At 55.6% G+C, this 57,671-nt stretch carries 48 protein-coding genes (1 of these 48 running past the window's edge); 34 read left to right on the top strand and 14 right to left on the bottom strand.

Translation table 11 applies throughout. The features are described 5' to 3' along the window. The 6 genes from OGY07_RS09840 to atoS all read right to left on the bottom strand — a co-directional run. Window positions 1-325 carry the 5' portion of an acetyl-CoA C-acetyltransferase gene (locus OGY07_RS09840; RefSeq protein WP_211935491.1) on the bottom strand. The gene continues 860 nt to the left of window position 1, outside the view, so only the first 325 of its 1,185 coding nucleotides appear in the window; it begins with the start codon at window positions 323-325; its stop codon lies beyond the left edge, outside the window. A 29-nt stretch (window positions 326-354) separates the two neighbouring features. Beyond that, window positions 355-1,677, bottom strand: a complete 1,323-nt coding sequence (locus OGY07_RS09835) for a TIGR00366 family protein (RefSeq protein ID WP_042290590.1) — start codon at window positions 1,675-1,677, stop codon at window positions 355-357. Beyond that, window positions 1,674-2,324 carry a 3-oxoacid CoA-transferase subunit B gene (locus OGY07_RS09830; protein WP_042290586.1) on the bottom strand — a complete coding sequence of 217 codons (651 nt, stop codon included), beginning with the start codon at window positions 2,322-2,324 and terminating at the stop codon, window positions 1,674-1,676. The genes OGY07_RS09835 and OGY07_RS09830 overlap by 4 nt, the downstream gene beginning before the upstream one ends. After that, window positions 2,324-2,986, bottom strand: coding sequence for an acetate CoA-transferase subunit alpha (atoD, locus tag OGY07_RS09825; RefSeq protein ID WP_060570132.1), 663 nt, complete (start codon window positions 2,984-2,986; stop codon window positions 2,324-2,326). The genes OGY07_RS09830 and atoD overlap by 1 nt, the downstream gene beginning before the upstream one ends. 197 nt (window positions 2,987-3,183) lie before the next feature. After that, window positions 3,184-4,569: an acetoacetate metabolism transcriptional regulator AtoC gene (atoC, locus tag OGY07_RS09820; protein WP_286600248.1), complete on the bottom strand. Its 1,386-nt coding sequence runs from the start codon at window positions 4,567-4,569 to the stop codon at window positions 3,184-3,186. After that, window positions 4,566-6,392, bottom strand: a complete 1,827-nt coding sequence (atoS, locus tag OGY07_RS09815) for a two-component system sensor histidine kinase AtoS (protein WP_286600246.1) — start codon at window positions 6,390-6,392, stop codon at window positions 4,566-4,568. The genes atoC and atoS overlap by 4 nt, the downstream gene beginning before the upstream one ends. Before the next feature lie 173 nt (window positions 6,393-6,565). On the opposite strand from atoS, the gene rcsC reads away from it, so the two are divergent. Next, window positions 6,566-9,412, top strand: a complete 2,847-nt coding sequence (gene rcsC, locus OGY07_RS09810; protein ID WP_286600243.1) for a two-component system sensor histidine kinase RcsC — start codon at window positions 6,566-6,568, stop codon at window positions 9,410-9,412. 50 nt (window positions 9,413-9,462) lie between these two features. Here rcsC and rcsB read toward each other — a convergent pair whose 3' ends face one another. Together rcsB and rcsD are read right to left on the bottom strand one after the other, a co-directional pair. Then, on the bottom strand, window positions 9,463-10,113 hold the full coding sequence (rcsB, locus tag OGY07_RS09805; protein ID WP_042290573.1) for a response regulator transcription factor RcsB: 651 nt from the start codon (window positions 10,111-10,113) through the stop codon (window positions 9,463-9,465). A gap of 16 nt (window positions 10,114-10,129) precedes the next feature. Continuing rightward, on the bottom strand, window positions 10,130-12,799 hold the full coding sequence (gene rcsD, locus OGY07_RS09800; protein WP_060570136.1) for a phosphotransferase RcsD: 2,670 nt from the start codon (window positions 12,797-12,799) through the stop codon (window positions 10,130-10,132). Window positions 12,800-13,541: 742 nt separating this feature from the next. Between rcsD and OGY07_RS09795 the strand changes: the two genes are divergently transcribed. The 6 genes from OGY07_RS09795 (at window position 13,542) to mgtE (ending at window position 21,077) form a co-directional block, all read left to right on the top strand. Continuing rightward, window positions 13,542-14,657: a porin OmpC gene (locus OGY07_RS09795; protein ID WP_042290569.1), complete on the top strand. Its 1,116-nt coding sequence runs from the start codon at window positions 13,542-13,544 to the stop codon at window positions 14,655-14,657. Between the two features lie 115 nt (window positions 14,658-14,772). After that, window positions 14,773-15,828, top strand: coding sequence for an FAD:protein FMN transferase ApbE (gene apbE / locus OGY07_RS09790; protein WP_199956664.1), 1,056 nt, complete (start codon window positions 14,773-14,775; stop codon window positions 15,826-15,828). Window positions 15,829-16,055: 227 nt separating this feature from the next. After that, window positions 16,056-17,120: a bifunctional DNA-binding transcriptional regulator/O6-methylguanine-DNA methyltransferase Ada gene (gene ada / locus OGY07_RS09785; protein WP_286600236.1), complete on the top strand. Its 1,065-nt coding sequence runs from the start codon at window positions 16,056-16,058 to the stop codon at window positions 17,118-17,120. Next, window positions 17,120-17,776 (top strand): DNA oxidative demethylase AlkB, encoded by a 657-nt coding sequence (gene alkB / locus OGY07_RS09780; RefSeq protein ID WP_286600233.1) that lies wholly within the window; start codon window positions 17,120-17,122, stop codon window positions 17,774-17,776. Before ada ends, alkB begins: the two co-directional genes overlap by 1 nt. A gap of 69 nt (window positions 17,777-17,845) precedes the next feature. Then, the gene (locus OGY07_RS09775) at window positions 17,846-19,489 is read left to right on the top strand and encodes a multidrug ABC transporter permease/ATP-binding protein (protein WP_181822856.1); all 1,644 of its coding nucleotides are present in this window, start codon (window positions 17,846-17,848) and stop codon (window positions 19,487-19,489) included. A 151-nt stretch (window positions 19,490-19,640) separates the two neighbouring features. Beyond that, window positions 19,641-21,077, top strand: a complete 1,437-nt coding sequence (gene mgtE, locus OGY07_RS09770; protein WP_042290555.1) for a magnesium transporter — start codon at window positions 19,641-19,643, stop codon at window positions 21,075-21,077. Here the strand turns inward: mgtE and OGY07_RS09765 are convergent. Continuing rightward, window positions 21,040-22,284 carry a SulP family inorganic anion transporter gene (locus tag OGY07_RS09765; RefSeq protein ID WP_286600231.1) on the bottom strand — a complete coding sequence of 415 codons (1,245 nt, stop codon included), beginning with the start codon at window positions 22,282-22,284 and terminating at the stop codon, window positions 21,040-21,042. The genes mgtE and OGY07_RS09765 overlap by 38 nt on opposite strands. Window positions 22,285-22,559: 275 nt before the next feature. Here OGY07_RS09765 and mqo point away from each other — a divergent pair, with 275 nt between their 5' ends. Continuing rightward, entirely contained in the window at window positions 22,560-24,221 is a 1,662-nt protein-coding gene (gene mqo / locus OGY07_RS09760) for a malate dehydrogenase (quinone) (protein ID WP_286600229.1), read from the top strand. Window positions 24,222-24,312: 91 nt separating this feature from the next. Here mqo and eco read toward each other — a convergent pair whose 3' ends face one another. Then, window positions 24,313-24,810 carry a serine protease inhibitor ecotin gene (eco, locus tag OGY07_RS09755; RefSeq protein WP_286600226.1) on the bottom strand — a complete coding sequence of 166 codons (498 nt, stop codon included), beginning with the start codon at window positions 24,808-24,810 and terminating at the stop codon, window positions 24,313-24,315. 413 nt (window positions 24,811-25,223) lie between these two features. Here eco and napF point away from each other — a divergent pair, with 413 nt between their 5' ends. From napF to OGY07_RS09680, 15 genes are all read left to right on the top strand, one after another. Then, window positions 25,224-25,715, top strand: coding sequence for a ferredoxin-type protein NapF (napF, locus tag OGY07_RS09750; protein WP_042290548.1), 492 nt, complete (start codon window positions 25,224-25,226; stop codon window positions 25,713-25,715). Beyond that, entirely contained in the window at window positions 25,705-25,968 is a 264-nt protein-coding gene (gene napD / locus OGY07_RS09745; RefSeq protein ID WP_042290545.1) for a chaperone NapD, read from the top strand. Before napF ends, napD begins: the two co-directional genes overlap by 11 nt. Further along, complete coding sequence (gene napA, locus OGY07_RS09740) at window positions 25,965-28,451, top strand: nitrate reductase catalytic subunit NapA (RefSeq protein WP_042290541.1); 2,487 nt, start codon at window positions 25,965-25,967, stop codon at window positions 28,449-28,451. Before napD ends, napA begins: the two co-directional genes overlap by 4 nt. 6 nt (window positions 28,452-28,457) lie before the next feature. Then, the gene (gene napG / locus OGY07_RS09735) at window positions 28,458-29,153 is read left to right on the top strand and encodes a ferredoxin-type protein NapG (protein WP_060570143.1); all 696 of its coding nucleotides are present in this window, start codon (window positions 28,458-28,460) and stop codon (window positions 29,151-29,153) included. Continuing rightward, window positions 29,140-30,003: a quinol dehydrogenase ferredoxin subunit NapH gene (gene napH, locus OGY07_RS09730; RefSeq protein ID WP_181822861.1), complete on the top strand. Its 864-nt coding sequence runs from the start codon at window positions 29,140-29,142 to the stop codon at window positions 30,001-30,003. The genes napG and napH overlap by 14 nt, the downstream gene beginning before the upstream one ends. Next, entirely contained in the window at window positions 30,000-30,449 is a 450-nt protein-coding gene (gene napB / locus OGY07_RS09725) for a nitrate reductase cytochrome c-type subunit (protein WP_042290535.1), read from the top strand. Before napH ends, napB begins: the two co-directional genes overlap by 4 nt. 9 nt (window positions 30,450-30,458) lie before the next feature. Next, window positions 30,459-31,061: a cytochrome c-type protein NapC gene (napC, locus tag OGY07_RS09720; protein WP_042290532.1), complete on the top strand. Its 603-nt coding sequence runs from the start codon at window positions 30,459-30,461 to the stop codon at window positions 31,059-31,061. A 23-nt stretch (window positions 31,062-31,084) separates the two neighbouring features. Beyond that, window positions 31,085-31,705: a cytochrome c biogenesis heme-transporting ATPase CcmA gene (ccmA, locus tag OGY07_RS09715; RefSeq protein ID WP_181822862.1), complete on the top strand. Its 621-nt coding sequence runs from the start codon at window positions 31,085-31,087 to the stop codon at window positions 31,703-31,705. Next, window positions 31,702-32,361, top strand: a complete 660-nt coding sequence (gene ccmB / locus OGY07_RS09710) for a heme exporter protein CcmB (RefSeq protein WP_042290527.1) — start codon at window positions 31,702-31,704, stop codon at window positions 32,359-32,361. The genes ccmA and ccmB overlap by 4 nt, the downstream gene beginning before the upstream one ends. Window positions 32,362-32,446: 85 nt before the next feature. Next, window positions 32,447-33,184, top strand: a complete 738-nt coding sequence (locus tag OGY07_RS09705; RefSeq protein WP_042290523.1) for a heme ABC transporter permease — start codon at window positions 32,447-32,449, stop codon at window positions 33,182-33,184. Next, complete coding sequence (ccmD, locus tag OGY07_RS09700; protein ID WP_042290520.1) at window positions 33,181-33,393, top strand: heme exporter protein CcmD; 213 nt, start codon at window positions 33,181-33,183, stop codon at window positions 33,391-33,393. The genes OGY07_RS09705 and ccmD overlap by 4 nt, the downstream gene beginning before the upstream one ends. Then, window positions 33,390-33,869 (top strand): cytochrome c maturation protein CcmE, encoded by a 480-nt coding sequence (gene ccmE / locus OGY07_RS09695; RefSeq protein WP_042290518.1) that lies wholly within the window; start codon window positions 33,390-33,392, stop codon window positions 33,867-33,869. Before ccmD ends, ccmE begins: the two co-directional genes overlap by 4 nt. Beyond that, the gene (locus tag OGY07_RS09690; protein ID WP_211935502.1) at window positions 33,866-35,809 is read left to right on the top strand and encodes a heme lyase CcmF/NrfE family subunit; all 1,944 of its coding nucleotides are present in this window, start codon (window positions 33,866-33,868) and stop codon (window positions 35,807-35,809) included. Before ccmE ends, OGY07_RS09690 begins: the two co-directional genes overlap by 4 nt. Beyond that, complete coding sequence (gene dsbE / locus OGY07_RS09685) at window positions 35,806-36,363, top strand: thiol:disulfide interchange protein DsbE (protein WP_286600218.1); 558 nt, start codon at window positions 35,806-35,808, stop codon at window positions 36,361-36,363. The genes OGY07_RS09690 and dsbE overlap by 4 nt, the downstream gene beginning before the upstream one ends. Next, on the top strand, window positions 36,360-37,412 hold the full coding sequence (locus OGY07_RS09680) for a cytochrome c-type biogenesis protein CcmH (protein WP_286600215.1): 1,053 nt from the start codon (window positions 36,360-36,362) through the stop codon (window positions 37,410-37,412). The genes dsbE and OGY07_RS09680 overlap by 4 nt, the downstream gene beginning before the upstream one ends. A gap of 108 nt (window positions 37,413-37,520) precedes the next feature. Here the strand turns inward: OGY07_RS09680 and narP are convergent, their stop codons facing one another. The 4 genes from narP to OGY07_RS09660 form a co-directional block, all read right to left on the bottom strand. Further along, a complete protein-coding gene (gene narP, locus OGY07_RS09675) occupies window positions 37,521-38,168 on the bottom strand; it encodes a nitrate/nitrite response regulator protein NarP (RefSeq protein ID WP_042290506.1) in 648 nt (215 codons plus the stop codon). 166 nt (window positions 38,169-38,334) lie between these two features. Beyond that, window positions 38,335-39,879 carry a DUF6056 family protein gene (locus OGY07_RS09670; protein ID WP_286600213.1) on the bottom strand — a complete coding sequence of 515 codons (1,545 nt, stop codon included), beginning with the start codon at window positions 39,877-39,879 and terminating at the stop codon, window positions 38,335-38,337. Further along, entirely contained in the window at window positions 39,879-40,826 is a 948-nt protein-coding gene (locus OGY07_RS09665; protein ID WP_042290502.1) for a glycosyltransferase family 2 protein, read from the bottom strand. Before OGY07_RS09665 ends, OGY07_RS09670 begins: the two co-directional genes overlap by 1 nt. Further along, on the bottom strand, window positions 40,823-41,185 hold the full coding sequence (locus OGY07_RS09660) for a GtrA family protein (RefSeq protein WP_060570149.1): 363 nt from the start codon (window positions 41,183-41,185) through the stop codon (window positions 40,823-40,825). Before OGY07_RS09660 ends, OGY07_RS09665 begins: the two co-directional genes overlap by 4 nt. 924 nt (window positions 41,186-42,109) lie before the next feature. Between OGY07_RS09660 and tssB the strand changes: the two genes are divergently transcribed. The 11 genes from tssB to OGY07_RS09605 all read left to right on the top strand — a co-directional run. Further along, window positions 42,110-42,601: a type VI secretion system contractile sheath small subunit gene (gene tssB / locus OGY07_RS09655; RefSeq protein ID WP_042290496.1), complete on the top strand. Its 492-nt coding sequence runs from the start codon at window positions 42,110-42,112 to the stop codon at window positions 42,599-42,601. A gap of 39 nt (window positions 42,602-42,640) precedes the next feature. Beyond that, the gene (gene tssC, locus OGY07_RS09650) at window positions 42,641-44,176 is read left to right on the top strand and encodes a type VI secretion system contractile sheath large subunit (RefSeq protein WP_042290941.1); all 1,536 of its coding nucleotides are present in this window, start codon (window positions 42,641-42,643) and stop codon (window positions 44,174-44,176) included. A 13-nt stretch (window positions 44,177-44,189) separates the two neighbouring features. After that, window positions 44,190-45,530, top strand: coding sequence for a type VI secretion system baseplate subunit TssK (gene tssK / locus OGY07_RS09645; RefSeq protein ID WP_060570151.1), 1,341 nt, complete (start codon window positions 44,190-44,192; stop codon window positions 45,528-45,530). Beyond that, window positions 45,527-46,180: a type VI secretion system protein TssL, short form gene (gene tssL, locus OGY07_RS09640; RefSeq protein ID WP_060570152.1), complete on the top strand. Its 654-nt coding sequence runs from the start codon at window positions 45,527-45,529 to the stop codon at window positions 46,178-46,180. Before tssK ends, tssL begins: the two co-directional genes overlap by 4 nt. A gap of 3 nt (window positions 46,181-46,183) precedes the next feature. Continuing rightward, a complete protein-coding gene (locus OGY07_RS09635) occupies window positions 46,184-47,902 on the top strand; it encodes an OmpA family protein (RefSeq protein ID WP_286600207.1) in 1,719 nt (572 codons plus the stop codon). Window positions 47,903-47,907: 5 nt separating this feature from the next. Then, window positions 47,908-48,399, top strand: coding sequence for a type VI secretion system effector Hcp (hcp, locus tag OGY07_RS09630; protein WP_001007319.1), 492 nt, complete (start codon window positions 47,908-47,910; stop codon window positions 48,397-48,399). 172 nt (window positions 48,400-48,571) lie between these two features. Further along, window positions 48,572-51,199 (top strand): type VI secretion system ATPase TssH, encoded by a 2,628-nt coding sequence (tssH, locus tag OGY07_RS09625; RefSeq protein WP_286600204.1) that lies wholly within the window; start codon window positions 48,572-48,574, stop codon window positions 51,197-51,199. 25 nt (window positions 51,200-51,224) lie between these two features. Continuing rightward, window positions 51,225-51,866 (top strand): Ssp6 family T6SS pore-forming effector, encoded by a 642-nt coding sequence (locus OGY07_RS09620; RefSeq protein WP_060570155.1) that lies wholly within the window; start codon window positions 51,225-51,227, stop codon window positions 51,864-51,866. 395 nt (window positions 51,867-52,261) lie between these two features. Beyond that, window positions 52,262-54,970: a type VI secretion system Vgr family protein gene (locus OGY07_RS09615; protein ID WP_060570156.1), complete on the top strand. Its 2,709-nt coding sequence runs from the start codon at window positions 52,262-52,264 to the stop codon at window positions 54,968-54,970. Further along, window positions 54,970-56,814 (top strand): phospholipase, encoded by a 1,845-nt coding sequence (locus OGY07_RS09610; RefSeq protein WP_286600200.1) that lies wholly within the window; start codon window positions 54,970-54,972, stop codon window positions 56,812-56,814. The genes OGY07_RS09615 and OGY07_RS09610 overlap by 1 nt, the downstream gene beginning before the upstream one ends. Beyond that, window positions 56,814-57,671: tetratricopeptide repeat protein (locus OGY07_RS09605; protein WP_286600198.1), on the top strand; the 858-nt coding region annotated here is incomplete at its 3' end. The genes OGY07_RS09610 and OGY07_RS09605, both read left to right, overlap by 1 nt.

The raw sequence follows: 57,671 nt of genomic DNA, 5'->3' as shown, positions 1-57,671 counted from the left end.
CCTGAGCCTGCCCGGCCTGAATCGCCTGAGCAGCAAGCGCGACGCTCTTAAGGCCTGAGCCGCAAACCTTGTTGACGGTAAAGCCGCAAACCGTTTCATTTAGCCCCGCTTTTAGCAGCGCCTGACGGGCCGGGTTTTGCCCGAGACCAGCCTGCAACACGTTCCCCATAATCACTTCATCCACGCGAGTAGGATCAAGCTGTGCGCGTTCCAGGGCTGCTTTAATGACTGTCGCCCCCAGTTCGATTGCGCTGGTAGTGGCCAGCGCGCCATTGAAGCTGCCGATAGCGGTACGTGCTGCGCTGACGATGACACAATTTTTCATCTTCTGTTCCTTAAACGTGAGGGTTGCCGTCAGAACAACGTCAAACCAATAACAAAAATGATTCCGGAGAACAGCAGGGCGGTGATGCAGTAACCCATGATGTCGCGGACCCCAAGCCCGGCGATAGCCAGAGCGGGCAGCGCCCAGAACGGTTGCGCCATGTTCATCCACTGCTCGCCATAGGCGATAGCCATGACCGATTTACCGAGGTCGGCTCCCAGTGCTTGTGCGGCGGGTATGACAAACGGACCCTGGATCACCCAGTGACCGCCCCCTGACGGCACCGCGAAGTTGATCAGTGCAGAGCTAAAAAAGGTCATGATCGGGAACGTGTCTTTGTTGGCGACGTTGATGAAAAACTCAGTGATCAATCCACCGAGTCCGGAGTGTTCCATCATCAACTGGATCCCCGCATAAAACGGGAACTGCACCAGAATCCCGGCGGTGCTGCGCGCTGCGGCGCTAATGGCGCGCATGTAGGCCATCGGTGTTTTATGCAGTAGCAGACCGGCAATCATAAACATGAGATTGACGGTGTTAATGGTGATGTTGAACCCTTTCTCGGCAAAGTAGATCCCGAGATAGGCGATACCCAGCGCACCGATGATCAGCGCCAGAATCCGGCTCTCTTCCAGCTTTTCTGACGGTGGCGCATCTGCCGGCAGGGTCTTCTGGAAATCAGGTTCTTCCATCAGCAGTTTCGGGTCAACGCTGACCACATCAGAGGGTTTCGGCGTCATCATGCGAGTAATAAAAGGCATGACCACAATGAGACCAAGCGTAATGAAGATGTTGAAGCCGGTGAACAAGGTGTCGCTGACCGGGATTAACCCGGCAATATGTTCGACCGGATTGCCTGGTGTCGCCGCCAGCAGGGGCATTGAACCGGAGAAACCGCCTCCCCAGGTCAGAAACCCAATATAGGCGCAGGCGATCAGCAGCGGATAGTCAGAGCCGGGTACGCGACGGGCCACTTCCCTGGCAAACATGGCGCCTACCACCAGGCCGAAGCCCCAGTTGATCACGCAGGCGACAGAGCCAAAAAAGGTCACCAGCATAACGCCCTGAGCGGGCGTTTTAGCCGCGGACGCGGCGGTCCTCAGCAGCTTTTTCACCGGACCCGAGCTGGCCAGCGCGTGGCCTGTGACGATAATCAGCGCCATCTGCATGCCGAACGCCAGCAGATTCCAGAAACCGTCACCCCAAAAGCGCACCATGGCGACCGGCGTTTGCGGCGTAAGCCACAGCGCGATGCCGAACGTTAACAGTGTCAGCAGCATGGCAAAAATCAGCGGATCGGGAAGCCAGCGACTGACGAAGCGCGTCATAAAACGCGAGATACGGCCAATCATGCATCACCTCGCTGGATCAACAAGTCGGCGGCCACGTCAAAGTGCGCTTCGGTTTTCGATCTCAGCGTTTGCAGGTCGCAGTCTTCAGCGATTTCACACAACCACATTTTGCCATCGGTAAAACGGAATACCGCCAGTTCGGTGACCAGCATATGTACCGCATGTTGGGCGGTAAGCGGCATCGTGCAGTGGCGGAGAATTTTCGCCGATCCGTCTTTCGCGCAGTGTTCCATCGCAATAATGACTTTACGCGCGCCAGTGACCAGGTCCATCGCGCCTCCCATGCCGGGCACCATTTTGCCCGGCACCACCCAGTTCGCGAGGTTGGCCTGCTCGTCAACCTGAAGGCCGCCAAGCACGCAGGCATCCACATGCCCGCCGCGAATTAGCGCGAATGACATTGCGCTGTCGAACATCGCCGCCCCGGGTAAAATTCCGCAAGGTTGGCCTCCGGCATTCACCAGGTCCGGATGCGCGGTTGTCACCGGTCCGAGTCCGAGAAATCCATTTTCCGATTGCAGGGTGATATGAATATCTGCAGGCAAGTAATTGGCGACCATCGTTGGCAGGCCTATACCTAAGTTCACAATGTCGCCATCACGAAGTTCGTGCGCCACACGGCGCGCAATACGTTGTTTCGCATCCATTATTTGCTCTCCTGTGGCATGACGATATAGTCAATGACGGCGCCGGGCGTAACGATGTGGTCCGGCAGCAGATCGCCTGTCGCAACCAGTTCGTCGGGTTCCACCAACGTGATGTCAGCGGCAAGGGCGATCAGCGGGTTAAAATTGCGGGCGCTGAGTTGATAGGTCAGGTTGCCAAGGGGATCGGCCCGATGCGCGCGTATCAGCGCTAAATCGGCGCGCAGTGGGCGCTCAAGCAGCCAGGTCTTACCGTCGAGCGTGAGGGTTTGTTTGCCCTCTTCGACAACCGTACCGACGCCGGTAGGGGTCAGGAATCCGCCGAGACCGGCACCGCCGCAGCGAATTTGTTCAATCAGGGTGCCTTGCGGGACCAACTGAACATCCATCTCTTTAGCAATCATTCGCCGTCCGGTTTCCGGGTTAGTGCCAATGTGCGAGGCAATGACTTTTTTCACCCGACCATTGACAATCAGAGGGCCGATACCGGTATCGACAAAAGCGGTATCGTTGGCGATAAGGGTCAAATCCCTGACGCCGGATTCCAGTAGGGTGTCGATAAGGCGAGGGGGCGTGCCAACCCCCATAAAACCGCCAACCATGATGGTCATGCCGTCACGAAAGAATTCGGCGGCGTCCTGTAAGGTAATCAGTTTTGTTTTCATTATGTTTCCCTTTTGCATACTCCATTTTGGGTACGAAGCGGGAATTGCAAACAGGATGCCAGAGTTGGGAGGAGAGGGGTTTTGAAATTAACTGATTGAATAAAAACGAAAAATAGCAAAATCTCCGTGTGCTGTGAGGCACGGAGCTATGCAGAAAATTGCGCACTGTGCAAAATTCTGCATAGCAAATTCCGGGACTAAAGATCCGTCGGATCGATACCGTACTCCTGAAGTTTATACATCAGGGCGCGGCGGCTAATGCCTAACATCAGGGCTGCACGGGTGCGGTTACCGTCTTGTTGTTCAAGGACTTCCATAATGATCCGCTTCTCTTCGCGCTTAATCTCTTCTTTTAAATTTCGTTCGCCGGGCTGCGCGGATTTGACCTCCGCTATGCTGCTTACCGGCTGGCGTAGCGGGGCGGGCAGATCGTCGGCAAAAATTACCGCTCCAGTATTCATCACCACTGCGCGTTCAATAACGTTTGAGAGTTCACGTATATTGCCAGGCCACGGCCAGGCGGTCAGCATCGACATGGCCGTGGGGTCGATCTCAATGATGTCGCGCTGATTTTCAGTACTGAATTTTTGCAGAAAATGGTTGGCAAGCAGCGCAATGTCCTCCCGCCGCTCGCGCAGCGGAGGCAACTGCAAATGGATGACGTTTAGCCGATAAAAGAGATCTTCGCGGAAGGCGCCTTCCTTCACTATTGCCGGAAGGTCCCGGTTGGTGGCGGCAATAATACGGATATCGACCTGAATGGTCTGATGTCCGCCCACCCGTTCGAATTCTCGCTCCTGGAGAATCCGCAACAATTTTGCCTGCAACACTAGCGGCATTTCGCCAATTTCATCCAGAAGCAATGTTCCCGTATGAGCACGCTCAAACAGTCCCTGACGCAGGGACTGGGCGCCGGTAAAGGCCCCTTTCTCATGGCCAAATAACTCGCTTTCCAGCAGTGACTCTGGCAGCGCGGCACAGTTGATTTTGATAAACGGACCGTTGGCGCGCCGCGAGTTATAGTGAATGGCGCGGGCTATCAATTCTTTTCCGGTACCGCTTTCTCCGCTGATCAACACATTGGCCTGGGACATGGCAATTTTGGCGGTGTCTTTGCAGATATCCATCATTCGCGGACTGTTGGTCAGAATATGTCCCCATTGCCAGCTGGTACTCAGCGCCTGATGCAGACGACGAATCTCTTGCCTCATCGCCTGAAGTTGCAGCGCCCGCTGAATTAATAAATGCAGTTCATCAAGGTCGAAGGGCTTTATGACATAGTCAAACGCGCCGCTGCGCAGCGCTTCGACTGCGGTTTCGACTTCGGCATATGCCGTCATCAAAATAACGGGGATACGTGGTTGGCGGGCGCGCATCGCCTTTAATGCGTCGAGCCCGTTCATTTCCGGCATGCGGATATCCATCAACACCACGTCCGGCGGCACGTCGGCAAATTGCTGCAAGGCTTCCTCGCCATTACTGGCGCAGTGGGTTTCATGTCCCTGGAGGGAAAACGCGGTGGTGAGCATACGACGAACGTTGTCTTCATCATCCACGATAAGGATTCGGTAGCGGGTTTTCATACTAACAAGTTTCCCTGCGGATTAATCGGTAAAATGAGGGTGAAGGTCGCGCCGCATCCCGGCATGCTGCTGATGCGAATGTCTCCCTGGTGGGCATTGATGATGCGCTGGCTAAGCGCAAGTCCAAGACCGGTTCCTGACGCTTTGGTGGTAAAGAACGGATCAAAGATTTTTTTCTGTAGCGCGATATCAATCCCGCAGCCGTTATCTTCAATCGATACTGCCTGCTGCGAAGGGGCGTATTGCCAGGTACGAATCCGGATTTCACCGCGCGCGTTAATCGCCTGCACGGCATTGATGAGAATATTGAGGATGACCTGTTTCAATAGTTCACGGTCAGCAATGATGGCGGGCAGTTCCCGGTTAAGTTCACAATTAAAGGCAATCCGCGCCTGTACACCGGAGGTTTTGACCAGAATTAACGTCTCTTCAATCAACGTGTTGAGCTGAACCCGCTGCCACTGGCTTTGTCTCGGTCGGGAAAAATCGAGAAGTTGCTGAATCACTTTATTAATAGAATCAATCTCTTTTAGCACAACGGACAAATATTCCTGGTGTACGGGGAGGGTGAGTTGCTGGCGAATAATCTGTACATAACCACGAATAGCGGTAAGCGGGTTACGGACCTCATGCGCCACGCCGGCCATTAACTCGCCCAGCGTGGCCAGCCGTTCGGTTTGTGCAAGGCGGCGCTGGGACTCTTTGCGCGCGGTCAGGTCGGAAAAAATCACTAACGCGCCAATCAGTTCACCATTGGCATTATGAATGCGACTGGTGGTGACGCTGAGCTCAATGGTACGGTCACGCGCCGGGAAACTCACTTCCTGCGCCAGATGTTCTGTGCCGTGCGCCAAAGTATCAAGCACCGGGCTGGCGAAGTGCGGGTCGGAGAAAAGTGTCGCATAGGGCCGACCGACAAGTTCACTGAGTGTATAACCGGTAATGGCTTCTGCCGCAGGGTTCATTGTGGTGACATCCCCCTGACGATCAATGGCGATGACTCCGTCGGCGGCGTTTTCAATAATCAGATCGTTGAGCGTTTTGGTTTCGCGTAACGTTTGCGCCAGTGCGTTAACGCTGCGGCTAATTTGCCCCAGTTCGCCGGGGAGATTGGGAAGTTGGGTGGGCGTTTTATGCGCCAGCGTCGACAGACCATCGGTAATGATGTCGATATTGGCGCCGAGACGTCGGGAGAAGAGGACTATCAGCAGCAGACTGCAAAGCAGCCCCGCCACCAGTACCGCAATAATGCGCATGTCCATCTTCCATGCCTGACGTCGGATATCTTCTGTGAGCTCATTGGCCCAGATATAACCCAGAACTTCGCCGTCTCGTCGGATAGGGATCATTGAATTGAGAATATCCCCACGAACCTGGCGACCGGAAAAGACCACAGGGGTGTTGCTACGCATTACGTCACGACCGGGATGATCGGCAGCAATGGTCACGCCAACATTGTTCTGATACAGCGCGGAAGGGGCATAAGTAATGATCGCATCCAGTGCTTTGTGATAATAGCCCGCGCCGATGCCGGGAAACGCTTGCGTGATTCGCTCGGTAATCGGGCCAAGTTCCGCATTCAGCGCCTGGATGCGTGCATCGCGCGGCAATGTGCTGAAGTGGAAAAAACGTTCTTCCAGCGCCTGGTCGAGCAGATGAACGACGGCGGACAATTTTTTCTCTTTTTCCGCTAAGACCGCTGAACGTCCTTCGGTTTCGACGATATAACCAATCGACACCGTTGGCACGATGACCATCAGGATAGCCATCAGAATCATTTGATTGCGCAAGCGTCGCGGATAGAAACCCCTTAAAAAACGCATTCTGGCATCCCTGTTACCCTTTTCAGGTAAACGCCAATTATCCGCAGTTGCGCAAAAGGTTTCTCAGCGGTGTATCATATTCCGGCAAAGAGGGGCGTGAGGATTGCGACATCGCACTTTTACCGCTACCTTAACCACACTCTATTTATCGCCTCAGGCGGAGCTTTGCCCCTTTGAAATACCTGGCTTCCTTTCGTACAACCCTGAAAATCTCGCGCTACCTGTTCAGAGCGCTGGCGCTGTTGATATGGCTGTTAATCGCCTTTGCTTCGGTGTTCTACATTGTCAACGCGCTGCATCAGCGGGAGTCCGAGATTCGTCAGGAATTTAATCTCAGTTCCGATCAGGCCCAGCGCTATATTCAGCGTACGTCGGATGTGATGAAAGAGCTAAAGTACATTGCCGAGAATCGTTTGACGGCGGAGAACGGGGTACTTTCTTCACGCACCCGCGATGATAAAACCGTCGTGCCAACCTTTGAGCCCTTGTTTGCCGACTCGGACTGCGCGGCGATGGGCAACGCCTGGCGCGGATCGCTGGAGTCGCTGGCCTGGTTTATGCGCTACTGGCGGGATAACTTCTCCGCGGCGTACGATCTTAACCGCGTGTTTCTGATTGGCAGCGATAATCTGTGCATGGCGAATTTTGGCCTGCGCGATATGCCGGTTGAGCGCGACAATGCGCTGAAAACGCTGCATGAACGGATCATGAAATACCGCAGCGCGCCGAAGGATGATTCCGGAAATAACCTTTACTGGGTGGGGCAGGGGCCGCGTCCGGGTATCGGCTACTTTTACGCGCTGACGCCCGTATATCTGGCTAACCGGCTGCAGGCCCTGCTGGGCGTAGAGCAGGCGATCCGGATGGAAAATTTCTTTACCCCCGGCAGCCTGCCGATGGGCGTGACCATTCTTGATGAAAATGGTCATGCGCTCATCTCACTGACGGGGCCGGAAACCACCATTAAAGCTGAACCTCGCTGGATGCAGGAACGCTCCTGGTTTGGCTATACGCCCGGTTTTCGTGAGCTGGTGCTGAAGAAAAACCTGCCGCCATCCTCGCTCAGCATCGTCTATTCGGTACCGGTCGATCTGGTGCTGGAGGGGATTCGGATGTTAATTCTGAATGCCATTCTGCTGAACGTTTTGGTTGGCGCCGCGCTGTTTACCCTCGCCAGAATGTATGAGCGGCGAATTTTTATCCCGGCGGAAAGCGACGCCCAGCGGCTGGAGGAGCACGAACAGTTCAACCGCAAAATTGTGGCTTCGGCACCGGTTGGGATCTGTATCCTGCGTACCGTCGACGGCGTCAACATTCTCAGTAACGAGCTGGCGCACACCTATCTGAACATGCTCACCCATGAGGATCGGCAGCGGCTGACGCAAATCATCTGCGGACAGCAGGTGAATTTTGTCGATGTGTTGACCAGCAATAACACCAATTTGCAAATCAGCTTCGTTCATTCCCGCTATCGTAACGAGAACGTGGCGATATGCGTGCTGGTGGACGTCTCCGCACGCGTCAAAATGGAAGAGTCCTTACAGGAGATGGCGCAGGCGGCGGAGCAGGCAAGCCAGTCGAAGTCTATGTTCCTCGCAACCGTCAGCCATGAACTGCGCACCCCGCTGTACGGTATCATTGGTAACCTCGATCTCCTGCAAACCAAGACGTTGCCGAAAGGGGTTGATCGCCTGGTGACGGCGATGAATAACTCTTCCAGCCTGTTGTTGAAGATTATCAGTGATATTCTCGACTTCTCGAAGATTGAGTCCGAGCAGCTGAAAATCGAGCCGCGAGAGTTCTCCCCGCGTGAGGTGATGAGCCACATCACCGCCAACTATTTGCCGCTGGTGGTGCGCAAACAACTCGGTCTTTATTGCTTTATCGAGCCGGACGTGCCGGTAGCGATGAATGGCGATCCAATGCGGTTGCAGCAGGTTATCTCCAATCTTCTGAGCAACGCGATTAAGTTCACCGATATCGGCTGCATTGTGCTGCACGTGCAGCGTGATCATGACTATCTGAGTATTCGGGTGCGCGATACCGGCGTTGGTATTCCGGCGAAAGAGGTCGTGCGTCTGTTCGACCCGTTCTTCCAGGTTGGCACCGGGGTGCAGCGCAATTTCCAGGGAACCGGGCTGGGGCTGGCGATTTGTGAAAAGCTGATCAGCATGATGGACGGCGATATCTCGGTGGATTCAGAGCCGGGGATGGGGAGCCAGTTTACGGTGCGTATTCCGCTCTACGGCGCGCAGTATCCGGCGAAGAAGAGCCTCGACGGGTTGGTCAACACGCGCTGCTGGCTGGCGGTGCGGAACGCCTCGCTGTGCCACTTTGTTGAGAACAGCCTGACGCGCGGCGGGATGGACGTGATCCGTTATGAAGGTCAGACGCCCGCCGCCGACGACCTGCTGATCACCGACGATGCGCTGGAGCAGCCGTGGCAGGGAAGAGCGGCGGTGATGTTCTGCCGTCGTCACATTGGTATTCCGCTCGAAAGAGCGCCGGGGGAATGGGTGCACAGCGTGGCCTCCCCGCATGAACTGCCCGCGCTGCTGGCCCGTATCTACAGCGTTGAGCTGGACAATGAAGAACTGACAGCCTCGTTACCGGCGCCAGAAAAGGTGGCGATCGCCAACGACGATATGATGATCCTGGTGGTGGACGATCATCCGATCAACCGTCGCCTGCTGGCCGATCAGTTGGGATCGCTGGGCTATCAGTGCAAAACGGCCAATGACGGTGTGGATGCGCTGAATGTGTTGAGCAAAAACCACATTGATATTGTGCTGAGCGACGTCAACATGCCGAATATGGACGGTTACCGTCTGACCCAACGTATTCGTCAGCTTGGCCTGACGCTGCCGGTGGTCGGGGTGACGGCGAACGCGCTGGCGGAAGAGAAGCAGCGCTGCCTGGAATCGGGCATGGACAGCTGTTTGTCTAAGCCGGTGACGCTGGACGTGCTGAAACAAACCCTTGCGGTCTATGCCGAACGGGTGCGCAAAACGCGGACATAAAAAATGCCGGATAAGCGTAGCGCTATCCGGCATTTTGCACAGGAAAGGAATTACTCTTTGTCAGCCGGACTCAGGGTCACAGAAGACAGGTAGTTCAGCAGTGCGATATCGTTCTCGACGCCCAGTTTCATCATCGCTGATTTCTTCTGGCTGCTGATGGTTTTAATGCTGCGGTTCAGCTTCTTGGCGATTTCGGTCACCAGGAAACCTTCGGCAAACAGACGCAGCACTTCACTCTCTTTTGGTGAGAGGCGCTTGTCTCCATAACCGCCCGCGCTGATTTTCTCCAGCAAACGGGAAACGCTTTCCGGCGTAAATTTTTTCCCTTTCTGCAGCGCCGCGAGCGCTTTCGGCAGGTCGGTCGGCGCGCCCTGTTTCAGGACGATCCCTTCGATATCCAGATCCAGTACCGCGCTCAGAATCGCCGGGTTGTTGTTCATGGTAAGAACAATAATCGACAGGCTCGGGAAATGACGCTTGATGTATTTGATTAACGTGATCCCATCACCGTACTTGTCGCCCGGCATAGAGAGATCGGTAATCAATACGTGTGCATCCAGTTTTGGCAGATTGTTAATCAGTGCTGTGGAGTCTTCAAATTCGCCGACAACATTCACCCACTCGATTTGTTCAAGTGACTTGCGAATACCGAACAGTACAATCGGATGGTCATCGGCAATAATTACGTTCATATTGTTCATGTATAAGGCTACCTTGCTACAGCAAGCTCTTGACGTAGGCGTCAATGTCGCTGATGTATTTTTCTATTCCTGGAGCATCTTTCTCGCGAATAAGATGTTCCAGCGTTTCACATAACTGCTTGCCGGGTACCAGATTTAGCATGGCAAACACGCCTTTCAGGCGGTGAGCCGTTTGGGCTAGCGCAGCAAAATCGCTGGTTGCCGCCTCAGTATACAACCTCTTAACATCATCCGGTACTGTGTCTACAAATAGCGCGTAATAACCGCTGGCATGAAGTTCGGCATTTTCATCGCCGCCCAGGGGGGATTCCGGAATATCTTCCTGCGCCAGCTGTTCTTCTATTAGTTGTAGTACAGCTTCCTGCATAGCATTACTCATATTAAAGTTGACGCGAAGCTGGCCGGGGCCTATTTTCCGCACGCCTGACTCATCATCGCTTAAAAGCAAGCCGGAAGCAGTAAGATTAGACGGATTATCCGTTAAAAAGAGATCATATTCTTGACTTATGAGTCTTTCGTCCGGCGTGATGCAGGTGGCTCCCCAGTTTTCTAACTGGCGAAGCACGATGGTGCGAATCTCGTTAGAGGTCACGTCAATCATTACGCTGACATCATCCAGCAGACGCTCCTCGTCTTCTACATGCTGATCCAACGGCGTCATTTTAACATGGACCGTATAGCGTGTACCCAGCGTATCTCGCGCTTTGATATTCAAATGTCCGCCCAGCTTGCGCGCCAGTTGATCGCACAACCAGAAGGTGAGGGGATTCGCTTTACCATACCGGTCTTTCTGCGTTTCGCTGATAAACGGGAAATGCAGATTATCGATTTCGCTCAGCGTCACGCCTTCACCGGTGTCCAGGATGCGGAAGGTTAAGCGCTCCGCCACGGATTCATCCTGATCAACTTCAAGCGTGATTTTGCCGATCTGGGTGGTGGTGACAGCATACTGCATCAGCAGCATTAATATACGGCGCAACGCGTTACGGTCGCCATGGCGCTCGTCGTTAGCGTTCAGACGGTTGTTGATCAGCAGTTGCAGCCCTTTCCGCTTCATTGCCGGCAGGACTTCCGGCACCACTTCATCAATCAGCGTCTGCACCGAGAATCGGGTCGGTTCACTTTTCCAGGCATCGTTTTCCAGCATGTTCGCCAGCTGGATTTCATCAATCATGCGAACCAGCACGTCAGCCTGAGTGGCCAGCTTCTGCGAGTCGGGCGCTGCGACCTGAGCAATCTCGTCGGCCAGGGTTTTGACCGGCTCCTTCAGCGTATCGCTGATATTTTGCATGAAGGCGATGCGCCCCTGCTGATTTTTTTCATACAAGCGCTGCGCCTGTTTCAGTTTTTTATTCACCAGCACTTCACGATCCTGATCGCGGATGATGAAGATTTGGGTACGCGGCGCAACCTGACTGCGGAACAGGCGGATTTCGTACAGTTCGTTATTGATCGTCGCCTGGATCACCCCCTGATGCTGCTCTGCCATGCTGGTGATATTCTGCAGGTTCAGATGCGGCAGCAGATGGTCGGCAATTTTGTTGCTGATCACCGTTCGGTTGGCCTCCTGGTCGTGCACCAGCAATCCCAGCGGCAGCAGGGAAACGATCTCTTCATTGATGGCGCGCAGGATCCGCAACTCATTATTCGCCGCCGTGTTGGGCGCAACCTCTGTTGAGCGTCCCGGCTGGTGACGGAAAGTGGTATAGCCAAACAGCGCCAGCGCAAGCAGGCCGATATTCAGCAACAGCGGCAACAGAATATTTTGCAGGGTGTCGAGCAGCAATGTACCGAACGGCACCTGCCAGACTAGGCGCATATCCGTTGAATTCAGCGCAGATGAAATTTCAATTTTTGAACTGTTAAAGCTAATGCTGACGCTGTCCGGCGACTCTTTCTCATTATTTCGCGTGGTCGCGGGCGTGGTATCCGGCTCAAGGCGGAAACTGTCCAGCGGCATACCGGGCGGGATGAGATCGTTGATCGGCAGGTCAAACGCGACCACGGTCGCCAGATGTCCCGGCTGGTTGAACGTGGTACGCAGGGTAAAATAGTGCCCGTTCTGCCATGCCAGACGCCGCAGCGAGGAGAAGCTCTCCCGCTCGTCCAGCGCGTTGGCCTGCTGAAGCATCTCCGCCCGACGGGAGTCGACGATATTGCCAATAGTGGATTCTTTAAATCCGGAGGAGAGGTCTTTCAGCGGCAGCGTGGAGATGAGGATCAGACTGTTATCCTGACCATTGAGATAGTACATTGACCACGGCACCGTTTCCGCCCCCCAGAGGGTGTCGAGATAGGTCGAAATGCGCTGGGTCATTTCCAGCGTGGCGCTGTCGTGCGAGCCAAAGATCAGCGCTTCCGTTTTACGGCGCGGTTTCTCGAGATAGTAAACATCCTGCTTCAGCCGTGTTTCCTGCAATCCTTCGCCAGTGGAAGGGCTGGTGGAGGCGGCAATGTTGTCATAGATTTGCCAGGTCACGTACCGCCAGGTATCCACCCTTTTATGGATAGCATGGGTAATGTCGACAATCTGATAGCTCTTATCTTTCAGCCATGCGTTCACCGCGCTCTGCACCATTACCCCCATCGTCACCAGCAGTACGATGATCAGTAATAAAAAGAAGCGGGTGATGCTTCCTGGCAGGAGGGAGAAGCGGGATGTAGCCGTGGTTTCAGACTGACTCATTCGTGGTTATGACCTGTAAAGCAACGCAAAAGGTGATAGGGCAGTATAAAGGCTACGCTGTAGATTTCCACACTCTCGTCGCGTCGGATGAACAGCGCTATTCACGGAATATACGGGAAACGAACGGCTTGCGTTAAACGTGTACAGCCCGACAGGCGTCGTACAAATATCACCCGATGCTGTGTGATAAATAGCACTAATTAACAAGAAAATGTTTATGAATATCATTCAGGAAATAAACGAAGCGGAATGATTGATAGTGGTGATTGTTTTTATGCGGTAGCACATAAACAGAAAGAGAGTGTAAAGAAAAGTAAAAAAAAACCGAATGCGAAGCATCCGGTTGAAATAGGGGTAAACAGACATTCAGAAATGAATGACGGTAATAAATAAAGTTAATGATGATAGCGAGATTATTTTAGTTGTGAGTGACGATTTTGTTTTGTCATTCAGTGCTATGTTTTATTTGTCTGTATTTTATTGTATTTAAAGGGTTTTTATTATTTCTTGTACATTTGTGCTTATTTCTTGACTTTCAGAGCGATATAAAAAGTTCCTTCTTGTTAATGTTTTGAAACATCTATGTGGATATCTGAAACATCTTAAAAGTTTTAGTATCATATTCGTGTTGGATTATTCTGCATTTTTGCGGAGAATGAACTTGCCGACTGGTTAATGAGGGTTAATCAGTATGCAGTGGCATAAAAAAGCAAATAAAGGCATATAACAGAGGGTTAATAACATGAAAGTTAAAGTACTGTCCCTCCTGGTACCGGCTCTGCTGGTAGCAGGCGCAGCAAATGCGGCTGAAATTTATAATAAAGACGGCAACAAATTAGACCTGTTTGGTAAAGTAGACGGTCTGCACTATTTCTCCGATGACAACAGCGCTGACGGCGACCAGACCTACATGCGTATCGGCTTCAAAGGCGAAACGCAGGTAAACGATCAGATCACCGGCTACGGCCAGTGGGAGTATCAGATCCAGGGTAACGCGCCTGAAAGCGAAAACAACTCCTGGACCCGTGTGGCGTTCGCTGGGGTTAAATTTGGCGATGCGGGTTCTTTCGACTACGGTCGTAACTACGGCGTGGCGTATGACGTCACCTCCTGGACTGACGTACTGCCGGAATTCGGCGGTGACACCTACGGTTCTGACAACTTCATGCAGCAACGTGGTAACGGCTTCGCGACCTACCGTAACACTGACTTTTTCGGTCTGGTTGATGGCCTGAACGTTGCGGTTCAGTACCAGGGTAAAAACGGCAGCCCGTCCGGCGAAGGTATGACCGGCATTACTAACAATGGTCGTGAAGCCCTGCGCCAGAACGGCGACGGCGTTGGCGGTTCTGTCACTTACGATCTGGGCGAAGGCTTCGGTCTGGGTGCGGCAGTCACCAGCTCCAAACGTACGGATGAGCAGAACAACGGCATTTACATTGGTAACGGCGATCGTGCTGAAACCTACACCGGCGGCCTGAAATACGACGCCAACAACATCTACCTGGCGGCACAGTACACCCAGACTTACAACGCAACGCGTGCGGGCGACATTGGCTGGGCAAACAAAGCGCAGAACTTTGAAGTGGTTGCGCAGTATCAGTTTGACTTCGGCCTGCGTCCGTCCGTGGCTTACCTGCAGTCCAAAGGCAAAAACCTGGGAACTGTTAACGGCCGTAACTACGACGACGAAGATCTGCTGAAATATGTTGATGTGGGCGCGACTTACTACTTCAACAAAAACATGTCCACCTATGTTGATTACAAAATCAACCTGCTGGACGACAATGACTTCACCCGCGCTGCTGGTATCGGTACTGACGATATCGTCGCACTGGGTCTGGTTTACCAGTTCTAAGGTCATTTCATGACGACAAAAGGCCCTGCGGGGCCTTTTTTTATGGACTTTTCGCGGCGTACAGTCGGGCGTTTTTAGTGTAACCTTGCGCAATTTCGCAGAAGGACAATCACCAATGGAAATTTCTTTTGCGCGGATGGCCCTCCTTGCCGCCACGCTTTTTTTTACCGGGTGCGATAGCGCGCCTGACGCGACGCAGGTTCCCGCATCGGCGCCGGTGATGCTTGAAGGTAAAACCATGGGCACCTTCTGGCGCGTGAGCGTGGTCGATATAGACGCCGCGCGCGCAGAGAAACTGCGTAACCGGATCCAGGCGCAACTGGATGCTGACGATCGGCTTCTCTCGACGTATAAAAATGATTCCGCGTTGATGCGCTTTAACCACACCAAAAGCCTCACGCCCTGGCCAGTTAGCGAGGCGATGGCGGACATCATCACCACTTCGCTGCGTATTGGCGACAAAACCCTGGGGGCGATGGACATTACCGTCGGTCCGCTGGTGAATCTCTGGGGATTTGGTCCGGACAAACAGCCGGTGCAGGTACCCACTCAGGCGCAGATCGATGCGGCGAAGGCGAAAACCGGACTCCAGCACCTGACGGTGATTAATCAGGCGCATCAGCAGTACCTGCAAAAAGATCTGCCGGATCTGTATGTTGATTTGTCCACGGTGGGGGAGGGCTATGCGGCGGATCATCTGGCGCGGCTCATGGAGCAGGAAGGCATCGCGCGTTATCTGGTTTCCGTTGGCGGAGCGTTAAACAGTCGCGGTATGAACGCCGAAGGGCGTCCGTGGCGGGTGGCGATCCAGAAACCGACCGATCGCGAAAACGCCGTTCAGGCGGTGGTGGACATTAATGGTCATGGCATCAGCACCTCCGGCAGTTATCGCAACTATTATGAAGTGGACGGTAAGCGGCTTTCGCATGTTATCGATCCGCAGACCGGCCGCCCTATTGAACATAATCTGGTTTCGGTCACGGTTATCGCCCCGACGGCGCTGGAAGCGGACGGCTGGGACACCGGGTTGATGGTGCTCGGCGCCGAGAAAGCGAAAGAAGTCGTGCGCCGCGAAGGGCTGGCGGTGTACATGATCACCAAAGAGGGCGAGGACTTTAAAACCTGGATGTCGCCACAGTTTTCCGCCTTTCTGATCGGTGAACAAAATTAAACAGCAAGATTGCGGGTTTTTGCGAAAGGGGTTTCGAACATACTGTCGTTAAGCAGGCACTATGCCAGGAGCCTGGCCCAATAGACGATGTCATTTGCCATTTTGCCTCCGGCAGTGCTCAGGATCCTCCCGTACGCCGTGTACGCTCCGGTTCTTCCGCGCTGTCCGTGTTGAAACTCTGCCACAATGACGCCTCTTAGGTTAGGCTCTTATTTAAGGAGTCCCGTATGAAACCGAATCTGTCGAACAATCCTGATGAATGCTGGCAGGCTGTGCTCGCACGCAGCGCTGCCGCTGACGGCCAGTTTGTCTTTGCGGTACAGACCACCGGCATTTTTTGTCGGCCATCCTGCAGCGCTAAGCACGCGTTGCGTAAAAACGTGCGCTTTTTTCCCGATGCGCAGGCCGCGTTATCCGCAGGGTTTCGTCCCTGTAAGCGCTGTCAGCCGGATAAAGCCCATCCCCGGCAGCACCGACTGGATAACATCACCCGCGCCTGCCAGTTGCTGGAGCATGATAACCCCATCACGCTGGCGGCGCTGGCACAGCAAGTGGCAATGAGCCCGTACCATTTTCACCGCCTGTTCAAGGCCGCCACCGGCATGACGCCGAAAGCCTGGCAGCAGGCCTGGCGCGCGCGTCGGTTACGCGACGCGCTGGGCAAAGGGGAGAGCGTCACGCAGGCGATTCTCGACGCCGGTTTCCCTGACAGTAGCAGCTATTACCGTCACGCCGATACGGCGCTGGGGATGACGGCAACGCAGTTTCGCCGCGGCGGTGAACGGCTGACGGTTCGCTATACGCTTGCAGACTGCGCGCTGGGGCGCTGCCTGGTGGCGGAAAGCGAACGCGGGATCTGCGCAATCTTGCTGGGTGATGACGACGCAGGTTTGATCGCCGAACTGCGCGCGCTGTTCCCGTCGGCGCGCGGCGAACCGGCTGATGAGGCGTTTCACCAGCGTGTGCGTCAGGTGATCGCCAGTATTGACGGGCGCGATGTGCCGCTATCGCTGCCGCTGGATATTCAGGGCACGGCTTTTCAGCAGCAGGTCTGGCAGGCGCTGCGCGCCATTCCTTGTGGTGAAACGGTCAGTTATCAGCAACTGGCCGCCGCGCTCGGCAAACCGAAAGCGGTACGCGCCGTTGCCAGCGCCTGCGGGGCGAACAAACTGGCGATCGTCATTCCTTGCCATCGGGTGGTGCGGGGCGATGGCGCGCTTTCGGGCTATCGCTGGGGGGTAACGCGCAAAGCGCAACTGCTGCGGCGGGAGTCATCAGATAAGGAGTCATAATGCTCGATCTGTTTGCCGATTCACAACCCTGGCAGGAGCCGCTGGCGCCCGGCGCGACAATCCTGCGCCGTTTTGCCTTCAGCGCGGCGCAGAGGTTAATGCTGGATATCGACGCGGTGGCCAGCCGTTCGCCGTTTCGCCAGATGGTCACGCCCGGCGGTTACACCATGTCGGTGGCGATGACCAACTGCGGACAACTGGGCTGGACCACCGATCGACGCGGCTATGTCTATTCCTCTATTGATCCACTCACTGGTCACGCCTGGCCGCCCTTTCCGGCATCGTTTGTCGAACTTTGTCGGCGGGCGGCGACGGCGGCGGGCTATACGGATTTCCAGCCGGACGCCTGCCTGATCAACCGCTACGCGCCTGGCGCGAAGCTGTCGCTGCATCAGGATAAAGACGAGCCGGATTTGCGCGCGCCGATTGTCTCGGTGTCGCTGGGCCTGCCTGCCATTTTTCAGTTCGGCGGCCTGAAGCGCAGCGCTCCGCTGAAACGCCTCATGCTGGAACATGGTGATGTGGTGGTATGGGGGGGCGAATCGCGGCTGTTTTATCATGGCATTCAACCGCTGAAGGACGGGCTTCACCCGTTAACCGGAAACTGCCGCTACAATCTCACCTTTCGTCAGGCGGGTAAAAAAGAATTAAAATAAGAATTATTATTGCCGATCGCGTTGAGATGTTTAAACTGCGGGCAGTTATTCCTTGTCCGGGTAGTCTCAATGGAACTCCTTCTTCTTGTCTGGCGGCAGTATCGCTGGCCATTTATCGGCGTGATGGCGCTCAGCCTCGCCAGCGCCGCGTTAGGTATCGGGCTGATTGCCTTTATTAATCAGCGGCTGATCGAAACGGCGGATACGTCGCTCCTGGTGTTACCGGAATTCCTCGGTTTATTACTGTTGCTGATGGCGGTAACGCTGGGTTCGCAGCTGGCGTTAACCACCCTCGGCCATCACTTTGTCTATCGTCTGCGCAGTGAGTTCATCAAGCGTATTCTGGATACCCACGTCGAGCGCATCGAACAGCTCGGTAGCGCGTCGTTGCTGGCCGGACTGACCAGCGATATCCGTAACATTACTATCGCTTTTGTGCGTCTGCCGGAGCTGGTACAGGGAATTATCCTCACCGTGGGGTCCGCGGCATATCTGGCAACGCTGTCGACCAAAATGTTGCTGGTGACCGCAATCTGGATGGCGATCACCATCTGGGGCGGATTCGTGCTTGTTGCGCGGGTCTACCGACATATGGCGACGCTGCGTGAGACGGAAGATAAGCTGTACAACGACTATCAGACGGTGCTGGAAGGGCGCAAGGAGCTGACCCTTAACCGCGAGCGGGCCGAACAGATCTTTAATCATCTGTACGTGCCGGACGCGCGGGAGTATCGCCACCATATTATTCGCGCCGATACGTTCCATCTGAGTGCAGTGAACTGGTCGAATATTATGATGCTCGGCGCCATTGGCCTGGTGTTCTGGATGGCGAATAGTCTTGGCTGGGCGGATACCAACGTCGCGGCCACGTATTCGCTGACGCTGCTGTTCCTGCGTACGCCGCTGCTGTCGGCGGTAGGGGCATTGCCGACGCTGCTGACGGCTCAGGTGGCCTTTAACAAGCTGAACACATTCGCGCTGGCGCCGTTCAGAGCGGAATTTCCCCGCCCGCAGGCGTTCGCGGACTGGAAAACCCTCGAACTGCGCGACGTCACCTTTCACTATCAGGACAACGCCTTTGCCGTGGGGCCAGTGAACCTTACCCTTCATCGCGGCGAACTGCTGTTTTTGATCGGCGGTAACGGTAGCGGCAAGTCGACGCTGGCGATGTTGCTGACGGGGCTGTACCAGCCGCAGTCCGGCGAAATTCTGCTCGACGGCAAGCCACTATCCGCAGAGAAACCGGAAGATTACCGTAAGCTGTTTTCGGCGGTATTTACCGACGTCTGGTTGTTTGATCAACTGCTTGGTCCGGAAGGCAAACCGGCAGATCCGGCGCTGGTTGAGAAGTGGCTCGCGCACCTGAAAATGGCGCACAAGCTGGAACTGCGCGACGGGCGGATCCTGAATCTTAAACTGTCAAAAGGGCAAAAAAAGCGCGTGGCGCTGCTGCTGGCGCTGGCGGAAGAGCGGGACATCATTCTGCTTGATGAATGGGCGGCTGACCAGGACCCGCACTTTCGCCGCGAATTTTATCAGGTGCTGCTGCCGCTGATGCAGGAGATGGGGAAAACCATTTTCGCCATTAGCCACGACGATCACTACTTTGTACACGCCGACCGCCTGCTGGAAATGCGTAACGGTCAACTGAGCGAGCTGGTGGGCGCTGAGCGCGACGCTGCGTCGCGTGATGCGGTGGCGCGTACCGCCTGAAGCTGACAACCGTTCGCCCGATGGCCCTGCGCACATCGGGTGAGCGGATTGTCGTCTGCCGTTTTTTTATCCGTCCGCTAATGCCGTTTATTGTTATTTACATCATCTCGCACCATGCTTAATGGCAACTCATATCATGGATTTATGATTAATGTCTGTAAAAACCAAAAACAGCGCAAGGCTGCGCGATGAAGAACGTGCGCGCCTGATCTGGCTTCTCACGACCGACAAAGCGGTCGTTTCCACCTTACTGGGCAAACTCACCCTGGCTGAGCAATATGATGTCGGTACGCTTGCCGACGATATTGCTGAGGTAGGCGCTCTGGTCGCCCATCTGCCGCCGCCGGATTTGGCGGATACCCTTGAAGCGCTGCCATCAGAGGAACGCCACGCGCTGTGGCACCTGGTTGATAAGGCAAAGCGCGGTTACGTGCTGCTCGAAGCGTCGGAAAGCGTCTGGGATGACCTGATCGACGAAATGACCGACAGGGAACTGCTCGATGCCCTGCAATATCTGGACATTGACGAACAGATCTATCTGGTGCAGCACCTGCCGAGAAACCTGACCGGACGACTGCTGGCGTCATTACCGGCGGACGAGCGCGCCCGCGTGCGCCAGGTGATGCATTACGAAAAGAACCGCGTCGGCGCGATCATGGAGTTCGAGGTTATTACCGTGCGTCCCGACGTGACTCTGCAGGCGGTGCAGCGTTATTTGCGTCGGCTGGGCAAGATGCCTGAGAACACCGACAAACTGTTCGTCACCCGTCGCGATAAAACGCTGGTTGGGGAGTTGTCCCTGACCTGCATTTTACTCAACGACGTACAGCGCCAGGTCAGCGAGGTCATGGATAACGATCCCCTGACCTTTGAGCCGGAAGATATCGCGGAAAACGCGGCGCGCACGTTTGAACGTGACAACCTGGTCAGCGCGGCGGTGGTGGATCCCGCCGGCAAGCTGATGGGGCGCTTAACCATTGATGAGATCGTCGACGTGGTGTACGAAGAAACCGACAGCGATCTCCGGCGGATGGGGGGGCTGAGCGCCGAGGAAGATGTCTTTGCCCCAGTGCCGAAAGCGGTAAAAACGCGCTGGGCGTGGTTGGCTGTCAACCTCTGTACGGCGTTCATCGCCTCGCGGGTCATCGATGGGTTTGAACATACCATCTCGCAGCTGGTGGCGCTGGCCTCGCTGATGCCTATCGTTGCCGGGATAGGCGGTAATACCGGCAATCAGACCATCACCATGATCGTCCGCGCGCTGGCGTTGCAGAACATTCAGCCCGGTAACCTGAGCTTTTTGATCCTGCGTGAAATGGGCGTCGCGCTGGTGAATGGTCTCGTCTGGGGCGGGATTATGGGCGGCATCACCTGGTGGTTGTATGACGACATGGCGCTCGGCGGCGTGATGACCCTGGCGATGGTGCTCAACCTGCTGGTGGCGGCGCTGATGGGGGTCATCATCCCTATGACGATGGTCAGGCTCGGGCGCGACCCGGCGGTCGGCTCGAGCGTCATGATTACCGCGATTACCGATACCGGCGGTTTCTTTATTTTTCTTGGGCTGGCGACGCTGTTTCTTCTGTAGCGCGTTTTTTACTTCTGATGACGCGCGGAAGCAGGCCCATCGCCAGCACACCGGCAACCACGCCAATCGCCAGGTTGTCGGTAGAAACCGTTGCACCCACGGTGACCAGCATCACCAGCGTTTCTGTGACGGGCAGAGTTGACAGCGTGCTGGGCTGAATGCTGTGCCAGCTAAAGGTTTTTACCGCCACAATCACCATGATCCCCGCCAGCACCGACATGGGGATTTTTGCCATCACCTCGCTCAGAGCCGTAACCAGCAGAAGCAACACCACACCCGCGGCGAAAGTCGATACGCGGCTGCGTCCTTTCCCCATCTCAACGTTGACGATGGTCTGGCCGATCATCGCGCAGCCTGCGATCCCGCCGTAAAAACCGGCGCAGATATTGGCGATGCCCAGACCGGCGCTTTCGCGATTTTTGTTTGACGGCGTGACCGTCAGGTCGTCGACCAGCTTCGCGGTCAGCAGTGACTCCATCAGACCGACAAACGCGATGCTCAGCGCGCACGGCCAGATAATGGTCAGCGTATCCAGATTCAGCGGCACCCGCAGTTGCGTCAGTCCGGGGAGTCCGCCGCTCATTGAGCCTTCATCGCCCACCGTCGGCAGGATCTGACCGGTGGTCACCGTAAACACCGTCAATAACACAATGGCGATCAGCGGCGCGGGAACGCTTTTGATAAACCGCGGCGCCCACAGCACGATCAACAGCGTCAGGGCAAACAATCCCCAGATTAACGGGCTTTTACTCCAGAAATGGGGAACCTGTGCGAAGAAAATTAAAATACCGAGGGCGTTGACAAAGCCGGTCATCACCGCAGAGGGGATAAAGCGCATCAGACGCGCCATACCGGTCACGCCGAACAGGATTTGAATCATCCCGGCCAGAATGACCGCAGGCAGGATGTATCCTACGCCGTGCTGATGCACCATCGGACCAATTACCAGCGCCACGGAGCCTGCGGCGGCGGTTACCATCGCCGGACGACCGCCGAGTACCGACATCGCCAGGCATAGCACCACCGAGGCGATCAGGCTGACTTTCGGATCAACGCCAGCGATAACGGAAAAGGAAATCACTTCGGGGATCAGCGCCAGCGCGGTGATCACGCCCGCCAGCGTTTCGCGCGCCAGCAGGCGTGGCGAGCGCATGACACCGCTGACGGTGTTGTCTGCCGCGACGGCAGAAGAAGGGGTTACAGACATAAATACTCTCAGGTCGGAAATGGCCTGATAACAGCAGACCGACTGGCGTCCGTGCGATGGAAACAAAGCGTCGCATAGTACCTGCCTGGCGTGCGAGTTTCCAGAAAATCTTGTGAATATCCTTATAAAAAATCAACGTATTAATAACATCTTTAAAATCTTAATATAATTTATAAACAATATTTAAATCTTATTGTTGAAATGTTAACGTTGATGCCGCTCAATTTTCACCTGCAAAAAGCAAAAAAACGATACTAAAAGTAAGGCATTACAATATGAAAAAAGTGACTGCCATGCTCTTCTCAATGGCCGTGGGGCTGAATGCTGTCTCTATGGCGGCAAAAGCGAAAGCGACGGAAGAGCAGGAAACGGACGTGCTGCTGATTGGCGGCGGCATCATGAGCGCCACATTAGGAACCTATCTGCAAGAACTGGAACCTGACTGGTCGATGACCATGGTGGAACGCCTTGACGGCGTGGCGCAGGAAAGCTCGAACGGCTGGAATAACGCCGGCACCGGGCACTCGGCGCTGATGGAGTTGAACTATACGCCTAAGAAAGCCGACGGCAGCATCAGTACCGAAAAGGCAGTCGAAATTAATGAAGCCTTCCAGATTTCCCGTCAGTTCTGGGCGCATCAGGTGAAGAACAACGTTCTGCACGATCCGCGCTCCTTTATCACCACCGTCCCGCACATGAGCTTTGTCTGGGGAGATGAGAACGTCAACTTCCTGCGTGCCCGCTACGCCGCGCTACAGCAGAGCACGCTGTTCCGTGGAATGCGCTATTCCGAAGATCATGCGCAGATTAAAGAGTGGGCGCCGCTGGTGATGGAAGGGCGTGACCCGAACCAGAAAGTGGCCGCCACGCGTACCGAAATTGGTACGGACGTCAACTATGGTGAAATCACGCGACAGCTGGTGGCCTCGCTGAAGAAAAGGCCTAACTTTGCGCTGGAGCTGAATACAGAAGTGCGCGGCTTTAAACGCAACAGCGACAACACCTGGACGGTTACCGTCGCGGATCTGAAAAAGGGTGAAGCGGAACATCAGATTAAAGCGAAGTTTGTCTTTATTGGCGCAGGCGGCGCGGCGCTGAAGCTGCTGCAGGAAACCGGTATTCCTGAAGCTAAAGACTATGCTGGTTTCCCGGTGGGCGGCCAGTTCCTGGTTGCGGAGAATCCGGACGTGGTGAATCGCCACCTGGCGAAAGTATACGGTCAGGCTTCCGTTGGCGCACCGCCGATGTCTGTCCCGCATATCGATACCCGCGTGCTGGACGGTAAGCGCGTGGTGCTGTTCGGGCCGTTCGCCACTTTCTCGACAAAATTCCTGAAAAACGGCTCGCTGTGGGATCTGCTAAGCTCCACTACCACCTCGAACTTTATGCCGATGGTGAACGTTGGAATGGATAACTTCGATCTGGTGAAATACCTGATTAGCCAGGTGATGCTGAGCGACGACGATCGTTTTGAGGCACTAAAAGCGTATTATCCGCAGGCGAAAAAAGAAGACTGGCGTCTGTGGCAGGCGGGCCAGCGCGTGCAGATCATCAAGCGTGATGAAGACAAAGGTGGCGTACTGCGTCTGGGCACCGAAGTGGTGAGCGATAAAGAAGGAACCGTTGCGGCGCTGTTAGGCGCATCGCCGGGCGCCTCCACCGCAGCACCGATCATGCTGCACCTGATGGAAACGGTATTCAAAGACAAGGTGGCGACTCCGGAATGGCAGGCGAAGCTGAAGACGATTATTCCGTCTTATGGCACGAAACTGAACGGAAATGTGGCGGCAACGGAGCAGGAGTTGCAGTACACCAGCGAAGTGCTTGGTCTGAAATACGATACGCCGCAGGCCGCGGACGTCGCGCCGAAACCCCAGCTAAAACCGCAGGCGCAACCGCAGCCCGCGCGTAAAGAAGTGGCGGATATCGCGCTTTAATCCCGAGTCGCGGTTAGCGCTGCGCTCATCCGGCCTGCAACGAAAATCCGTAGGCCGGATGAGGCGGTGCCGCCAGCCGATAAACCGTGCCTTAACGCGCTACCGCATCCTGAATTTTCTCTTCCGCTTTCCAGATACGGTACTTCACGTCGACGTTCGCTGGGGTATACACCACGATCGGCAGTTTGCTGTTATAGCGCAGCATCCCGTCGTCGCCCAGATAAGCGGTAACAAATTTTTTCTCTTTCTTACCGTCCGGGCAGGCCATCATAGTGGAAACCGGCGAGGTGAGTTTATCAAACACATAATAGTCATAGCCCCAGCCTTCCAGCGTCTTGCTGTCCAGTTCGCCGCCCAGGCGGTGCTGATTGCAGTCGACTTCCAGCGTCTGGCCAATCAGCAGTTCTACTTTCAGGGTAGATTCGTCTTCCTGATGGGGTAGCTGAATCACCTGGCGCTTCATGTCTTTTTCCGCCTGTGGATACGGCGCGATTTTTTCCAGTGGCTGTGGACTGCTCTCCGTTGAGGCCGCCCAGGTGGCGGTACTGGCGAAGGCAGCGAACATAACGGCAGGGACCATTGTCTTCATTTTTGAGTTCACAGGAGTTCCTTTTTATGTCTTATGAACGGTTTTAAGGTCAGGCTAACACATTCCTTTAATCAATAACTTCAGCTTTACGTATTTTTAAAGTGTATTAACTCTTTGTTGGGTTTTAGAATGGTGATTTATTCTGAATAATTTAATGTGTATAAGATAAATCGCTCACATGAATTGTTGCTGTATAAAGTATTATATAACCCTTTGATTTGTGCGCAGAAGCACATTCTGACAAGCTTCTTTAACACTCTTTTGATCCGACCACCTGTTTTACCCCGATTGGGGTATGCACCTCTGACACATCCTTTAATATCTTAGCCAACATAATAATGACGTAGTTGTAATGCGGTTTTTATTGTCGTTCACCCCGCCTGGGGGAGCGTCGTTTATGGAAGGGCGATGCCATGGTTGATCTATCCCGTCGAGGCATACTGACAGGCAGTTGGCGCAGCGCCAATAGCGGGATCCGTCCGCCGTGGAGCAGGGAAGAATCTCATTTTCTGTCTCATTGCACCCGCTGCGATGCCTGTGTCCAGGCGTGTGAAAACGACGTCCTGCAACGCGGCGCGGGCGGCTATCCGAGCGTTAATTTCAAACAAAACGAATGCAGCTTCTGCTATGCGTGCGCGCAGGCCTGCCCCGAATCTCTCTTTCTTCCGCGCCACACCAGGGCATGGGATCTGATTTTCACTCTCGGGCAAGGCTGTCTGGCGTACCAGTCGGTAGAATGCCGCCGCTGTCAGGATAGCTGCGAGCCTCAGGCGATTACCTTTCGCCCGACGCTGTCCGGCATATATCAACCGCAGCTCGACAATCTGGCCTGTAACGGATGCGGCGCGTGTGCCGCCAGCTGTCCGGTGTCAGCCATTACCGCGGAGTACAACCATGCACACTAACTGGCAGGTCTGCAGCCTGATTGTTCAGGCCAAAGGCGAACATTTACAGGATATCAGCGCGCGGGTGAACGCCTTTTCGGGTTGCGAAGTGGCGGTCAGTGACACCGAAAGCGGTCAGCTGATTGTGGTCGTCGAAGCAGAACACAGTGAAACGCTGATGCAAACAATTGAGTCGGTACGCAACGTTGCGGGCGTGCTGGCGGTGTCGCTGGTTTATCACCAGCAGGAAGAGCAAGGTGAGGAAACACCATGAAACTCAGTCGTCGTAGCTTTATGAAAGCTAACGCCGTTGCGGCCGCTGCGGCGGCTGCCGGGCTAAGCGTGCCGGGCGTCGCCCGCGCAGTTGTGGGTCAGCAGGAAGCCATTAAATGGGATAAAGCGCCCTGCCGTTTTTGCGGTACGGGTTGTGGCGTTCTGGTGGGAACCCAGCAGGGGCGTATCGTCGCCTGTCAGGGCGACCCGGACGCGCCGGTTAACCGTGGTCTGAACTGCATCAAGGGCTACTTTCTGCCCAAAATCATGTACGGCGATGATCGTTTAACGCAGCCGTTGCTGCGCATGAAAGACGGAAAATACAGCAAAGACGGCGAATTTACGCCGATCAGCTGGGATCAGGCTTTCGATGTGATGGAAGAGAAATTCAAAACCTCACTGAAAGAGAAAGGCCCGGAATCTATCGGTATGTTTGGTTCCGGTCAGTGGACCATCTGGGAAGGCTACGCCGCGGCGAAACTGTTTAAAGCCGGTTTTCGTTCAAACAACATCGATCCAAACGCCCGCCATTGTATGGCGTCGGCGGTGGTTGGTTTTATGCGTACCTTCGGGATGGACGAACCGATGGGCTGCTACGACGACATTGAGCACACCGACGCTTTCGTGCTGTGGGGCGCCAACATGGCGGAGATGCACCCGATCCTCTGGTCACGCATCACCAACCGTCGTCTGTCCGATCCGAACGTGACCGTCGCCGTACTGTCCACCTTCCAGCATCGTAGCTTTGAGCTGGCGGACAACGGCATGATCTTCACCCCGCAGACTGACCTGGTGATCCTCAACTACATCGCGAACTACATCATTCAGAACAACGCGATTAACCAGGACTTCTTCAGTAAACACGTCAACGTGCGCAAAGGGGTGACCGATATTGGTTACGGCCTGCGTCCGACCCATCCGCTGGAGAAAGCGGCGAAGAACCCCGGCTCCGACGCCTCCGAACCGATGAGCTTTGAAGATTACAAAGCCTTTGTTGCGGAATACACGCTGGACAAGACCGCCGAAATGACCGGCGTGCCCAAAGATCAGCTGGAAAAACTGGCGCAGCTGTACGCCGATCCGAATAAAAAAGTGATCTCCTACTGGACGATGGGCTTCAACCAGCATACCCGCGGCGTGTGGGCCAACAACCTGGTGTACAACATTCACCTGTTGACCGGCAAAATCGCCCAGCCGGGTTGCGGACCGTTCTCGCTGACCGGTCAGCCTTCCGCCTGTGGTACCGCGCGTGAAGTGGGGACGTTCTCTCACCGTCTACCGGCGGATATGGTGGTGACCAACGAAAAACACCGCGATATCTGTGAGAAGCACTGGAATATCCCGGCGGGGACGATTCCGGCGAAGGTGGGGCTTCACGCTGTCGCTCAGGACCGGGCGTTGAAAGACGGTAAGCTTAACGTCTACTGGACAATGTGTACCAACAATATGCAGGCCGGTCCGAACATCAATGAAGAGCGTATGCCTGGCTGGCGCGATCCGCGCAACTTTATCATTGTCTCCGATCCGTATCCGACCGTCAGTGCGCTGGCCGCCGACCTGATCCTGCCTACTGCGATGTGGGTGGAAAAAGAGGGGGCTTACGGCAACGCCGAGCGTCGCACCCAGTTCTGGCGTCAGCAAATTAAAGCGCCGGGTGAGGCTAAATCCGACCTGTGGCAACTGGTGCAGTTCTCGCGCCGTTTCAAAACCGAGGAGGTGTGGCCGGAAGAACTGCTGGCGAAGAAACCGGAACTGCGCGGTAAAACGCTGTACGACGTGCTGTTTGCCACCCCGGCGGTCACGAAGTTCCCGGTGGCGGAGCTGAAAGAGGATCAGCTTAACGATGAGTCCCGCGAGCTGGGCTTCTATCTGCAAAAAGGGCTGTTCGAAGAATACGCGTGGTTTGGACGCGGTCACGGTCACGATCTTGCCCCGTTCGACGATTATCACAAGGCGCGGGGGCTGCGCTGGCCGGTAGTGGACGGCAAAGAGACGCAGTGGCGCTACAGCGAAGGCCATGACCCGTACGTGAAGGCGGGCGAGGGCTACAAATTCTATGGCAAGCCAGACGGCAAAGCGGTGATCTTCGCGCTGCCGTTTGAGCCAGCCGCCGAATCGCCTGACAAAGAGTATGACCTGTGGCTCTCAACCGGCCGCGTACTGGAGCACTGGCATACCGGCAGTATGACCCGCCGCGTGCCGGAATTGCACCGCGCGTTCCCGGAAGCGGTGCTGTTTATCCATCCGTTGGATGCGAAAGCCCGCGATCTGCGTCGTGGCGACAAAGTGAAGGTGATCTCCCGTCGTGGCGAGGTTGTCTCGATTGTCGAAACCCGTGGACGTAACCGTCCGCCGCAGGGGCTGGTGTACATGCCGTTCTTCGACGCCGCGCAGCTGGTGAACAACCTGACGCTGGATGCGACGGATCCGCTCTCTAAAGAGACGGATTTCAAGAAGTGCGCCGTGAAACTGGCGAAGGTGTAAGCCATCATGTCCCGGTCAGCGAAACCGCAAAATGGCCGCCGCCGCTTTCTGCGCGACGTGGTTCGCACAGCGGGCGGGCTGGCAGCTGTAGGCGTGGCGCTGGGGCTGCAACAGCAGACCGCGCGAGCCACAGGCGTGCGGCTGCGCCCGCCTGGCGCGCTGAGCGAAAACGCGTTCGCCAGCGCCTGCGTGCGCTGCGGGCAGTGCGTACAGGCGTGTCCGTACGACACCTTAAAGCTGGCGACGCTGGCGTCGGGTTTGTCGGCGGGAACACCCTATTTTGTTGCCCGCGATATTCCCTGCGAAATGTGCGAAGACATTCCGTGCGCCAGGGTCTGCCCCAGTGGAGCGCTGGATAAAGACATCGAATCCATTGATGACTCGCGCATGGGGCTGGCGGTGCTGTTGGATCAGGAAAACTGCCTGAACTTTCAGGGACTGCGTTGCGACGTCTGTTATCGCGAGTGCCCGAAAATCGACGAGGCCATCACGCTGGAGCTGGATCGCAATATGCGTACCGGCAAGCATGCGCGATTTCTTCCCACCGTTCACAGCGACGCCTGTACCGGCTGCGGTAAGTGCGAAAAAGTCTGCGTCCTGGAACAGCCCGCCATCAAGGTGCTGCCGCTGTCGTTGGCGAAAGGGGAGTTAGGCCACCATTACCGCTTCGGTTGGCTGGAGGGGAACGATGGCAAATCGTAAACGTGACGCCGGGCGCGAAGCGCTGGCGAAAAAAGGCTGGTGGCGCAGTCACCGTTGGCTGGTGCTTCGCCGCCTCAGCCAGTTTGCGGTGCTGGGCATGTTTCTTAGCGGACCGTGGTTTGGGGTGTGGATCCTGCATGGCAACTACTCCGGTAGCCTGTTGCTGGACACCATCCCGCTGACCGATCCGCTGATGACCCTGCAAAGCCTGGCGAGCGGTCATCTGCCCGCAGCGCTGGCGCTGACCGGGGCGGTGATTATTGCTCTGCTGTACGCCCTGGCAGGAAAGCGATTGTTTTGCAGTTGGGTCTGTCCGCTGAATCCCGTGACCGATTTTGCGGCCTGGCTGCGCAGAAGATTTGACCTGAATCAGTCCGCAACGCTGCCGCGTCATATACGGTACGTGCTGCTGGTTGTGGTCCTGGTCGGATCGGCCCTGACCGGAACGCTGCTGTGGGAATGGATCAACCCCGTCTCCCTGATGGGGCGTAGCCTGGTGATGGGCTTTGGTAGCGGCGCACTGCTGATTATCGCTCTGTTTTTGTTTGATTTACTGGTCGTTGAACACGGCTGGTGCGGACATCTCTGTCCTTTAGGCGCGCTGTATGGCGTGCTGGGTAGCAAAGGCGCATTAACCGTTGCGGCGACTGACCGACAGAAATGTAACCGCTGTATGGACTGTTTTCATGTTTGCCCGGAACCGCATGTGCTACGTGCCCCGGTGCTGGATGAGCAAAGCCCGGTGCAGGTCACCAGTCGCGATTGCATGACCTGCGGTCGCTGCGTGGATGTCTGTTCTGAGGATGTATTTACAATAACTACACGATGGAGTTCGGGAGCGAAATCATGAAAAGCCATGACCTGAAGAAAGCGCTGTGTCAATGGACGGCCCTGCTTGCCCTGGTAGTCAGCGGCGCGGTCTGGGCGGCAAACGGAGTGGATTTTAGCCAGTCGCCGGAAGTGTCCGGTACGCAGGAAGGGGCGATTCGCATGCCGAAAGAGCAGGAGCGTATGCCGCTGAATTATGTCAACCAGCCGCCGATGATTCCCCATAGCGTCGAGGGTTATCAGGTGACCACTAACACTAACCGCTGTCTGCAATGCCACGGCGTAGAAAGCTATCGCACCACTGGCGCGCCGCGCATCAGCCCGACGCACTTTATGGACAGCGACGGTAAAGTGCTGGCGGAAGTGGCGCCGCGTCGTTATTTCTGCTTGCAGTGTCACGTCCCGCAGGCCGATGCCGCGCCGATTGTTGGCAACAGCTTTACGCCATCCAAAGGTTACGGAAAATAAGAGGTCGTTATGGAAAATGCTAACCGTAAACCTGGCCGGATTAAGCGCCTCTGGCAATGGTGGCGTCGCCCCAGTCGCCTGGCGCTGGGCACGCTGCTGTTAATCGGGTTCGTTGGCGGCATTATTTTCTGGGGTGGATTCAACACCGGGATGGAAAAAGCCAACACCGAAGCGTTCTGCATCAGCTGCCACGAAATGCGTAACACAGTGTACCAGGAATACATGGAAACCGTGCACTACAACAACCGCAGCGGTGTGCGCGCAACCTGTCCGGACTGCCATGTGCCGCACGAATGGGGACCGAAGATGATCCGCAAGATCAAGGCCAGCAAAGAGCTGTATGCCAAAGCGCTCGGCCTGATCGATACGCCGCAGAAATTCGAAGATCATCGTCTCACTATGGCGCAAAACGAATGGCGAAGAATGAAAGACAATAATTCGCAGGAGTGTCGCAATTGTCACAACTTCGAATTCATGGACTTAACTGCCCAAAAAGGCGTCGCGGCGAAAATGCACGACCAGGCGGTGAAAGACGGCCAAACCTGTATTGACTGCCATAAAGGGATTGCCCACAAGCTTCCCGATATGCGCGACGTTAAGCCGGGCTTCTGACGGGATGGTAATGAGTGGGTAGTATGCTTGAAGCCAGAAAGTTGCTCTGCGAACGGGATGAGCGGATCTTATTCAGCGATTTGTCATTCCGGGTCAACGCGGGTGAGTGGATACAAATCACCGGGCGCAACGGCGCGGGGAAAACAACCCTGCTGCGGTTGCTGACGGGGCTTGCTCGCCCCGACGCCGGGGAGGTGTGCTGGCAAGGGCAACCGCTGCATCGTGTGCGGGACAGCTACCATCAAAATTTGTTGTGGATTGGACATCAGCCGGGCATAAAAACCCGGCTGACGGCGTTGGAGAACCTGCGCTTTTTCCATCAGGATGGCGACACCGCGCAGTGCCTGGCGGCATTGGCGCAGGCTGGTCTTGCCGGATACGAAGATCTTCCCGTTAATCAACTTTCTGCCGGTCAGCAGCGCCGGGTGGCGTTAGCGCGCTTGTGGTTGACCCACGCCCGGCTGTGGATCCTCGACGAACCTTTTACCGCGATCGATGTGAACGGCGTTGAACGCCTGACGCAGCGTATGGCGCAACATACCGACCAGGGGGGGATGGTTCTCCTCACCACTCACCAGCCGCTGAACGTCGCCGCAGATCGCATTCGTCGCATCGCGCTTAACGCCGTGAGGGAAGCGTTATGATGTGGCGTATTTTCCGGCAAGAGCTGCGCGTCGCGTTTCGCCATAGCGCGGAAATCGCCAATCCGCTGTGGTTCTTCCTGATCGTTATTACGCTGTTTCCCCTGAGCATCGGCCCCGAGCCACAGCTGCTGGCGCGTATTGCCCCTGGCATTATCTGGGTCGCCGCACTGCTGGCCTCACTGCTGGCGCTGGAGCGACTGTTTCGCGACGATCTGCAGGACGGCAGCCTTGAACAACTGATGTTGCTGCCGATCCCCCTGCCAGTGGTGGTGTTGGCGAAAGTGCTGGCCCACTGGGTGGTGACGGGCTTACCGCTGTTGATCCTTTCTCCGTTAGTGGCGCTGCTGCTGGGCATGGACATTTACGGCTGGAAAATTATGGCGCTGACGCTCTTGCTGGGAACGCCGACGCTGAGCTTTCTCGGTGCGCCGGGGGTGGGGCTCACGGTCGGACTGAAGCGCGGCGGCGTGTTGCTGAGCGTGCTGGTGCTGCCCTTGACCATTCCCCTGCTGATTTTTGCGACCGCCGCTATGGACGCGGCGTCAATGCATTTACCGGTCGACGGTTACATGGCGATTTTAGGCGCGCTACTGGCGGGAAGCGCGACGTTGAGTCCGTTTGCGACAGCGGCGGCGTTACGTATCAGCGTGCAGTAGACCGGTACAGGCTGTAGGCCGGAGAAGGCGAAGCCGCCCCCGGCGCCACGGAATTTCATTGGTTTAGAGAGGTCTGGTGACTTATATGTGGAAAACACTTCATCAACTGGCTATGCCCCCACGGCTGTATCAGATCTGCGGCTGGTTCGTCCCGTGGCTGGCCGTCGCCAGCGTCATCGTCCTGGCGACCGGCTGGATTTGGGGATTCGGCTTTGCCCCTGCGGATTATCAACAGGGGCAGAGCTACCGCATTATTTATCTGCACGTTCCGGCGGCGATCTGGTCGATGGGGATATACGCCGCCATGGCGGTAGCGGCGTTTATCGGTCTGGTCTGGCAGTTGAAAATGGCAAACCTGGCGCTGGCCGCGATGGCGCCGATTGGCGCGGTGTTCACCTTTATCGCCTTGGTGACTGGCTCCGCGTGGGGCAAACCCATGTGGGGCACCTGGTGGGTGTGGGACGCGCGGCTGACCTCTGAACTGGTGCTGCTGTTTCTCTATGTTGGCGCCATTGCGCTCTGGCACGCTTTTGACGATCGCAAGATGGCCGGGCGCGCGGCGGGGATCCTGGTGCTGATCGGCGTCGTTAACCTGCCCATCATCCATTACTCCGTGGAGTGGTGGAATACCTTACACCAAGGCTCGACCCGGATGCAGCAAAGCATTGACCCGGCGATGCGTACGCCGCTGCGCCTGGCAATTGTCGGCTATCTGCTGCTATTTATCACGCTGACGCTGATGCGCATGCGTAACCTGATTCTGATGATGGAAAAACGCCGCCCGTGGGTGAGCGAACTGATTTTAAAAAGGGGCCGCCAATGACCACTGCATTTGCATCCTGGAGTGAATTTTTCGCCATGGGCGGCTACGCCTTTTATGTCTGGCTGGCCGTGGCGATGAGCGTGATTCCGCTGGCAGTATTGGTTGCGCATACCGCTACCCGGCAGCGAGCCATTTTGCGCGAGGTTGCCCAACAGCGGGCGCGCGAAGCGCGGATGCGCGCCGCCCAGACTCAGCAGGAGGCCGCGTGAATATTCGACGTCGAAACCGCTTATGGATAGCCTGCGGTGTGCTGGCAGGGCTGGCGCTGACCATTACGCTGGTGCTGTATGCGCTGCGTTCCAATATCGATCTGTTTTATACCCCCGGCGAGATCCTTTATGGCAAGCGAGAAACCCAGGAGATGCCGGAAGTTGGTCAGCGCCTGCGCGTCGGCGGCATGGTGATGCCCGGCAGCGTGAAGCGCGATCCGGACACCCTGAAGGTTAATTTCAGTATTTATGACGCTGAAGGCGTGGTGGATGTGAGCTACGAAGGCATACTGCCGGATCTGTTCCGTGAAGGGCAGGGCGTCGTGGTGCAGGGGGAACTCGGCGAGAAAAACCATATCCAGGCGAAAGAGGTGCTGGCGAAACATGACGAAAACTACACGCCGCCGGAAGTGGAGAAAGCGATGCAGGAAAACCATCGCCGCCCGGAAAGCGTGTATAAGGATGCGTCGTCATGATGCCTGAAATCGGCAATGCGCTGCTCTGCCTGGCGCTGGGTGTCGCGCTCCTGCTTTCCATATATCCGTTATGGGGCGTGGCGCGTGGCGACGCGCGGATGATGGCCTCGGCGAGACCCTTTGCCTGGCTGCTGTTTATTCTGGTAATAGGCGCATTTTTGGTGCTGGTCAACGCTTTCGTGGTCAATGATTTCACCGTGATTTACGTTGCCAGCAACTCGAATACCCAACTGCCGGTGTGGTACCGGGTTGCCGCAACCTGGGGCGCCCACGAAGGCTCTCTGCTGCTGTGGGTGCTGCTGATGAGCGGCTGGACCTTCGCCGTGGCGCTGTTTTCGCAACGCATGCCGCTGGATATCGTCGCCCGCGTACTGGCGGTAATGGGGATGGTCAGCGTTGGCTTCCTGTTGTTTATACTCTTCACCTCCAACCCGTTTGCCCGCACGCTGCCCGATTTCCCCATTGAAGGGCGCGACCTGAACCCGCTGCTGCAGGATCCGGGGCTTATTTTCCATCCGCCGCTGTTGTATATGGGCTACGTCGGCTTCTCGGTGGCCTTTGCTTTTGCCATTGCCGCGTTGTTGAGTGGCCGTCTGGACAGCACTTTCGCCCGCTTCTCGCGCCCGTGGACGCTCGCGGCGTGGGTGTTCCTGACGCTCGGCATTGTGCTCGGTTCGGCCTGGGCTTACTACGAACTTGGCTGGGGCGGCTGGTGGTTCTGGGACCCGGTAGAAAATGCGTCGTTTATGCCGTGGCTGGTGGGAACGGCGCTGATGCACTCGCTGGCGGTGACTGAACAGCGCGCCAGCTTTAAAGCGTGGACGCTGCTGCTTTCCATCAGCGCCTTTTCGCTCTGTTTGCTCGGCACCTTCCTTGTGCGCTCCGGGGTGCTGGTATCGGTACACGCCTTTGCCTCCGATCCGTCACGCGGTATGTTTATCCTCGCCTTTATGGTGCTGGTGATTGGCGGATCGCTGCTGCTGTTTGCTACCCGGGGGCACAAGGTTCGTTCACGGGTGAACAATGCGCTCTGGTCGCGTGAGTCGCTGCTGCTCGGTAACAACGTGCTGCTGATTGCCGCGATGTTAGTGGTGCTGTTAGGGACGCTGCTGCCGCTGGTGCACAAGCAGCTGGGGCTGGGCAGTATTTCCATCGGCGAGCCGTTCTTTAATACCATGTTTACCTGGCTGATGGCGCCGTTTGCGCTGCTGCTGGGCATTGGACCACTGGTGCGCTGGGGGCGGGATCGCCCGCGTAAGCTGCAACGCCTGTTGGTCGTCGCCCTTGTCAGTACGTTGGCGCTCTCTTTCCTGCTGCCGTGGCTGTTTGAGGACAACATCGTCGCGATGACGGTGGTCGGGCTGGTGATGGCCTGCTGGGTGTTCGTGCTGGCGATCGCCGAGGTGGCGCAGCGCGTTACCCGCGGCACGAAAATGACGCCGGGCTACTGGGGGATGGTATTAGGGCACGTTGGCCTGGCGGTGACTATCGTGGGTATCGCGTTTAGCCAGAACTACAGCGTTGAGCGCGATGTACGCATGAAGGCGGGCGATAGCGTTGATATTCATGAATATCGCTTTACCTTCCGTGAAGTGAAAGAGATCACCGGACCAAACTACCGGGGCGGCGTAGCGATTATCGGCGTTACGCGGAACGGGAAGGCGGAAGCGACGCTGCATGCGGAAAAACGTTTTTACAACAGCACCCGTTCGATGATGACGGAAGCGGCAATTGACGGCGGGATCACCCGCGATCTTTACGCAGCGCTGGGTGAAGAGCTGGAAAACGGCGCATGGGCGGTACGCCTGTATTACAAACCGTTTATCCGCTGGATTTGGGCGGGCGGGCTGCTGATGGCGCTGGGCGGGCTGTTCTGCCTGTTCGATCCGCGCTACCGCAAGCGCAAGCAACCGCAAAACACGGCGCCGGAGGCAGTATGAAGCGCAACGTACTTTTGATCCCATTGATAATTTTTCTGCTGATTGCGGCGGCGTTGCTGTGGCAGCTGGCGCGTAACGCCGAAGGGGATACGCCAACCAACCTTGAGTCGGCGCTGGTGGGTAAACAGGTGCCCACCTTCCGCCTTGAGTCGCTGGAGAACCCCGGCAAGCACTATGAAGCGGATGTCCTGACCCAGGGCAAACCGGTGCTGCTTAACGTCTGGGCAACATGGTGTCCGACTTGTCGCGCCGAGCATCAGTATCTGAATCAGCTGTCAGCGCAGGGTATTCGCGTGGTGGGCATGAACTATAAAGACGACCGGCAGAAAGCGATCGCCTGGCTGAAAGAATTAGGAAATCCTTATGCCCTGAGCCTGTTTGACGGCGACGGGATGTTGGGACTGGATCTGGGCGTGTATGGCGCGCCGGAAACCTTCCTCATCGACGGTAACGGCATTATTCGCTATCGCCACGCCGGTGATTTGAACGCCCGGGTATGGGAAAGTGAGATCAAGCCGCTGTGGGAGAAGTACAGCAAGGAGGCCGCGCAATGAGGACTCTATTAGGCGCGTTGATGCTGCTGCTTTCAGCGAACGCGCTGGCCACTATTGATGTCATGCAGTTTAAGGACGAGGCGCAGGAACAACAGTTTCGCCAGCTCACCGAGCAGCTTCGCTGTCCAAAATGCCAGAATAACAGCATTGCCGATTCCAACTCGATGATCGCGACCGATCTGCGCCAGAAGGTATATGAGCTGATGCAGGAAGGAAAAAGCCAGAAAGAGATCGTCGACTACATGGTGGCGCGCTACGGCAATTTTGTGACTTACGATCCGCCGCTGACGCCGTTGACCATCCTGCTGTGGGTGCTTCCTGTCGCGGCGATCGGCGCCGGAAGCTGGATAATTTACGCGCGCTCGCGTCGCCGGGTAAGGGTGAAACAGGACGCTTTTCCTGACGAGCAGCCTGCACAGGCGGGTAAGCGCGCCGGGTTTGGCGCGTATCTGCCGGGCATAGTGATTGCCCTGGCGGTTGGCGGCGTTAGCTATTATCAGACCGGAAACTTTCGTCAGGTACAAATCTGGCAGCAGGCGACGGCGCAAACGCCGGCACTGCTGGAACGTGCGCTGGATCCGAACGCCCAGCCTCTGAATGAAGAGGAGATGACCCGCCTGGCGCTGGGCCTGAGAACCCGCCTGCAGGATGATGGGGCAAATGTGGAAGGCTGGATCATGCTGGGGCGGATTGGCATGGTGTTAGGCAACGCCAGCACCGCGACCGAGGCCTATGCCAACGCGTATCGGCTGGATCCGAAGAACAGCGATGCCGCGCTTGGCTACGCCGAGGCGCTGACTCGTTCTTCCGATCCTGACGATAATCTGCGCGGCGGGGAACTGCTTCGACAGCTGGTGCGCAGCGATCATGCCAATGTTCGGGTACTGAGCATGTATGCCTTTAACGCCTTCGAGCAGCAGCGCTTTGGCGAAGCGGTGGCGGCCTGGGAAATGATGCTGAAACTGTTGCCCGCCAACGATACCCGCCGCGCGGTTATCGAACGCAGTATTGCGCAGGCGTTACAGCAGCTTTCGCCGCCGAAGGAGTAACCTTACGGCTGCCCGATGGCGTTACGCTTATCGGGCCTGAATGCCTGTGAGCGGTGGTCCGGATAAGACGCGTTGCGTTGTTATCCGGTAGCAGATAGCTGTGTGACTTTATTGCATCCCGCGCGTTTGCAGGAAAAGGATGGTGGCCGCAACGCGCGAACGCACGTTGAGCTTACGCAGCAGATTGCGGATATGCACTTTTACCGTTTGTTCGGAAATGTTCAGCGCCGAGGCGATCTGTTTATTCGACAGCCCCTGCGCCAGTTCGTGCAGAACGTCCAGTTCCCGCTCGGTCAGTACGCTAAAGGGATCGTCCTGCTCGCCGAACAGTTCCCGTTCGCGCAGGTATTCGCTTACCCGTTCACTGAAGACCTGACCGCCGTTAGCGCCCTTGCGAATGGCTTCCAGTAAGACTTCCGGATCGCTGTCCTTCAGCAGATAGCCGTCTGCGCCTGCATCGATCAGCGCATACACATCGCTGGCGGAATCCGACACGGTGAGAATAATAATTTGCGCCGTTACGCCGTCCCGACGCAGGGCGTTAAGGGTATCCAGACCGCTCAGACCTTTCATATTCAGATCGAGCAGGATCAAATCCAGGTCGAGACGGTTCGCCAGATCAATCGCCGTTGCGCCATCGCCCGCTTCGGCAACCACGTCAAATGCGGGGTCCAGTTCCAGTAATTGACGAATACCGCGCCGCATAAGGGGGTGGTCGTCTACAACCAGCACCTGAAAAGGCGTTGCTTCAGGCATAGTTATCTCCCGAGATTTTCTTAGCATCATTATTGTTATTAGCGCATAAATCGTCCAGATTCATCGCGTCGAAAAGCAGGGTAATTTTACCCCAATTTACGCATGGGTAAGTAGTAAAACCGTGGGGAAATAAGGTCTGCCTCCCACAGATGTGGGAGGCGAAAGCTCAGGGGTGCAACGAGAGAGTCGTGACGTCGCCTGCAGGAATGGCGGTATAGTACCAATATTCGTCATTGATCTGCGCAGACGCAAAGCCGCTTAACGGCAGGTCTCTCTCTTTTGCGTTCACCGAGATATGCAGCGTGCCGGTTACGGGACGAGAGCTGACCAGCATCACGTCGCCATCGCGATTGTAGTGCGCCACCACCCCTTCAGGTAACGACATCATTTTGCCGGATGTCAGTACGGAGTAATCGAAATGAACTTTTTTCTTTTCGACACTTCCGGCGCCGAAATAGCGGCCATAGATTTGCGGATCGTGGAAGAAACCGAAATGGCCGCCGCTGTTTTGCATTTTGAGGAAATGAAAGTCCGGGACAGTAAAGTCACGCTGGTGGCGGCTCAACTGTGTGTGGATGATATTCACCCGTACCTGATCCTGCTGGTAAACGCGGGTATAAGCCGCATACATCAGCGAGAACGACCAGACGAATACGCCTGCCATGAGTCCCGTGATGGCGTAAACGCCAATCCTGACGCCTTTACTGGTGTAAATAACCAACTCTTTAAGCAGAAAAGAGAGCGCTAACAGGAAAAACAGGAATGTCGACATCATTACCCGGTCCGGATAAGACGGGGAGGCCACCATAATAAAAGAGGTGCCCAGCCCGACCAGCAGCATCAACACAACCATGGCGAGATTGCCGCTTTTAACGCGCGGGCCGTTGCGTCTGGCGAAATACAGAATCGCCGCCAGCAAAACCAGCACGACGTAGGCGATCCAAACCAGCGCTAAATGGCTGAAGAAACGATCGCTCAGGTGAATGACGAGGCGCTCAATAATCGATTTTTCATACCAGACTTTATGCGCCCCCTGTGCGCGAATAAAATTACCCGGTGAAAAGATCAGAATAGCCGCGCCCGCCAGGGCAGATAAAAAATAGGCGACTTTGTTGCCGTACAGACGCTTGTCCTGCCAGAGATCGTAAATGATGGCCAGCAGCGCCAGGCCAACCACAAACGGCGCAACGCTCTCGTTAGAGCAGCCTGCCAGCACCCCCAGCAGTAGCATAACGACACGCGTGTTTTTTTCCCGCCGCATCTGGATGCGGTACAGGTTCCACAGCCAGGCGGCGACAAACAGATTGGTCCACAGATAATTGGCGCTGCCGACAACCCAGAATACGGTCTGTCCTATATTAGGATTGGCGACCCAGAAAGTCAGAAAAATAAGGGTGAAGGTTACCGCGTCATATTTCTTCCACTTCAGCGTGCCGTCGGGCGTTTTGACAATCAAATAGCAGAACGCGACCACGGCGAGCCCGGTCATCATCGAGATAAAAATACGTGATTCCGAGGCCAGCAAAAGCGCGCTGGTGTAGTCAGCGACCAGGCGTCCGCTCCAGGTTAAATAGTGATGCAGATGGGCATCAAATGAGAGGCCAATTAAGGCGTAGCGATAATCATCAGAATGAATTGGGGTATACCATTCAAGGATGAAAACGGCAAAAAAAGCGACAAGAATGATGCTTTTATTAACATACTTAACCATCAGCTATCCTTTCCTGAATTCTGTTCCACAGTGTGTCGTTTTTTGAGCAAGTAACGAGGACGTTGCTTGGTCTCAATGTAAATCCGCCCTATGTATTCCCCCAGTACGCCAATGCCAATCAACTGGACGCCGCCTAAAAACAGGATCGATACAATCAGCGAGGCATAGCCGCGAACCGGATTCCCCCACAAGAGAGTGTCAATAAGCATTCCCGCGCCGTAGGTGAATGAGATAAGCGCAACGGCGAGGCCAATATAGGTCCAGATACGTAGGGGGAACGTCGAGAATGAGGTGATTCCCTCCAGCGCGAGGTTCCAGAGCTTCCAGCCGTTGAATTTGCTTTTTCCGGCACAGCGATTCGCCCGGGCGTAAAGCACCACCTCCGTTTTGCCGCCTACCCAGGATAAAATGCCTTTCATAAACAGGTTACGTTCCGGCATCTGCTTGATGTTTTCCACCACTTCCCGACTCATCAGCCGGAAATCGCCAACGTTTTCTTCGATGTGCGGCGTGCTGATTTTATTGTGCAGCGCATAAAACCATGCGGCGGTTTTGCGCTTCAGTCGACCGTCCACCGAGCGGTCTGAACGTTTTGCCAGCACAATGTCCGCACCGTCCTGCCACTTACGGATGAGGTGCGGTATCACTTCTACCGGATCCTGAAGATCGACATCAATAGGGATCACCGCATCGCCCGTCGCGTTATCAAGTCCGGCGAACAGGGCGGGTTCCTTACCGAAATTTCTCGTTAACGACAACGCGACAACCAGCGGGTCGGCAACCGCCAGCGCAGTAACGATCGACTCCGTTGCATCGGTACTGCCATCGTTGATAAAGACAATTTCGACGTCATACGCTTTTAGCGCGTCATATTCGCGCACCGTTTTGTAAAAGATGCCGATGGTCTCTTCTTCGTTGAAAACCGGAACGACCAGCGAGATTTTCATTGAACGTCCTTAAACACAATCAGTCTGGAATAGATAAACCCGCAGATGAGGCTAATTGCTGAGAAAGCGACCAGCGTAACGAGAGGGGGCAGGCCGCACCGTTCGGCCGCCCAGCCGGTCAGGAAACTCAGCAACCCCATAAAACCGACGTAAAGGAAATAGCGCCGTGCCGTAGTGGTTTGTCGGAAGGTAAACCGGGCGTTGGCATAAAAGGAGAAGCTCACCGCGAGGCTGAAGCCAAGAAAATTGGCCAGCGCCTGGTGGATATGAAAGGCGTAAACGCAGACCGCGAAAACCAGCCAGTGGATCAAGGTGTTGATCACGCCTACGGAGGTGTACTTAATAAAGTAATGCCACATTATCAAAGAAGTCGGTTATGCAAAGGCGGAAGTGTAACATTATTTTCTACCGCTGCCCGAGTCTGAAATGCCTTTGACCGGCAAAAGTGTGCTGACAAACCGCATTAACCTCCCCTGGCGTACATCTGCGGGTTTTGTCCTGAGCCTGTTACGCATCCTGCCTGCGGTTTGTCGAAAACATGATGGCGCGGGACCCGCCCTGAAGTCCTGCGGGAATTCTGCCGATAGCGTAAAGTTATATCCCGCCTGTTGGTTCCACGCGTTGTGTTTATCGTTGAGCAGATCTTTTTATTGTGGAAGGCTAAGCGTATTCTCCAGGAATTTTCATTGCCTGTCGCAGGCCGGGCATGATTTTCAGAAAAAGACAGTGCGGACAGCGCATTTATAGTTCATTTCACAACAGGTGAACTGAAAAAAAGATTTTTGACCTGATGTCGGGGCGAATACAGGTGGGTTTGCCTTATTTTCTGTTCGGTTATTCGTTTTATAAATACTTGCTATTCGAATTATTAAAGTTATGCATAAGGAATTATCTTAGATAATCCCTCCCGTCGTCTCTCATTTGCGAAGCAGCACTGCTGCTTTTTTTTTGCTGAAACTCATATTGTTATGAAAAAGCAAATCCTGACCCCCTGTAAATAATGATCTAAGTCAATAAATAACAAAAATTCAAGCATATCTCTGCTATTTAGCTGGTGGGCAGGGATTTCCCCTGTCTTTCATGTGAATTATCGGTCAAAATTTTGTAATGAAGGTGGTTGAGTAGCGATCTCTGTTGTTTTGATTTGGAGGAAAATTCTTAAGTATAGTCTAAATATGGACTTAAGATCTGATTAATTGATCTTGAATGGTGTTTTGTACTAACATGCTTTTGTAAAGAAATGCCGTTTCATTAACAATCATTCCTTAAGGAAAGGGACTACTATGGCTGATTCATTCCAGAATGAAGTGCCGAAGGCACGTATAAATCTCAGGCTGGCGCTGCATACAGGTGGCGCGCAGAAGAAAGTCGAACTGCCGCTGAAACTGCTCACCGTCGGTGATTTCAGTAATGGCAAAGAAACCCGCCCATTATCTGAAAGAGAAAAAATCAACGTCAATAAAAATAACTTCAATAGCGTACTTTCAGAATTTAACCCGGAAGTAAACCTCACTGTCGAGAATACGCTGGCGGGCGATGGCTCTGAAGATAATGTGAAGCTGAGCTTTTCCGATATTAAAGATTTCGAACCGGAACAGGTTGCCCGCCAAATCCCCCAGCTTCGCGCCATGCTGGCAATGCGTAATTTATTACGCGACCTCAAGTCCAATCTTCTTGATAACGCCACTTTCAGAAAAGAACTCGAGAAAATTCTCAAAGACCCGGCGCTGTCTCAGGAATTACGCGACGAAATGAGTGCACTGGCCCCGAAATAACGGCGTGCGTCTTTTAATGGATTAACCGGGAATATGCTGATGTCTGTAAATACTGAAACCGCCTCTGCCCAGGGGCAGACCACCGTACTGGAAAAAGAAGGCGTTTACGCCTCCCTGTTTGAAAAAATCAACCTGACCCCGGCCTCCAGCCTGGGCGACATTAACGCGTTTATGGATGATGCCGCGCTCTCCGACGCGCCGGCGGGCGAGCGCCTGACGGCGGCGATGCAGGTGTTTATGGACTGTATCCGCAAATCCGGTCAGCAGGTGGAGAAACTCGACAAGACCTTAATCGACCACCATATCGCGGAGCTGGATTATCAAATCAGCCGCCAGCTGGACGCGGTGATGCACCATCAGGAATTCCAGAAAGTGGAATCCCTGTGGCGCGGTCTGAAGCAACTGGTGGACAACACCGACTACCGCCAGAACGTGAAAACCGAAATCCTGGACGTCTCCAAAGACGACCTGCGCCAGGACTTTGAGGACGCGCCGGAGCTTATTCAGAGCGGCCTCTACTGGCACACTTACACCGCCGAATACGACACCCCGGGCGGTGAGCCGATTGGCTCGGTCATTTCTGCTTACGAATTTGACGCCAGCCCGCAGGACGTGGCGCTGCTGCGCAATATCTCGAAAGTCTCCGCCGCCGCGCATATGCCGTTTATCGGCGCCGTCGGCCCGACATTCTTCCTGAAAGAGACGATGGAGGAGGTGGCGGCCATTAAGGATATCGGCAACTACTTCGACCGCGCCGAGTACATCAAGTGGAAATCGTTCCGCGACACCGACGACTCGCGCTATATCGGCCTGGTGATGCCGCGTGTGCTGGGCCGTCTGCCATACGGCCCGGACACTGTGCCGGTACGCAGCTTCAACTACGTGGAGCAGGTTAAAGGTCCGGATCACGAGAAATACCTGTGGACCAGCGCGTCATTTGCCTTCGCGTCCAACATGGTGAAGAGCTTCATTAACAACGGCTGGTGCGTGCAAATTCGCGGTCCGCAGGCGGGCGGGGCGGTGAAAGATCTGCCCATTCATCTGTATGACCTCGGCACCGGCAACCAGGTAAAAATCCCGTCGGAAGTGATGATCCCGGAAACCCGCGAGTTTGAGTTCGCGAATCTCGGCTTTATCCCGCTGTCGTACTACAAAAACCGCGACTACGCCTGCTTCTTCTCGGCGAACTCGGCGCAGAAACCGGCGCTGTATGACACCGCCGATGCGACGGCCAACAGCCGCATCAACGCGCGCCTGCCGTATATCTTCCTGCTGTCGCGCATTGCCCACTACCTGAAGCTGATTCAGCGTGAAAACATCGGTACGACGAAAGACCGCCGTCTGCTGGAGCTGGAACTCAACACCTGGGTTCGCGGCCTGGTCACTGAAATGACCGATCCGGGCGACGAGCTGCAGGCGTCTCATCCGCTGCGCGATGCGAAGGTGGTGGTGGAAGATATCGAGGACAACCCGGGCTTCTTCCGCGTGAGGTTGTATGCGGTGCCGCACTTCCAGGTGGAAGGCATGGACGTGAACCTGTCTCTGGTTTCGCAGATGCCGAAAGCGAAAGCGTAAGGCGGGAACAGGGATGAAAATTTATCGTCCGTTATGGAGTGACGGGGCGTTTCTGGCCCCGCAACAGTTCCAGCAGCAGGCCCGCTGGGATGCGCATGTTGCAGATACTGTCGCACGAATGGCGCTGGCGCATCCCTGGGGGGTGCTGAGTGCTGAGTTTGACGACAGCGCGCTCACACTTTCCCGGCTTAATGCCACCCGACTGGCGGTGCGCTTTGCGGACGGGACGCTGATAGACACGGATCTGGCGGATAACCTGCCGCCGGTCTGCGATGTCTCCTCCGTGAGGCAGGAGAGTGTGGAGGTGCTGCTGTGCCTGCCCTTGCTCAGCGCGAACGGCGGTAACCTGGATGACGGGCGCGACAGTGCCCGGCCCCGCCGCTGGCTGTCTGAACGGGTGACGGTGCAGGAGCTTGCCGGCCATGAGCGCAGCGATCTGGCTGTACTGCGTCATTCGCTGACGCTGCGCCTGTCCACTCAGGAGAACAGCGCGTACCTGACCTGCCCGGTGGCGAGGCTTATCCGTAACGCACAGGGACAGTGGGTTCGCGATGCCGGTTTTATCCCGCCGCTGCTGTCGCTGGACGCCAGTCCAGTACTGACCGGCGAACTCAGGGAGCTTCTGCACCGCCTGTCGGCGCGGCGTAAGCGCCTGATGGCGATGCGACGCGAAAGCAATGAGCGGATGGCCGACTTTGCGGTGGCGGACGTATCGCTGTTCTGGCTGCTCAATGCCCTGAGCAGCGCCGGACCCGTGCTGGCGGAACTGCACCAGACACCGTCACGTCATCCCGAGCTGCTGTACCGTGAGCTGGCAAGGCTTGCCGGCAGCCTGCTGACGTTTTCCCTTGATCACGACGTCGACGATATTCCCGCTTACCGGCATGACATGCCGGAACAGGTTTTTCCGCCGCTGTTTAGCCTGCTGGACCAGCTTCTGGAGGCCAGCCTGCCGTCGCGGGTGATCGCCATTGCCCTGGAGCAGGGCGAGGACCGGGAGATCTGGCGTGGCAGGCTGCACGATGCGCGCCTGCGGGAAGGGGCGGATTTCTATCTCTCCGTGCGTTCCTCCATGCCAAATCATGAACTGCAGACCCGCTTCCCGCAGCTGTGTAAAGCCGGCAGTCATGATGATGTCTCTGAAGTGGTGAACATTGCCCTGAGCGGGATGGTGATTAAACCGCTGAGCCATGTCCCTGCGGCTATCCCGCTGCGTCTGGAAAACCAGTATTTTGCGCTGGATCTGTCCACTGATGCCGCCCGTGCGATGCTGGAGGCCGGCAACTGTACCTTCTATACGCCGCAGTCGCTGGGCGAAGTGAAACTTGAACTGTTTGCGGTGCTGCGCTCATGAACACGTCTGATACTGACCTGATAAATAAAATTTTCTATCCGGGCTGGCTGATGGTCAGCCAGTTACGCAGCGGCCAGGAAATCAGGGAGGGGGATGCCCTCTACCGCCGCGCCTGCCGCTGGGTGAGTGACGCCCGCGAATCGCTGACGCAGGCGGGGTACAGTGAAACGAGCTGTGAGCGGATGTTATATGCGTACTGTGCGCTGCTGGATGAGAGCGTACTTAACCGTGATAAACAGGATGACGGCTGGCGCAAATGGCGCAAGGACCCGCTCCAGGCGCGTTTTTTCAGCACACTGAATGCCGGTGAGGAGTTGTGGGAACGTATTCGTACCATTCTGCGCGAACCCGCGCCGGATGTGGCGGTACTGACCTGTCTTTACCGGACCCTGCAACTGGGTTTTGTCGGCCAGTATCGCGCGCAGGATGATGAACGGCGCGAGGATGTGGTGCGTGCGCTCAGCGAGCGGGTGCCACCGTTTACTCTGACGCAGGATTCGCCTGTGGTGGTCAGGGCACCCGGTCTGCGCAACGGACGCCGGATGTACTGGCTGGGCTGGGCGGCAGGTGTTGTGGTGCTGGCGGCGCTGTGGTTCACCTTCTCCTCTGTACTGGCGCAGATGGTATCGCAGATAGCAGGACGGGGATAAGGAATGCGTGAATTTCCCCGTGTGATGCTGACCGCGCTTGTCGCTGTGCTGGCGCTGTGGCTGGTGCTGGGGTACTGGCCGCTTTCCGGTGGAAGCCGGTTTGCGCTCTGCCTGTGCATTTCACTGATTTGCGGTGCGGTTCTGTGGAGGCAATGGCGACGGTTTCAGTGCGGCAGGAAAGTCAGTGAACAGCCTGACGAAAGCTGTCTGCCGCCGGAAGGGTTTCAGGGCGCGGTGGTGCTGGTCTGTGGCGACACCGAATCCCTGTTTCCTGCGGGGGCGGCATATCGTGAAACGGGTCCGGGATGGTATCTGCGGGCGGAGAATGCTGAGCAGTTGCCGTTACAGGCGCAACTGCTGGCAAACGCCCGACCGGCGCTGGTGCCGCAGGTTTCTGTACTGCTGGCGGTAATGCCGGAACAGCATCATTCTGCGGAGGTGCTGGCCCAGTCTCTGCGCGGTTGGCGCTGGAGTATTGCGCAGTGCCGGACCTGGCTAAACGGCCTGCCTCCGGTCTGGTGCGCGGTGTGGGTAACGCCGCCGGACAGTGAACGCCAGGAAGAGGTCCGCTGGTTTACTGTCACGCCTGACCTGCCGGGTATCCGGGTCTGCCAGAGCCGTCATGTCGCGCTGCCGGTTGATGACTGGCAGCGGGAGGCCGGAAGCAACGCCTCGCGCCTCTGTCATGCGCTCTGGCTGGACAGCGTACTGGCTCTGACGGAGCGGCAGATTACCGGGCCGTTGAATACCCGGCAGGGAGAACTGGCCGCCCTGAAACTCTGCGCCAGCGGCATCTGCCTGGCGCCGGTTATGGGCGTGGCGGATAATCTCTGGCAGCAGCAGGTCGCTGCTGTTACCACGCTTTCTCCGGCGAGCCCGCAAGCGCCGGAGATGCCACCCCTTCCGGATGTTCTGCTTGCGCACTTGCCGCGCCGCCAGGGCATCAGCCGCCGGATGCAGGATATCCGCCTGGCGGGCGGCGTCTGTTTTCTGTTCCTTGCGCTGGCGATGCTGGCGTCCTTTATCAATAACCAGCGCCTGGTCCGCAGCGTCGGCGACCACCTTGCGGTCTATCACCGTCTCAGTGGCACGCCGCCGGCGCCGAAGCAGCAGGCGCAGCAGCGTCTGCGTGCCGACAGCCGAAGGCTTGATGACTGGCAGCGACGCGGCGAACCGCTGCGCTACGGTCTCGGGTTGTACCAGGGGATGCGGCTGATACCGCCCGTGGAAGCGGCCATTAATAGCTGGACGCCGCCGCCTCCGCCTCCTCCGGTAATAAAGAAAATCGTGCAGGGGCCGCAGACGGTGCGCCTCGACAGCATGTCGCTGTTCGACACCGGCAAATGGGCGCTGAAACCCGGCTCGACAAAGCTGCTGGTGAACTCGCTGGTGGGGATTAAGGCGAAGCCGGGCTGGCTGATTGTGGTGGCGGGCCATACCGACAGCACGGGGGATGACAAATCCAACCAGGCGCTGTCGCTTAAGCGTGCGGAATCAGTGCGCGACTGGATGCGCGACACCGGCGACGTGCCGGAGAGCTGTTTTGCGGTGCAGGGCTACGGCGAAAGCCGTCCTGTCGCCACCAACGACACGGCGGAAGGCCGGGCGCTGAACCGACGTGTCGAAATCAGTCTGGTGCCGCAGGCGAATGCCTGTCAGCTGCCGGGCAACACCCCCGCGCCATCGCAGGATGATGGCGTCTCAAAAAATGAAATGGAGTAATTAACATGGCAATTCCTGTTTATCTGTGGCTGAAGGACGACGGCGGCGCGGACATCAAAGGGTCCGTGGACGTTCAGGATCGTGAAGGCAGCATCGAGGTTGTCGCTCAGGAACACAACCTGTACATCCCGACCGACAACAACACCGGCAAGCTGACCGGCACCCGTATCCACACGCCGTTCCTGTTCACCAAAGAAATCGACTCCTCCAGCCCGTATCTGTACAAGGCGGTGACCACCGGCCAGACCCTGAAATCTGCGGAGTTTAAGTGGTACAAAATCAACGATGCCGGCCAGGAAGTGGAGTACTTCAACACGAAGCTTGAGAACGTGAAGGTGGTGAAGGTGAATCCGGTGATGCACGACATCAAGGATCCGTCTTTCGAGAAGCACAACCATCTGGAGCAGATTGAGCTGCGCTACGAAAAAATCACCTGGACCTACAAGGACGGCAACATCATTCATTCCGATTCCTGGAACGAACGCGCCACCGCCTGAGTCTCGTGCGGGCGGGTTCTCCCGTCCGCCGTTTTTGCTGAACGCCTGTAGCCGCGGACGTTCAGCAAAGAAAAACACAGTCTGCCTGCCCGACCTTATGCGCTTTGGGTTCCTGAATGAAAGGAAAAGCGACGGGCGGTAGCGTGTCCGGAACTGATAAAGAGAGAGCCTCATGGAAAATCCAGCCAGCCTGTTACGTCGTCTGAACCCCTACTGCGCCCGCGCGATGGAAGGCGCTGCCTCCCTGTGCCAGACCCGCGCCCATGCGGAAATTCTGCCCGAGCACTGGCTGCTGAAACTGCTGGAGCAGGGCGAGGGCGACCTGACGGTGCTGGCGCGGCGCTACGAATGGGATATGGACGCCATCTGGCAGGATTTACTGGCATTTCTCGACACGCTGCCCCGTTCGGTGCGCAGCCGCCCGCAGTTATCGGACAGCATTCAGACCCTGATGCAGGACGCCTGGCTGCGCGCCTCACTGGCGGGGGAAGCGCATATCCGCAGTATTCATCTGCTGATGGCTATGGTGGAGAAACCAACGCTGGTGCGCTGCGACGGCCTGTGGCCGCTGTTAACGCTGGCGCAGAGCCAGCTTGAGCGTCTGCGTCCGCTGCTTGATGCGCAGTCGGACGAGCGCCCGGAGGTGCAGCAGGACGAGGAACTGACGCACGGCGGGGAGGTGGCGTTCGTCGGCCGTCCGGTGAATGCGGAGGTTAAAGAAGGCGAACTGAACCCGGCGTTACAGAACGCGCTGGACAAATTCACCCTTGACGTCACTGCCCGTGCCCGGGAGGGTAACATCGACCCGGTGTTTGGCCGCGACAACGAAATCCGCCAGATGGTGGATATTCTTTCAAGACGCCGCAAGAACAACCCGATACTGGTGGGTGAGCCGGGTGTCGGCAAAACCGCGCTGGTCGAGGGACTGGCGCTGCGAATCGCCGAAGGCAACGTCCCGGACGCGCTGAAATCGGTCTCTGTTCGCACTCTTGACCTTGGCCTGCTGCAGGCGGGCGCGGGCGTTAAGGGCGAATTCGAGCAGCGGCTGAAAAACATCATCGACGCGGTGCAGCAGTCGCCACTGCCGGTGCTGCTGTTTATCGATGAGGCGCATACCATTATCGGCGCCGGCAATCAGGCGGGCGGCGCGGATGCGGCAAACCTGCTGAAACCGGCGCTGGCGCGTGGCGAACTCAGAACCATCGCCGCCACCACCTGGAGCGAGTACAAACAGTACTTCGAGCGCGACGCTGCGCTGGAGCGCCGCTTCCAGATGGTCAAAGTGGATGAGCCGGACGACGACACCGCCTGCCTGATGCTGCGCGGACTCAAGTCCCGCTACGCACAGCACCACGGGGTGCACATTACCGATGAAGCGGTGAAAGCCGCCGTCACGCTTTCACGACGCTATCTCACCGGCCGCCAGTTGCCGGATAAAGCTGTGGACCTGCTGGATACCGCCTCCGCCCGTGTCCGTATGAGCCTCGACACCGTGCCGGAGCCGCTGACCCGGCTGAAGGCGCAGGTGACGGCCCTTGAAATGGAAAAGCAGGCGCTGCTGGAAGATATCGCGGTCGGCAGTCAGACGCACGGCGAACGTCTGGCCGTTATTGAACAGGACGAAATCCGCATCATCCTGGAACTCGACGCGCTGGAAACCCAGTACGGCCAGGAGCTGAAGCTGACGGAAGAACTGCTGGCCTGCCGCAGCGATATCTCCCGCCAGGCGGAAATTGCTGATTTGCAAAACCAGCTTACCGGCGTGCAGCAGACTAACCCGCTGCTGGGGCTGGACGTGGACACTCGCACCGTCGCCACGGTAATTGCCGACTGGACCGGTGTGCCGCTCTCCTCATTAATGAAGGATGAGCAGACGGAATTACTGAGTCTTGAGCACAACCTGTCAAAACGCGTTGTTGGTCAGGACGCGGCGCTGAACGCCATTGCACAGCGCCTCCGGGCCTCCAAAACCGGCCTGACGCCGGAGAATGGCCCGCAGGGCGTGTTTTTACTGGTGGGGCCGAGCGGCACCGGCAAGACCGAAACCGCGCTCACACTGGCGGATGCGCTGTTCGGCGGGGAAAAATCGCTTATCACCATCAACCTCTCCGAGTACCAGGAGCCGCACACCGTTTCCCAGCTCAAAGGCTCCCCGCCGGGCTACGTCGGCTACGGCCAGGGCGGCATCCTCACTGAAGCCGTCAGAAAGCGCCCGTACAGCGTGGTGCTGCTCGACGAAGTGGAGAAGGCGCACCGGGACGTGATGAACCTGTTCTACCAGGTGTTTGACCGTGGCTTTATGCGGGACGGGGAAGGGCGTGAGATTGATTTCCGTAATACCGTGATTCTGATGACCTCAAATCTTGGCAGCGACCCCATCATGCAACTGCTGGAGGAACAGCCGGACGCCACAGAGTCTGACCTGCATGAACTGCTGCGCCCGTTGCTGCGCGACCACTTCCAGCCCGCGTTGCTGGCGCGCTTCCAGACGGTGATTTATCGCCCGCTCACACAGACGGCGATGCGCACGATTGTGGAAATGAAGCTGAATCAGGTGAGTAAACGTCTCAACCGTCACTACGGAATGAAAACCACCATCGATGAATCCCTGTACGACGCGCTGACGGCCGCCTGCCTGCTGCCGGATACCGGGGCGCGCAATGTGGACAGTTTGTTGAATCAGCAGATTTTGCCGGTGCTGAGCCAGCAGTTGCTTACGCATATGGCTGCAAAGCAAAAACCATCTTCCCTGACTCTGGGATGGAGCGAGGACGAGGGTATTGTGATGGAGTTTGCCTAACAGGCTTATCTAAAGGGTAACAATTATGGATAGCGCAAAAGAGATTGCCAGAGATATGCTTGAAGCCATTAATATCGATGGTTCTGGTTTTTGGGGCGCAACAGGAAAAGGTTTTATTTCATTTCCAGTCAGCCTTGCCTATCTGGGGTATGATTTCATTGATGCTGAGCATCGCAGGGATAATCTGGATGATAAGTTCAGGCTGGCGCGATTAGTTAAAAAGGGCGTATTTAATCATCAGATTATTGAACAAATCATTAAGACCTCTCTCGAAGATTTTATTTCACGCATTCACGCCGAAAAAATATCTTCTATCGTGAAAAATGTTTCCGGTTCGTTCATGGGAAAAATGGCGTTTACTGAACTAACGGGGGTGAAGTTGGGCGAAGCAATAGCATCCAGAGGTGTATCAGCCTTTTTTGCCGGAAGTCTGGCTGGTTTATTGTTATCTGTTGGTGCTGAAACATCCAGAGCAATTTATACATCAAGAGACCTCGAAGACAGAAACCCTGTTTTGCACAATAAACTCCAGCGTCTTGGTGACCTGGATCTTCTTTATTTTATTGTTGAAGATATCGTTAAGCCTTTTGAAACCGCTTGTGAGGTAGGAGACAGAAATCCTGCCGAGTTTGATAAGATATGCGAATATTTTTTTGGAGGCTTATGAATGTCAGGGTTATTTTGTTGGTAATCCTTTCCCGATTAATTCGCGGGGTGGGGATGGGGCTGGGTGTTTCTGGTATCGCATTTACTATTTGGTTTTTTTTCTTATCTTCAAGCGAATCCAGATATATCTGGGGCATGTTTTCGATAGCAGAGTTTTTTGCAGGTTATCTTATATATCGCTTTGCTTATACATACGTTTATGATGAATAACCTTACGGTTTCATCATCCCCCAGGAAATCAAACAGGAAAGTATTTGTAACGTTCCACCAACAGGCATAGAGATAACGTGGCTATACGGTGGAGTAGCTAAATAAAATAATTTAAACCTTATATCGTTGTCTTTCTTTCCATCACTGGTCATTCAGGATGCTGAAATATTACACGGAGTAAAGATCGTGAGCCTGACAGATACACTGAGCAGTTTAATCCAAACCCCGCTAAACCGTTACCAACTGGATATTCCGTCGTGTGCGGCAAATATTGACGTGGAAGATTTCAGCGGCTCAGAGGCGATGAGTGCACTGTACAGGTACACCATCAACTTCACCAGCGCAGATAAGAACATTGATGCCCGCCAGATGCTGAGTAAGCCGGCAACCCTGATCATGGGCGCGGGCAACCAGCTCTCCCTGACGGAGAGAAAAGTGGTTCATGGGGTGGTGACCCATTTCCAACGTACCGGCGGCTCCGCGGATGAAGCGCAGTACTGCATCATACTGGAGCCGTTTCTGGCACTGCTGGGCAATCAGTTCCGTACTCACCGCTTTTTCGTCAATAAGTCGGTGCCGGAAGTTGTTGCAGAGGTACTTCAGGAGCATGGCCTGAAAGGCTGGGAGTATGAGTTTACCCTTAAAGCCGACTATCCAAAGCGTGAGCAGATTAACCAGTATCAGGAAAATGACCTCGCTTTTATTGAACGCCTGCTGGCCGAAGTGGGGATTTTTTACTTCTTCACTCTGCAACCGGACACCCTGACTGAAGTGGTGCATTTTGCGGACAAGCAAAGCGCCTGGACGTTCGGTAAAACACTGCCGCTGAACAGCCCGTCAGGGGCGAATGACAACGGAGCTGGTTCGGTGTGGGGCGTGCATGTCTGGCACAACGTGGTAGAGCATTCGGTTACGGCCAGTGACTACAACCACCGTGAAGCCCAGAACGTCCTGATGTCCGTACCGGCTGACATGACCCGGGGTGACGGTGATGGCATCACTTATGGTGATGTGTACCATTACCGCCCGCGCCATCTTGAGCGTGGCGACAAAATTAACCCAACAGCCGAAACCGGTAACTTCTGGGCGCGTCTGGAGCATGAACGCTTCCTGTCTGCCCAAACCACGGTGACCGGCAGCAGCACCGACCACACCCTCGGCCCGGCGCAGGTACTGACTATTACCGAAACAGCTATGCCGCCAACACTGCCCCGTGAAACGGAGAACGGTGTTGTTATTATCCGTACTGGCTATTACGCCAGCCGTAAGAATGCCCTGAAAGTGGCATGGGTAGCGATGCCGTACTACGAGAACCGATGCTGGCGTCCTGCCGCTAAAAAGCGCCCGGTGGTCAGCGGCACGCTGATGGCGCGCGTGACCAGCGCCAAAGAGAACGATATCTACGCCTGGCAGGATGCATCGGGCATGTACCGGGTGAAATTCGATGCCGACCGCGACGACAAACGCCAGGGCATGGAAAGTATGCCGGTGCGCTTCGCTAAACCCTACGGCGGCGATAAATACGGCTTCCATTTCCCACTGATACAGGGTACGGAAGTCGCCATCGCGTTCCATGAAGGCGACCCGGATCGTCCTTATATTGCCCATGCCCTGCATGATTCCCGCCACGCTGACCATGTCACAGAAGCCAACAGCACGCGCAATGTTATCCGCACAGCTGGCCTGAACAAGCTGCGGATGGAAGATAAGCGGGGTGAAGAGCATGTTAAGCTCAGTACGGAGTACGGGGGTAAGACGCAGCTTAATCTGGGTCACAACGTGGATGCTGACAGGGTACTGCGGGGTGAAGGTGCGGAGTTACGTACTGATAAATGGGTTGCCGTTCGCGGTGGGGCTGGTGTATTTATCACTGCAGATAAACAGCCACAGGCTGGCGATAAGATGCTGGAGATGCAGGACACCCTGGATCGGTTAAAACAATCCGGCGACCTGATGGATTCTCTTTCCAGGGATGCTCAAACGGCCAGCGCAGATCCGGCCCAAGTGGATGCGCAGCTTGCGTTTATGCGAGAACAAATCGAAGAGCTTAAACAGGCCGTTGCTGTGCTTAGCGCACCGGACGGTATTGCCATGACCAGTGGTAAACATTTGCAACTCACGGCGCGTCAAAATTTGATGCTTAGTGCGGGTGCAGATGCTGATATGGGCATAATGAAGCGCCTGTTTATTGGTGTTGGTGAAGGGCTGAGTCTGTTTGTTCGCAAACTCGGTATGAAGCTGATAGCAAACCAGGGGCCGGTCACCATCCAGGCACAAAATGATCAAATGCAGCTATTAGCCCGTAAGGGACTGGAGATCGTCAGCACAGAAGATGAAATCCATATTGTGGCGAAAAAGAAAATCATTCTGAATGCCGGAGGGTCTTATATCACCCTTGCCCCCTGCAAGATAGAGCTTGGAACAACTGGTGACGTTGAAATCAAATCTGCTGATTTTGACTATGCTGGTCCTGCGAAAATGGATGCCAGCCATCCGGAATATCCTGTACTTCAAGGGGATATCAAACAATCGCTGCATTTCAGTGTACCGCAGGCACCGAATGCCGAAGGTAGCGGTTGGGCGGGAATGCCCTACATACTATACGCCGATGGGACTCCTGTGAAACAGGGCGTGCTGGATAAGAACGGTCGGGTGGCAATAGATCATCAGGTAGTCACACAGCAATACCAACTGGAGATGGCAAATGGTGTTCGTTATCAGGTTCCGATAGTTGAAGCTTACAGCAACCCTGAACAGGGGAAACTCGCCAATCGCGGTTTTCACAATCATTCCTCACAGGTGGATGGCGATATAAATCCTCCCGCCTCACACACAGAACACCGCAATTTGTATGCTGAACTGCTTGATGGCCCCAGTGATAAGGAAGAGAGTTAATGAGCCAGCCCGATATTGTTACCCCCATTTTAATGGTCGACACTAGTCAGTGCGTTATGACGGCCCCGTGGTTTGTGGCGGACACTGAATTCCCACCCACTCAGGCGACATACAAACCACTGGTCAATGGGAAAGAGGCCTTTGCGGCTGTTTATGAAGCCATTGCGAATGCCACAACGTCAGTGGACATTATCTGCTGGGGATTTCAGCCCTCCATGTATTTTGTGCGTGATGGTAAATCTCCCTGTATTGGTGAGCTGCTGGTGAAAATTGCCCGCGAGAAAGGCGTTCAGGTGCGGGTTCTGGGGTGGGAAATGCCCTTCAATAGTGCCGGTTTTGCGGATGAAGCCAACCTGCCGGGAAAAGGCGCAATCAGAATCAAAGACCGTGCGGGGCAGTCAGCTTCAGAAGAACAGTATCATTATGATAAGGCGTGGTTTACCGAACATTCCTGGACTGGAGAATGGGCGGATTTAGCACTTGAAGTCAGTCCTGTCGTCCAGGCGTTGAGCCGCAATGCCCGGCTTCATTCACGTGGCCCGTTATTTGTTGGGCGTGGATTTGATGCAGAGGAACGGGCAGAAATAGCCTATCGCCTGTCACGGCAAAGCAAGGACAAGGATATCAGTATGATGTCCGTAAGTGTGATGACAGGGACGGCCACTCATCACCAGAAAACGGTGCTGGTGGACTATGAAATACCGGCGCTGGCGGTGGGATTTGTCATGGGGCATAACATGCTGGATGAGTACTGGGATACGGATGCGCACAGCGCTAAAAATCGCGGTGTCAGCAAAGTTGCCCCCAATGCTGGTGCCAGGGGAAACCGTCCGCGACAGGACATTTCCAGCCTGGTGACCGGGCCAATTCTGGAGCATCTGCATGAAAACTTTGCCACGGCCTGGCGTAAAGAAACAGGCCAGGATTTGCTGGCAATGCGTAATGCAAAAGGGGTGGCAAAGCAGCTGAAAATCCGCCCGGAACTGGGGACGCCACTGATGGCGCAGTTGCTCCGCACTCAGGCACAGGAAGGAAAGCGCGATATCGAGACGCTGTACCTGCAGAGTACCAATAACGCCACCCAGTTTATCTATATTGAAAACCAGTATTTCCGTTGGCCACCGCTGGCGGAGGCCATCAAAAATGCGGCGGCCCTGCAGGTCAGTAAAGGCCGCGACCCGGGTGTTCATGGATCGCTGCATCTGTTTGTGGTGACGAACGTGACGGACGAAGGAATAGGGGCCGGGACGGTGAACACCCAGCGAATGCTCGACAGCCTCGGGCGTGCCGATACCATTCCGGAATTAACAAGGCTGCGTAAAATTGAAAAAGCACGGGAAGCAGGACCGGGTATTGGGTTTTTCGATAATGAAAAAGAAGTGCGCCAGAAGATGGAGGCGTTTGAAAAAAAGATTCAGGGAATTAAAGAGAGCGTTATTGTTCCTGAACCCCGGCCTGGCCTGAAGGTCCATATCTGTTCGCTGGTGGCGAAAGATTCCCCACCTCAGGAGTGGATGCCGGTGTATATCCATTCCAAACTGATGATTATTAACGACATCTTTACTACTCATGGTTCTGCTAATATCAATACCCGCAGTATGCAGGTGGACAGTGAAATGAATATCGCTCATGAATGGAGTTATGTGACAAAGGCCCTGCGACGGCGGCTGTGGAATATGCATACTGCTGGGCAGGGTGTGCAGGATGATCCGGAGAAGGCGTTTGAAGCATGGCTGAATATTATTGATGAAAATACTGCATTGCAAGGAACACAGAAAAATAAACCCAAAGCCCCCTTAATTAAGTTTAACTACGATAAATCCACCCTCAAGGACTGGGACTGATGCGCAAATTATTACTTCTGGCCTGCCTTGCACTGGCAGCCTGCGATGGGGGAACGTCCCCGACCTCTGTAAAAAAGGAAACTGACGTGGACCCGTTATCAACTATCAATACCCGGCTGGCGTTCACCTGCAAACATGAAAATATTCCGCAGCCTTCTGTGGAGAGTGATGTGTTATTTAAGTACGCGCGCTGGCTGCAGAAGAATAACCAGTTAAAGGAAGACGCAAAAGTCGATGCAGAAATTGAACGGCTTTACCGTATAGCGGCAGAAAACGGGCACTATAAGGCTAATATTAATCTACAAAACGGTGCGATGCGGGGGCATTTTCATCTCAGCGGTGCTGAGCGTCTGCGGATGAGCCAGGCGCTAATCGATGCCGGTGTGGCTTCAGGTTATTACTTTGTCGCGGTTTATCTGCAGCACGGCGCTGCGGGATTGCAGCAGGACGATGAGATGGCGCTGCGTTACTACCGAAAAGCGGCTGACGAGGGGAATGCGCAGGCACAGGCCTATGTCGGTGACAAATTAGCTCCGGCAAAAATGGCTCCCGATATTGCACAGCAAATGCGACGTTGTGCTGCAGAACAAGGGCAAGGTGAGGCTGCTCGATTCTTGGGTATTAGTTTGAAGATTCAAGAACAGTATGATGAAGCTCTGGAAGTATTTCAAATGGGAGTTGCAGCAGGGGATGATGCAGCCGCGAGCAGGCTTAGTAATGCATTTTTAAATCCTGATTCAGAAGCATCTTTATATTTTCTGGGATTAAAAAAAGATCAAGAGCGAGCACTCCGCTATGAAAAAATCTGGAAAATCCTGTCTGATTATTCCTACGCCAGTCCAACTGTCCCGGAAATC

Origin of the sequence: Citrobacter sp. Cs237, assembly GCF_030332325.1 — a bacterium.
GTDB lineage: Bacteria > Pseudomonadota > Gammaproteobacteria > Enterobacterales > Enterobacteriaceae > Citrobacter_A > Citrobacter_A sedlakii.
This window is presented reverse-complemented; position numbering and strand designations above follow the sequence as displayed.

Bases quoted from the DNA above. Each gene is read 5' to 3' on its own strand.
- OGY07_RS09835 (WP_042290590.1), bottom strand. From the start codon at position 1,677: ATGATTGGCCGTATCTCGCGTTTTATGACGCGCTTCGTCAGTCGCTGG.
- OGY07_RS09830 (WP_042290586.1), bottom strand. From the start codon at position 2,324: ATGGATGCGAAACAACGTATTGCGCGCCGTGTGGCGCACGAACTTCGT.
- atoD (WP_060570132.1), bottom strand. From the start codon at position 2,986: ATGAAAACAAAACTGATTACCTTACAGGACGCCGCCGAATTCTTTCGT.
- atoC (WP_286600248.1), bottom strand. From the start codon at position 4,569: ATGAAAACCCGCTACCGAATCCTTATCGTGGATGATGAAGACAACGTT.
- atoS (WP_286600246.1), bottom strand. From the start codon at position 6,392: ATGCGTTTTTTAAGGGGTTTCTATCCGCGACGCTTGCGCAATCAAATG.
- rcsB (WP_042290573.1), bottom strand. From the start codon at position 10,113: ATGAACAATATGAACGTAATTATTGCCGATGACCATCCGATTGTACTG.
- rcsD (WP_060570136.1), bottom strand. From the start codon at position 12,799: ATGAGTCAGTCTGAAACCACGGCTACATCCCGCTTCTCCCTCCTGCCA.
- OGY07_RS09795 (WP_042290569.1), top strand. From the start codon at position 13,542: ATGAAAGTTAAAGTACTGTCCCTCCTGGTACCGGCTCTGCTGGTAGCA.
- apbE (WP_199956664.1), top strand. From the start codon at position 14,773: ATGGAAATTTCTTTTGCGCGGATGGCCCTCCTTGCCGCCACGCTTTTT.
- ada (WP_286600236.1), top strand. From the start codon at position 16,056: ATGAAACCGAATCTGTCGAACAATCCTGATGAATGCTGGCAGGCTGTG.
- alkB (WP_286600233.1), top strand. From the start codon at position 17,120: ATGCTCGATCTGTTTGCCGATTCACAACCCTGGCAGGAGCCGCTGGCG.
- OGY07_RS09775 (WP_181822856.1), top strand. From the start codon at position 17,846: ATGGAACTCCTTCTTCTTGTCTGGCGGCAGTATCGCTGGCCATTTATC.
- mgtE (WP_042290555.1), top strand. From the start codon at position 19,641: ATGTCTGTAAAAACCAAAAACAGCGCAAGGCTGCGCGATGAAGAACGT.
- OGY07_RS09765 (WP_286600231.1), bottom strand. From the start codon at position 22,284: ATGTCTGTAACCCCTTCTTCTGCCGTCGCGGCAGACAACACCGTCAGC.
- mqo (WP_286600229.1), top strand. From the start codon at position 22,560: ATGAAAAAAGTGACTGCCATGCTCTTCTCAATGGCCGTGGGGCTGAAT.
- eco (WP_286600226.1), bottom strand. From the start codon at position 24,810: ATGAAGACAATGGTCCCTGCCGTTATGTTCGCTGCCTTCGCCAGTACC.
- napF (WP_042290548.1), top strand. From the start codon at position 25,224: ATGGTTGATCTATCCCGTCGAGGCATACTGACAGGCAGTTGGCGCAGC.
- napD (WP_042290545.1), top strand. From the start codon at position 25,705: ATGCACACTAACTGGCAGGTCTGCAGCCTGATTGTTCAGGCCAAAGGC.
- napA (WP_042290541.1), top strand. From the start codon at position 25,965: ATGAAACTCAGTCGTCGTAGCTTTATGAAAGCTAACGCCGTTGCGGCC.
- napG (WP_060570143.1), top strand. From the start codon at position 28,458: ATGTCCCGGTCAGCGAAACCGCAAAATGGCCGCCGCCGCTTTCTGCGC.
- napH (WP_181822861.1), top strand. From the start codon at position 29,140: ATGGCAAATCGTAAACGTGACGCCGGGCGCGAAGCGCTGGCGAAAAAA.
- napB (WP_042290535.1), top strand. From the start codon at position 30,000: ATGAAAAGCCATGACCTGAAGAAAGCGCTGTGTCAATGGACGGCCCTG.
- napC (WP_042290532.1), top strand. From the start codon at position 30,459: ATGGAAAATGCTAACCGTAAACCTGGCCGGATTAAGCGCCTCTGGCAA.
- ccmA (WP_181822862.1), top strand. From the start codon at position 31,085: ATGCTTGAAGCCAGAAAGTTGCTCTGCGAACGGGATGAGCGGATCTTA.
- ccmB (WP_042290527.1), top strand. From the start codon at position 31,702: ATGATGTGGCGTATTTTCCGGCAAGAGCTGCGCGTCGCGTTTCGCCAT.
- OGY07_RS09705 (WP_042290523.1), top strand. From the start codon at position 32,447: ATGTGGAAAACACTTCATCAACTGGCTATGCCCCCACGGCTGTATCAG.
- ccmD (WP_042290520.1), top strand. From the start codon at position 33,181: ATGACCACTGCATTTGCATCCTGGAGTGAATTTTTCGCCATGGGCGGC.
- OGY07_RS09690 (WP_211935502.1), top strand. From the start codon at position 33,866: ATGATGCCTGAAATCGGCAATGCGCTGCTCTGCCTGGCGCTGGGTGTC.
- dsbE (WP_286600218.1), top strand. From the start codon at position 35,806: ATGAAGCGCAACGTACTTTTGATCCCATTGATAATTTTTCTGCTGATT.
- OGY07_RS09680 (WP_286600215.1), top strand. From the start codon at position 36,360: ATGAGGACTCTATTAGGCGCGTTGATGCTGCTGCTTTCAGCGAACGCG.
- narP (WP_042290506.1), bottom strand. From the start codon at position 38,168: ATGCCTGAAGCAACGCCTTTTCAGGTGCTGGTTGTAGACGACCACCCC.
- OGY07_RS09670 (WP_286600213.1), bottom strand. From the start codon at position 39,879: ATGGTTAAGTATGTTAATAAAAGCATCATTCTTGTCGCTTTTTTTGCC.
- OGY07_RS09665 (WP_042290502.1), bottom strand. From the start codon at position 40,826: ATGAAAATCTCGCTGGTCGTTCCGGTTTTCAACGAAGAAGAGACCATC.
- OGY07_RS09660 (WP_060570149.1), bottom strand. From the start codon at position 41,185: ATGTGGCATTACTTTATTAAGTACACCTCCGTAGGCGTGATCAACACC.
- tssB (WP_042290496.1), top strand. From the start codon at position 42,110: ATGGCTGATTCATTCCAGAATGAAGTGCCGAAGGCACGTATAAATCTC.
- tssC (WP_042290941.1), top strand. From the start codon at position 42,641: ATGTCTGTAAATACTGAAACCGCCTCTGCCCAGGGGCAGACCACCGTA.
- tssK (WP_060570151.1), top strand. From the start codon at position 44,190: ATGAAAATTTATCGTCCGTTATGGAGTGACGGGGCGTTTCTGGCCCCG.
- tssL (WP_060570152.1), top strand. From the start codon at position 45,527: ATGAACACGTCTGATACTGACCTGATAAATAAAATTTTCTATCCGGGC.
- OGY07_RS09635 (WP_286600207.1), top strand. From the start codon at position 46,184: ATGCGTGAATTTCCCCGTGTGATGCTGACCGCGCTTGTCGCTGTGCTG.
- hcp (WP_001007319.1), top strand. From the start codon at position 47,908: ATGGCAATTCCTGTTTATCTGTGGCTGAAGGACGACGGCGGCGCGGAC.
- tssH (WP_286600204.1), top strand. From the start codon at position 48,572: ATGGAAAATCCAGCCAGCCTGTTACGTCGTCTGAACCCCTACTGCGCC.
- OGY07_RS09620 (WP_060570155.1), top strand. From the start codon at position 51,225: ATGGATAGCGCAAAAGAGATTGCCAGAGATATGCTTGAAGCCATTAAT.
- OGY07_RS09610 (WP_286600200.1), top strand. From the start codon at position 54,970: ATGAGCCAGCCCGATATTGTTACCCCCATTTTAATGGTCGACACTAGT.